At 49.3% G+C, this 48,678-nt stretch carries 35 protein-coding genes and 1 other RNA gene; 24 read left to right on the top strand and 12 right to left on the bottom strand.

Translation table 11 applies throughout. The features are described from left to right. Window positions 1–142: 142 nt before the first annotated feature. Together NSB25_RS23295 and NSB25_RS23290 are read right to left on the bottom strand one after the other, a co-directional pair. Entirely contained in the window at window positions 143–628 is a 486-nt protein-coding gene (locus NSB25_RS23295) for a M48 family metallopeptidase (protein ID WP_242982582.1), read from the bottom strand. Window positions 629–639: 11 nt separating this feature from the next. Continuing rightward, window positions 640–1,806 (bottom strand): cation diffusion facilitator family transporter, encoded by a 1,167-nt coding sequence (locus NSB25_RS23290; protein ID WP_103241813.1) that lies wholly within the window; start codon window positions 1,804–1,806, stop codon window positions 640–642. A gap of 1,351 nt (window positions 1,807–3,157) precedes the next feature. Here NSB25_RS23290 and gpmI point away from each other — a divergent pair. Next, window positions 3,158–4,702 (top strand): 2,3-bisphosphoglycerate-independent phosphoglycerate mutase, encoded by a 1,545-nt coding sequence (gene gpmI / locus NSB25_RS23285; RefSeq protein ID WP_103241811.1) that lies wholly within the window; start codon window positions 3,158–3,160, stop codon window positions 4,700–4,702. A gap of 37 nt (window positions 4,703–4,739) precedes the next feature. Next, window positions 4,740–5,321: a hypothetical protein gene (locus NSB25_RS23280; RefSeq protein ID WP_103241810.1), complete on the top strand. Its 582-nt coding sequence runs from the start codon at window positions 4,740–4,742 to the stop codon at window positions 5,319–5,321. 53 nt (window positions 5,322–5,374) lie between these two features. On the opposite strand, the gene NSB25_RS23275 is transcribed toward NSB25_RS23280, so the two are convergent. Both NSB25_RS23275 and NSB25_RS23270 read right to left on the bottom strand, forming a co-directional pair. Next, the gene (locus NSB25_RS23275) at window positions 5,375–6,892 is read right to left on the bottom strand and encodes a response regulator (protein WP_103241809.1); all 1,518 of its coding nucleotides are present in this window, start codon (window positions 6,890–6,892) and stop codon (window positions 5,375–5,377) included. 51 nt (window positions 6,893–6,943) lie between these two features. Continuing rightward, window positions 6,944–8,704 (bottom strand): sensor histidine kinase, encoded by a 1,761-nt coding sequence (locus NSB25_RS23270; protein ID WP_103241808.1) that lies wholly within the window; start codon window positions 8,702–8,704, stop codon window positions 6,944–6,946. A 262-nt stretch (window positions 8,705–8,966) separates the two neighbouring features. On the opposite strand from NSB25_RS23270, the gene NSB25_RS23265 reads away from it, so the two are divergent. The 7 genes from NSB25_RS23265 (at window position 8,967) to eno (ending at window position 20,134) form a co-directional block, all read left to right on the top strand. Beyond that, window positions 8,967–9,902, top strand: a complete 936-nt coding sequence (locus NSB25_RS23265) for an ABC transporter permease (RefSeq protein ID WP_103241807.1) — start codon at window positions 8,967–8,969, stop codon at window positions 9,900–9,902. A gap of 44 nt (window positions 9,903–9,946) precedes the next feature. Further along, the gene (locus NSB25_RS23260; RefSeq protein ID WP_103241806.1) at window positions 9,947–10,879 is read left to right on the top strand and encodes a carbohydrate ABC transporter permease; all 933 of its coding nucleotides are present in this window, start codon (window positions 9,947–9,949) and stop codon (window positions 10,877–10,879) included. A gap of 84 nt (window positions 10,880–10,963) precedes the next feature. Beyond that, on the top strand, window positions 10,964–12,745 hold the full coding sequence (locus NSB25_RS23255; RefSeq protein ID WP_103241805.1) for an extracellular solute-binding protein: 1,782 nt from the start codon (window positions 10,964–10,966) through the stop codon (window positions 12,743–12,745). Between the two features lie 223 nt (window positions 12,746–12,968). After that, window positions 12,969–15,545 (top strand): glycosyl hydrolase family 95 catalytic domain-containing protein, encoded by a 2,577-nt coding sequence (locus NSB25_RS23250; protein WP_103241804.1) that lies wholly within the window; start codon window positions 12,969–12,971, stop codon window positions 15,543–15,545. Between the two features lie 519 nt (window positions 15,546–16,064). Beyond that, window positions 16,065–17,432: an aspartate--tRNA(Asn) ligase gene (aspS, locus tag NSB25_RS23245; protein WP_103241803.1), complete on the top strand. Its 1,368-nt coding sequence runs from the start codon at window positions 16,065–16,067 to the stop codon at window positions 17,430–17,432. Window positions 17,433–17,636: 204 nt separating this feature from the next. Beyond that, on the top strand, window positions 17,637–18,659 hold the full coding sequence (locus tag NSB25_RS23240; RefSeq protein WP_103241818.1) for an aldo/keto reductase: 1,023 nt from the start codon (window positions 17,637–17,639) through the stop codon (window positions 18,657–18,659). A gap of 149 nt (window positions 18,660–18,808) precedes the next feature. Continuing rightward, window positions 18,809–20,134, top strand: a complete 1,326-nt coding sequence (gene eno / locus NSB25_RS23235; RefSeq protein WP_103241802.1) for a phosphopyruvate hydratase — start codon at window positions 18,809–18,811, stop codon at window positions 20,132–20,134. A gap of 240 nt (window positions 20,135–20,374) precedes the next feature. Here eno and NSB25_RS23230 read toward each other — a convergent pair whose 3' ends face one another. The 8 genes from NSB25_RS23230 to NSB25_RS23190 all read right to left on the bottom strand — a co-directional run bounded on the left by NSB25_RS23230 (window position 20,375) and on the right by NSB25_RS23190 (window position 30,208). Continuing rightward, window positions 20,375–20,578 carry a hypothetical protein gene (locus NSB25_RS23230; RefSeq protein WP_103241801.1) on the bottom strand — a complete coding sequence of 68 codons (204 nt, stop codon included), beginning with the start codon at window positions 20,576–20,578 and terminating at the stop codon, window positions 20,375–20,377. A gap of 134 nt (window positions 20,579–20,712) precedes the next feature. Then, window positions 20,713–22,299 carry an oligopeptide/dipeptide ABC transporter ATP-binding protein gene (locus tag NSB25_RS29295; RefSeq protein ID WP_172455252.1) on the bottom strand — a complete coding sequence of 529 codons (1,587 nt, stop codon included), beginning with the start codon at window positions 22,297–22,299 and terminating at the stop codon, window positions 20,713–20,715. Beyond that, on the bottom strand, window positions 22,274–23,293 hold the full coding sequence (locus NSB25_RS23215; RefSeq protein ID WP_103241800.1) for an ABC transporter ATP-binding protein: 1,020 nt from the start codon (window positions 23,291–23,293) through the stop codon (window positions 22,274–22,276). The genes NSB25_RS29295 and NSB25_RS23215 overlap by 26 nt, the downstream gene beginning before the upstream one ends. Next, window positions 23,290–25,239: an ABC transporter permease subunit gene (locus NSB25_RS23210; protein WP_103241799.1), complete on the bottom strand. Its 1,950-nt coding sequence runs from the start codon at window positions 25,237–25,239 to the stop codon at window positions 23,290–23,292. The genes NSB25_RS23215 and NSB25_RS23210 overlap by 4 nt, the downstream gene beginning before the upstream one ends. Window positions 25,240–25,254: 15 nt before the next feature. Continuing rightward, window positions 25,255–26,283 carry an ABC transporter permease gene (locus NSB25_RS23205; protein WP_103241816.1) on the bottom strand — a complete coding sequence of 343 codons (1,029 nt, stop codon included), beginning with the start codon at window positions 26,281–26,283 and terminating at the stop codon, window positions 25,255–25,257. A 100-nt stretch (window positions 26,284–26,383) separates the two neighbouring features. Further along, window positions 26,384–28,564 carry an ABC transporter substrate-binding protein gene (locus tag NSB25_RS23200; protein ID WP_103241798.1) on the bottom strand — a complete coding sequence of 727 codons (2,181 nt, stop codon included), beginning with the start codon at window positions 28,562–28,564 and terminating at the stop codon, window positions 26,384–26,386. A gap of 394 nt (window positions 28,565–28,958) precedes the next feature. Further along, a complete protein-coding gene (locus NSB25_RS23195) occupies window positions 28,959–29,672 on the bottom strand; it encodes a site-specific integrase (protein ID WP_103241797.1) in 714 nt (237 codons plus the stop codon). Between the two features lie 95 nt (window positions 29,673–29,767). Then, a complete protein-coding gene (locus NSB25_RS23190) occupies window positions 29,768–30,208 on the bottom strand; it encodes an N-terminal phage integrase SAM-like domain-containing protein (protein WP_172455251.1) in 441 nt (146 codons plus the stop codon). Between the two features lie 389 nt (window positions 30,209–30,597). On the opposite strand from NSB25_RS23190, the gene NSB25_RS23185 reads away from it, so the two are divergent. From NSB25_RS23185 to NSB25_RS23115, 15 genes are all read left to right on the top strand, one after another. Next, on the top strand, window positions 30,598–32,889 hold the full coding sequence (locus NSB25_RS23185) for an ABC transporter substrate-binding protein (protein WP_103241795.1): 2,292 nt from the start codon (window positions 30,598–30,600) through the stop codon (window positions 32,887–32,889). A gap of 232 nt (window positions 32,890–33,121) precedes the next feature. Then, a complete protein-coding gene (locus tag NSB25_RS23180) occupies window positions 33,122–34,168 on the top strand; it encodes an ABC transporter permease (protein WP_103241794.1) in 1,047 nt (348 codons plus the stop codon). A 13-nt stretch (window positions 34,169–34,181) separates the two neighbouring features. Further along, complete coding sequence (locus NSB25_RS23175; RefSeq protein WP_103241793.1) at window positions 34,182–36,179, top strand: ABC transporter permease subunit; 1,998 nt, start codon at window positions 34,182–34,184, stop codon at window positions 36,177–36,179. Between the two features lie 12 nt (window positions 36,180–36,191). Then, window positions 36,192–37,205, top strand: coding sequence for an ABC transporter ATP-binding protein (locus NSB25_RS23170; RefSeq protein WP_103241792.1), 1,014 nt, complete (start codon window positions 36,192–36,194; stop codon window positions 37,203–37,205). Further along, window positions 37,171–38,787 carry an ABC transporter ATP-binding protein gene (locus NSB25_RS23165; protein ID WP_103241791.1) on the top strand — a complete coding sequence of 539 codons (1,617 nt, stop codon included), beginning with the start codon at window positions 37,171–37,173 and terminating at the stop codon, window positions 38,785–38,787. The genes NSB25_RS23170 and NSB25_RS23165 overlap by 35 nt, the downstream gene beginning before the upstream one ends. Further along, a complete protein-coding gene (locus tag NSB25_RS23160) occupies window positions 38,774–38,998 on the top strand; it encodes a hypothetical protein (protein WP_103241790.1) in 225 nt (74 codons plus the stop codon). Before NSB25_RS23165 ends, NSB25_RS23160 begins: the two co-directional genes overlap by 14 nt. Before the next feature lie 192 nt (window positions 38,999–39,190). Continuing rightward, window positions 39,191–39,433: a preprotein translocase subunit SecG gene (secG, locus tag NSB25_RS23155; RefSeq protein WP_103241789.1), complete on the top strand. Its 243-nt coding sequence runs from the start codon at window positions 39,191–39,193 to the stop codon at window positions 39,431–39,433. 178 nt (window positions 39,434–39,611) lie between these two features. Next, window positions 39,612–41,786 carry a ribonuclease R gene (gene rnr, locus NSB25_RS23150; RefSeq protein ID WP_103241788.1) on the top strand — a complete coding sequence of 725 codons (2,175 nt, stop codon included), beginning with the start codon at window positions 39,612–39,614 and terminating at the stop codon, window positions 41,784–41,786. 108 nt (window positions 41,787–41,894) lie between these two features. After that, complete coding sequence (gene smpB, locus NSB25_RS23145) at window positions 41,895–42,371, top strand: SsrA-binding protein SmpB (protein ID WP_103241787.1); 477 nt, start codon at window positions 41,895–41,897, stop codon at window positions 42,369–42,371. Between the two features lie 94 nt (window positions 42,372–42,465). Beyond that, window positions 42,466–42,850, top strand: a transfer-messenger RNA (tmRNA) gene (ssrA, locus tag NSB25_RS23140). Window positions 42,851–42,983: 133 nt separating this feature from the next. After that, window positions 42,984–43,553 (top strand): hypothetical protein, encoded by a 570-nt coding sequence (locus NSB25_RS23135; RefSeq protein ID WP_103241786.1) that lies wholly within the window; start codon window positions 42,984–42,986, stop codon window positions 43,551–43,553. A gap of 199 nt (window positions 43,554–43,752) precedes the next feature. After that, window positions 43,753–44,433, top strand: coding sequence for a response regulator transcription factor (locus tag NSB25_RS23130; RefSeq protein ID WP_103241815.1), 681 nt, complete (start codon window positions 43,753–43,755; stop codon window positions 44,431–44,433). A 2-nt stretch (window positions 44,434–44,435) separates the two neighbouring features. Further along, the gene (locus NSB25_RS23125) at window positions 44,436–45,896 is read left to right on the top strand and encodes a sensor histidine kinase (protein WP_103241785.1); all 1,461 of its coding nucleotides are present in this window, start codon (window positions 44,436–44,438) and stop codon (window positions 45,894–45,896) included. Between the two features lie 72 nt (window positions 45,897–45,968). Beyond that, window positions 45,969–47,288: a GTPase HflX gene (gene hflX, locus NSB25_RS23120; RefSeq protein WP_103241784.1), complete on the top strand. Its 1,320-nt coding sequence runs from the start codon at window positions 45,969–45,971 to the stop codon at window positions 47,286–47,288. 61 nt (window positions 47,289–47,349) lie between these two features. Further along, complete coding sequence (locus NSB25_RS23115) at window positions 47,350–48,090, top strand: hypothetical protein (protein ID WP_103241783.1); 741 nt, start codon at window positions 47,350–47,352, stop codon at window positions 48,088–48,090. Window positions 48,091–48,678 lie beyond the last annotated feature (588 nt).

Raw genomic sequence — 48,678 nt, 5'->3', positions numbered from 1 at the left:
TTTTTCAAGGCATAGTACCCACTATGTCCAATGTTTATGTCCATTTTTCTCAAATTTCTTTTCCTGCACGATATTCAGTTGTCAATCTTCGGTTGGAATCTCCTTTATTGAGATTCCGAGAAGTTATCCGGTTTCCTCCTGTTCAGTCCAGAGTCACGGGAATGCCCAGTCTGCGCAGATGATTTTCCAGAGTGAGCTCATGCCCATGTTCTCTGAGCCATGTCTTCTGAATCTTATAGTCCGGCATGACAGAAGCCACCATATCCCAGAAGTCCCTGGAATGATTCATTTGAGTGAGATGGCACAGTTCATGCACCACCACATAATCCAGAACCACAGGTGGGGCGAAAATGAGACGATAGTTGAAGGACAGTGTGCCCCGGGAGGAACAGCTGCCCCAACGACTTTTCTGATCTCTTATGGTGACGGAAGTATAGTTTCCGCCGGTGATCGGATGATAATGTGTGACGCGGCTCTCAATCTGTATTCTGGCGGCATTTCGATACCGTTTTTCCAGTGTCGCCAGCCGTCTGCTTTCGGCGTCAGCCAGCGGTGTCAGTTTCTGCTGTGCCATGGTTGTATTTCCCTTCTGTACAAATGTGTCTGCCCGCTTTCCGTGACAATTCAGGCTATTTGCCTTTATGCCATCTGCTTGTCGATTTCTATAACTGCGAAATAAGTTGGATTGTCTCTGAGAATCCTCTCTTTGAGCTGCGTTTCCAGCTCACTGTCAGTCATGGAGAAATCATAGGGGGCTGCCACATCGAAAATCAGATTGGTATGAGTAGGGCCGGTGACAATGCGGAAATCGTGCATGGTGAGCCTCTCGCTGATTTCCTGCAGATAGCCGTTAACCAGAGCTTTCAGCCGTGTGGTCTCCTCGTCGCCCACACAGATGGGATCCATGTGGATTACGGCATGGCAGTTCAGTGTATCCCGCAGTTCATGTTCGATAGTGTCAATCATATCATGAAGAGCCAGGAAGTTCCCGTCTGCAGGCACTTCCGCATGCAGGGAAATCAGGACCCGGCCGGGACCATAGTTATGTACGATTAAATCGTGGATTCCCAGAACATTTTCATGAGCCATAACGATGTCATTAATCTGCCGGACGAATTCCCTGTCCGGCGCCTGCCCCAGCAGAGGACTGACCGTGTCTTTTGCCGCGCTGTATCCCGCATAGCAGATGAACAGACCCACCAGCACACCGCACCAGCCATCTATGGCAAACCCTGTGAAATGTGCAATCAGTGTGGATACCAGCACTGCGGATGTAGCCAGACAGTCGCTGAGGGAGTCGGTGGCTGTGGCGGCCATGGCGGCGGATTCCAGCTTTTTCCCCAACTGTCTGTTATAGAGAAACATATAGCATTTTACCAGGATGGATGCCAGCAATATGACAATGATCATGGGAGAAAAAAGCTGTTCTTCCGGATGAATGATTTTGGCCACGGAACTTTTCAGCAGTTCCGCACCCATCAGCAGGATAATCACGGACACAAGCAGCCCGGATATATATTCGATTCGACCATGGCCGAAGGGATGACTGGGGTCCGGCTTCTGACCGGCCATCCTGAAACCTATAAGGGTAATGACGGAGGAACCTGCATCCGAGAGGTTATTGAAAGCGTCCGCAGTAATGGCAATGGAATTGCTGACAGTTCCGGCGACAAATTTCCCGGTGAAGAGACAGAGATTCAGGAAAATGCCCACAGCACCGCACAGAATGCCGTATGCCTGCCGGACGGCCGGGTCCTTTCTATTGGTTCTGTTTTTAATGAAAATGTTGGACAGTAGTGTAATCATATATACAACCTCGGATTTCTCATTTTATAGTTGGGGACCGACAAGGGACCTGCCGCCGGGTCCTGGATACCCGCAATGACCAGCCGGGACCTGCCGCCGGGTTCTGGATTTCCGCAAGGACCAGCCGGGGCTTGTCGCCGGGTCCTGGATACCCGCGAGGACCAATAAGGGGCTTTCTCCTAAGGCGAAGGGACGTCGGAGAAGGGGTGGGAGGTTCTTTCCTCGGCAGGGGTAACGCGCCGATGAACTAACTGCCAACAGAAACTAAGGAGCGAAAGTACCGCTCCCAAGTTTCAGTAGGCAGTGGATTTCATCTCTGCTAAGGTCACCCCTCGGTGCTGTCGGAAAGAGCCTCCCACCCCTTCTCCGCCTGTCTTTCCGCGTGTTTTAGTGTGTAATAGCACAGACCAGCTTATGGTGGAGATGGTTGGAACTTTCACGAACCATGCCAGTCCAGAACACTTAATCCATATCTGTCCCAGGCCAGTTTAAACTGCAGAGAAACAGGCAGAGGAGGCCGATGGCTCTTTCCAAGTGTCCGCAAGGACACTTTTAGCACCAATGGGGCCTTGACCACTACAATTTTAGCAGGCAATATCGTAGACCAACTTATGGCTACAGAAGACTGGAACTTTACAAACCATACCAGACCAGAACGTTTAGTCCATATCTGTCCCAGGCCAGTTTAAACTGCAAGAAACAGGCAGAGGAGGCCGGGGGTTCTTTCCGAAAGCACCAAGGGGTGCCCTTAGCAGAGGTAAAATCCAGCCTCTACGCAGACTTAAGCGCGGTACTTTCGCGCTTTAGTCGAAGTTGAGGCTTAGTTTACCGGCGCGTTACCCCGCCGAGGAAAGAACCCCCGGCTTCCTCTGCCGTCCCTTTGCTTTAAACTTGCCTCGCCGCAGTAACCTGGACTTAGAGGCAGTCCCCAGTAAGTCCCTGCAGGAATCCCGGCCTCAGGAGGCAGTCCCCAGTAAGTCCCTGCAGGAATCCTGGTCTCAGGAGGCAGCCCCCAGTAAGTCATTGCGGGAATCCCGGCCTCAGGCGGCAGCCTCCCCCCGGCAAGCCCTTGCAGAAACCTGCCCTTTGTTAATGAAACGTGAGCCTGATAAAAGCCCCTGCAACGTGTAATAATCAGTATAGCAACTGCGGGCGGAAAATGCAAGAAGGTATTGCACGGGAGCTTTTTTCAGTGTATAATCTTGGTAACAGTTCAGTGCCCTGTCTGAACTGTTACTAATCTTGGAGAGAAAGCGGAAAAATCAGGCTTTTCGAAAAAACAGACAAAATCAGAAGACATCTCCCGGCCCGGCGGGACAGCGAGGAAGATGTGGCATAAAGGAGAGAGAAAATGAGCAAGAAACCGGTAGTACTAATGATTCTGGACGGCTATGGCCTGAATGAAAAGAAAGAAGGCAATGCGGTGGCGCTTGCCAAAACCCCTGTGATGGACAGCCTGATGGCAGAATACCCTTTTGTACGGGGCAATGCCAGCGGAATGGCAGTGGGGCTTCCCGAAGGACAGATGGGCAATTCGGAAGTGGGACATCTGAACATGGGCGCAGGCCGTATCGTGTATCAGGAGCTGACCAGAATTACAAAGGAGATACAGGACGGGACCTTTTTTGAGAATCCGGCCCTGCTGAAGGCAGTTGAGAACTGCAAGAAGAATGACAGTGCCCTTCATCTGATGGGACTTCTGTCCGATGGCGGCGTGCACAGCCATAACACACATCTTTACGGCCTGCTGGAGCTGGCGAAGAAAAAGGGCCTGGAGAAGGTGTATGTGCACTGCTTCCTGGACGGGCGCGACACGCCTCCTGCAAGCGGCAAAGGATATGCGGAAGAGCTGGAGGCCGAGATGGAGAAAATCGGTGTGGGCAGAATTGCTTCGGTGATGGGCCGCTATTATGTAATGGACAGAGACAATAATTACGACCGCGTGAAGCTGGCTTATGACGCCATGACAAAGGGAGAAGGCCTGACTGCAGAGAGCGGAGTAACTGGTATTCAGGAGTCCTATGACAGAGAGGAGACAGATGAATTCGTAAAGCCTACTCTGGCTGTGGAGAACGGGAAGCCGATTGCTGTGGTTCAGGATGGAGATTCCATCATTTTCTTCAACTTCCGTCCGGACCGGGCCAGAGAGATTTCCAGAGCTTTCTGCGACGATGATTTTAAGGGATTTGACAGGGGACCCAGGAAAAACATTACTTATGTATGCTTTTCTGATTACGACCCCACGATTCCCAATAAAGAGGTTGCATTCCACAAGGTGTCTGTGACCAATACCTTCGGTGAGTGGCTGGCGGCCAACCACATGAAGCAGGCGCGCATCGCTGAAACGGAGAAATATGCGCATGTGACCTTCTTCTTTAATGGCGGTGTGGAAGAGCCCAACGAAGGGGAGGATCGGGTGCTGGTGAATTCGCCCAAGGATGTGGCGACCTATGATCTGAAACCGCAGATGAGTGCATACGGTGTGTGCGACAAGCTCTGCGAGGCCATTCGCTCCGGGAAATACGATGTCATTATCATCAATTTTGCCAATCCGGATATGGTGGGGCATACAGGTGTGCTGGAGGCGGCCGTCAGGGCGGTGGAAGCTGTGGATGAGTGCGTGGGCAAAGCGGTGGAAGCCATCAGGGAAGTGGACGGCGCTATGTTTATCTGTGCCGACCACGGCAATGCGGAGATGTTGATTGATTATGAGACAGGAGAACCTTTCACGGCGCATACCACAAATCAGGTACCTTTTATCCTGGTGAATTATGATGAGGCATACACGCTGAGAGAGAACGGCTGTCTGGCAGATATTGTGCCCACACTGATTGCGATTATGGGGAAGGAACAGCCTGCGGAGATGACCGGAAAGTCTCTTCTGCAGAAAAAGTGAGAGATAAAGGGGAAAACTGTACCAGGAGGAATATAAAATGGGTTCTTATTATAAGCACAAGAGAAGCGAGAAAGTAGAAGTACCTTATTCATTTCAATGTGAGCATTGCGGAAAGGACAGCGGTTTACTGAAGGCAGTACTTGTAGGAACAGAAGCTACCGATAACAGTAATTTCAAGACACTGAGTCAGGACAGAGAGGATAAACTGTGTAAGCGGGCCCATGAGTATCTTGTCCAAAAGGTGAAGGACACGCACAAAGATGCGGAGGCGAAGATATTTTCCACAGAATTTCGCGATCAATGTCCCAACTGCCGTCAGCCTCAATCCTGGGCAGTGTCCGGACTGAAGAAGAAAATGTTCGAAAATCCGCTTGTCTGCCTTGGGGTAGGTGCCTTTTTTGCAGTGATTGCGGTAATAGGACATTATTTTACGGATGAAGAGTATATGACTCTTACCCTGGCGGCGGGAATTTTTGGTGTGGGTGTAGTTGCCGCTGTGGCCTGTCTGGTGTGGAATGTGGTGAAGATCAATATAAAAAGCAAAAAGACGGCTGTTGGTATGCATAATTTTCCTGTGATTGACTGGAGCGGCGTTCAGAGTCTGCTGAATGAGCCGTAAAAATTACAGAGAAGCATAGTAAAAAAGTCAGCATTGCTGACTTTTTTGCGTTATCAAAGTTTTCTGATTTTTTTGTCACGCCGGTAACTGATGGGAGAGGTATCAAAGTATCTCTTAAAGGAACGGTTGAAGTAAGTCTGGCTGGAAAAGCCTATTTTATCCACAATGTCCTTGATCTTCATATCGGTGTGTTCCAGCAGATGGGCGGCGTATTTCAGCCTGGCATCCGTCAGATAATCATTGAAATAATAGCCTGTCTGCTGATGAAATACCGTACCCAGATAAGAAGGCGTCACATTCAGCTTAAATGCCAGCGTCTTCAGAGAGATATCTTTATCAGAAAATTCATGTATGGTCTTGATGACGGCATCCACCATGGGATACATGGACTGCTGCAGTCTGGCAAGCAGAGGATCGCTTTTTTTCAGAAATTTCAGCGTAAACTCATAATAGGCAGTGCGGTCAGCAGCTTCTCCGGCAAAAAGGTTTTCCGACAGCGGCAGGAGAGACAGAGACTCTATGAGCTCCGGGTTTTTGTCCCACAGTTCATATTCTTTTTTGCAGAGAGCGGCAATCCGTTTTGACAGAACAGAATAGCAGCCAAGTTCAGGGACATACTGCAGGAATAAACGCTCCAGAGCAGCGCTGTGGCCGCACTGTCTGTCATAAGCTTCCAGAGCACCTGTGGCCGCCTCTTCAAGACCCGGGAGATCCCGGAAGAAGACAAAAGGCATTCGGGAATATTCCAGAAAAGCCATTCTGTCCGCCTGATGGTAACTCTGGTATACCTGACTGTAATCTCTGACCGTATTGCCTATGCTGGCAAATACCCGGATTCCGTTGGAGGCTGCCGATTTCAGGACCAGAGCCAGAAATGTTTCCGTATCTGCCTCGTCCGGGGAGATGGGGGACAATACCCCCACCAGCCTCAGCGGTGTCTCGAAGAAAAAATTGCCGGTATAGTGACCGGGGAGATACTGAAGCAGAAAATCAAAGAAACGGGACATCATGATTTCCCCGCCTCTGGAACAGGAAAAAACGGTGGCTGTAAACCCCGGAGCATCCAGATTGATGCCCAGAAGCTCGGCCTTTGTGGACAATTCCGCATTGCTTACAAGGTTCTTCAGCCATTGCTCGGTAAAGGCATTGCGGAAAGTCATCATGGAACGGCCGTAGGTAATATTCAGCTGTTCCCTTTCTTTGATATGATTGATAATCTGGCTGATAGTGTCAGAGAGCTCATCGGGGTCCAGGGGTTTGAGCAGATAATTTTCGGCGCCATAGCGGAGTGCCGTTCTGGCATACTCAAAATTCTGATAGGCACTGAGGATGATACAGAAGACAGAAGGCTTGGCCTTCTTGATTTTCTGAATCAGCTGCAGACCGTTCATGACAGGCATGGATACGTCGGCTATAACAATGTTCACTGGATTTTCCAGACAATAATCCAGAGCGGCCTGGGGATCCGTGGTGGCAAGCCCCAGCTCAATGTGAAATCCGGTCCATTCTATCGCATTTACAAGACCGTCTACGATCAGTGGTTCATCATCTACAATTACTGCCTTATACATAGTTAACCTCCTGATTAAATCGCTGTACAAACAGCCCGGGGCGCACACACCCTATAAAAACGGCGCTTTCAGCTGTTCTGCCGTCATGGCCGGGAAATGTAACTCAATCTGAAACTGCATGTCCTCTTTACCGGAACTGATATGCATGCTGTAATCTTCCTGAAAGACAATGCGCATACGGCTGTTTACATTGGTCAGTGCGAAACCCACGGTATCTTCTTTGGTGTAAGAGTCGGACTGCAACTTTTCTTCCAGCATCTGTATGCGTTCCTCGGAGATGGGATGTCCGTTATTGCCCAGCGTCATATGAATATAATGTTTTTCCTGACGGAGAGAGGATTTGATGGACAGGAAAAACAGATTATCCTGGCGCTCCGTCACAATGCCGTGGACAAAATAGTTTTCTATCAGCGGCTGCAGGGTATTTTTCGGCAGAGCATAACGGGATATCTGTCCATCCATGTCAAATTCATACTCAAAATTCTGGAAACGATACTGGTAGAGGAGCATGAGATTTTCACAGAGCTCGACTTCCTGGCCTAAGGTAATGAACATGCTGGATGTAATCTGGTTCCGATAGATTCTGGACAGCAGCAGTATCATCTGGGATGCGTCAGCTGGCTTCAGACTGAGAATCTGTGTCCGGATGATTTCCAGAGTATTGTAGAGAAAGTGCGGGTTTATGCTGGTCTGCAGGGCGTACAGCTCGCTTTTTTTCTGCTGCAGCTCATAGACATAGGAAAGCTCCACATTGCGCTGGAGCTCTTCGCACATGGTGTTGAAACCGTCGATGATCTGGGTGAATTCATTATGGCCGGAGGGCTTTTCAATCCGGTAAGTGAGATCGTTTAGGGAAAAGCGCTTCATGCCATCCAGAATTCTGTATATATTTCGGTGTGAAAGATAATAAGTAACGTAATACAGGAAAAAGGAGAACAGAGTCACCAGCACGGCGAACAGAATAATCATGCAGGTGACGGAGCTTATGGGAATTCCGTATTTTCTGGTATAGTAAGTTACCTGGAAGCCATATTTACTGTTGCGGAGAGTATCAGTATAACAGCTATCCTCATTCAGTGACAGTCCGGGATTGGAATGGAAGAAAAGATTCCCGGCCTCGTCTGTGATGAGGAAGGCACTTTGTTCCTTCAGGTCATAATTGGACAGAATATCTGTATATTCCGATGTGGAATACAGGGGAATCATGTAGCCCAGGGGGGCAACCGGACTATGGTACAATGTTGCGGCCATACCGTAAAAGGCGCTGTATCCTGCGGATTCTCTGTCACAGGCGGCTACCAGCCGGCCGACAGTGTCCAGATCCAGGAGACTTCCGGAGAAAGGGACCAGAGTCCGGACTTCGGGAGGCGTGGTATGGAAGAGATATGATCTGGATTCCGTATAGTAATAAAGCGTTTCTTTTTCGGGGGAAAAAATGAGAAAGCCCCGCAGATATCGGTCATCTCTGCAGATACCCGCCAGAAGCCGGGTACAGTAGTTTCGTGTTTCCGCAGGAATTTCCTCATAAGAAGGTGTTTCCAGCAGAGCGCAGAGACGGGGATCGCATTGACCGTCTGACAGAAATTTGCCGGCCAGGATATTGAAATCAGCCACACGGCTGTCAAAGGCCTCCAGCAGATTGGCGGCCGCAAGGTCGTAAGACTTCAGATACAGTGTCTGTTCGTAACGACTGGAAAGATGGCTTACAATCACACTGGATATAATGGAAAAGGCTGTCAGCAGAGCAGTGCAGACGAGCAGCATTCTGGAAAAGAAGCCATAACTTTTTTCAGTATATCTTTTGTGCTTCATTGGATATCCCTCCTGCACTGTTCTGCGGAATCCGGATGACGCCCGGGATAAAGATATTTTACCATAGAAATGGAAAAGCTGAAAAGTAATAAAATTCTGGAATATTTGCACTTATTAAGAATAAATGCAATGTCAATTATTTATTGTTAAAATGTACAATGTTTAAGAATTTGTTCAATTTACTTTGTCAAAAGATTGCGGATATAATGTGCTGTGTAAACAGATGGTGTGCAAATTAACAGAATAAGAGGTGTGAAGAGATATGCAGAAAACAAATGCTGTGAAGAAGAAATCGCCCCGGGATAAAGCCGGGTTCCGACTGTTTCTTCTGTCGCTGCCGTTCCTGGCAGGAATCCTGATCTTCTCCTATCTGCCATTGGCAGGATGGTCCTATTCATTTTTCAATTACAAGCCGGGAAAGGCGCTGCTTGACTGTGAATTCGTGGGATTCAAATGGTTTATCGCGCCGTTCAACAATCCGGTGCTCAGAGATCAGTTTGGGAGAGTGATGAGAAATACACTGGGTATCAATCTGCTTTATATGGCGACTATGATTCTTCCCATGATTTTCGCCATGTTCCTCATGGAAATCAGGTGGAAGGGATACCGTAAAATCGTGCAGACACTGACTACCATTCCCAATTTTATCAGCTGGGTTCTGGTGTATGCGGCTTTCTTTGCCCTGTTTTCCACAGAAGGCCTGCTGAACAACATACTGGTGGGCGCCGGGATTCTTACCACACCCACAAATTTTCTGACTTCCACAAGTCATATGTGGCTGAAGATGCTGGGGTATCACCTGTGGAAGGGATTGGGATGGGGCGCCATCGTTTATATCTCCGCGATTACTTCCATTGATTCCGAAATCTATGAGGCGGCCAATATTGACGGGGCGGGCAGATTTCAGAAGATGTGGCATATTACCACACCTCATCTGATACCAACCTTTTTTGTCATGTTTGTTCTGCAGATTGGGAATATTATCAATAACGGAATTGACCAGTACCTGGTATTTTCCAATGCCATGACCCAGGATTACATTGAAGTGCTGGATTTGTATGTATATCGCTATGGTTTGCAGCAGGGGAACATTTCCTATGCGACGGCGGTGGGCATGTGGAAGTCTCTGATCAGTGTACTCCTGGTATTTGTGGCAAACACTTTGTCTAAAAAAATCAGAGGATCATCCATATTTTAGTGTAAATGCCCCCTGATTGTACGGGAGCTCAGAAAGGAGACATTATGGCTGGGAAAAAGAAAGAAGAGGATATCCGTTCCGTGGAGAAACGGACGTGGCGCGACCACATCACAGATATTGTGATTTGTCTGATATTCGGGATTTTTACGCTGATTTGTATCTATCCTTTTTACTACATATTTATCAACACCATCAGTGACAATTCTCTGGTGGCCACAGGAAGAATCAGATTTATTCCCAGGGGAATTCATTTTGCAAACTATGTAAAGGTATTGTCCCTGAAAGAACTGCCGGGTGCCGCCATGGTATCCCTGGCAAGGACAGTGCTGGGCACGATTTTTACAATCATCTGTGCCGCGTTTCCTGCCTATTGTTTTTCCAGGGAAGAATACTGGCATAAGAAAATATTTTATCGCTTTGTCATTATAACCATGTATTTCAGCGCAGGTGTCATTCCCACTTTCCTGACTTACAGAACCATCGGAATATACGACACTTTCTGGGTGTATATTCTGCCCTGCTGTGTGACGCCTTTTAACCTGATTCTTGTGAAGACCTACATGGAATCTCTGCCCCAGTCTCTGGAGGAGTCGGCGGAGATTGACGGGGCCGGATATATGGTGCGGTTCCTGAGAATTGTCATGCCTCTCTGCAAGCCCATACTGGCCACGATCGCCGTATTCTCGGCGGTGGGACAGTGGAACAACTGGATGGATACAGTACTGTACACCAAGAATCGCGATCTTCAGACATTACAGTATGTGCTGTACCGCTATCTGAAGGAGGCCAATACGCTGGCGGAGATTGCCCGCGAGAATCCGGAAATGATGGCCGAGATGAATCCGGCCACCATGCTGTCGCCGCTGACAATCAAATATACGGTGTGTATCGTGACGATTCTGCCGATCCTGGTGGTATATCCTTTCTTCCAGAAGTATTTTGTCAAAGGTATGATGATTGGAGCGGTCAAAGGTTAGTAAAAGGCCGGAAGAAAATGAAACCGGATAAAAGCAGGCAGCTGCTTTATCATAAAGACTATAAAGAAAGATGGAGGTTTAAGCATGAAGAAAAAGTTATTGGCAGCATTGCTGGCATCGGTAATGGCATTATCAGTGACAGCCTGCGGAGATACCGGATCGGAAGCCGGCGGCAGTGAGACAGGGAGTTCCTCTTCGCAGACCCAGGCTTCTGGGGGGGCGGAAGAAAGCAAGGAGAGCTCTGATGCGGCTCCCGCCGAGAGGGAGGAGACAACGGTGTCCGCTTTCGTGATGCAGTCAGTCACCGGCGAGTCCGGAATCTGGCAGGGCTGGGGTGCAAAGAAGCTGTATGATGACCTGAAGCTGAAGATTGATTTTGATCCCACTGGCAATGAGGTGGAGACAAAGCTGCAGCAGTATCTTGTGGCAGGACAGCTGCCGGATCTGGTGGGACTGAAAGGACTGGATCAGGCACAGCTTGCAATGGATGCGGATCTGCTTCTTCCCCTGGATGAGTACAAGGACAAGCTGCCCAACATTTTCGAGAACGAGATGTATGCCAACGCTGTGAAATATTCTCAGGATTTCACCAGCAATGACACGGGACATCTGTATCTGATGCCTGTGGCAATCGGACCTACCGCCTATAACTCTCTGAACTGGGTGCCCATGCTTCAGTGGGATGCTTATAAGCAGGTGGGGAAACCGGAGATCGGAACCCTGGAAGATTACCTGGACGTAGTGGAGAAGATGGTGGAATATAAACCTGCCACAGAGGCAGGAGAAAAAGTGTACGGCTTCTCCCTGTTCTCTGACTGGGATAATGTAAGTGCCCTGGAGATTTCCACATTGTCCTTCATGTACGGAATTGACACGGAGTATGTGTCTCCTCTGATGGAGACCAATATTCTGACCAGAGAAACCAAATCCCTGCTGGCAGATGACAGCTTTTATAAGAGAGCGCTGAAATTCTATTTTGACGCAAATCAGAGAGGCCTTCTGGACCCGGATTCCATGTCACAGACTTACAGCGATGTGGAAGCGAAATTCAGTGCAGGCCGGGTAATGTTCTCCTGGTTCTCCTGGCTGTCGGGCAGCTATACCTCAGATAACCAGAACAATGAGGAAAAAGTGGACGGCATGGCAAGTGTGGTTGCAAATGATATGAAGCTTTACAATGCACCGGAACAGACCATCGGCCGTAACTGGTATTTTGCCATTGCAAAGGATACCAAGAATCTGGATGCGGTTCTGGAATTGCTGAACTGGATGTATGATCCGGAAGTCTGTTCCTATCTGACCAACGGTCCTCAGGGCGTGATCTGGGACTTTGATGAAAACGGCGAGCCTTATGTGATCGAAGAGGATATTGTAACACAGAATACGGAACTTCTGATGCCGGAAGACATTGGCGGCGGTGCGTTCAGAGACGGTGCGTACAGCTTTAATACATTGGGGCCTCAGGCTGCCACTGTTATGGATAGCGGTTATACCATGAGCTATCGTTACTGGCCTTCCTGGCTGCGGAGAAATCCCACTCTGATGAAGCAGGAAGTGAACGAGATGATGGGCGGCGTCAATGTCCTGGCAGAGTATCTGGAGCCCAGAGACATGATTGCAGATTCCACCCAGGCCGTGAATATGATTACGCCTGCAGGAGACGACCTGGAAATCGTGATTACCCAGATCGGTGAGATTGTCAAGAAGTACTCCTGGCAGATGGTGTATGCTGCGGACGAGGCGGAATTCGAGTCCCTGTGGAGCACCATGACGGAGCAGGCAAAACAGCTTGGCCTGGATGATGTGACAGCGTATTACACCCAGGAATGGGAGAAAGCGCTTGAGATTGTAAAAGAGTACGAATAATACGAAACAGGCTGAATGTAAGAGAAATTGAGAGCCGGCTGCTGCGGATGTTCTGCGGCAGCCGGTACTTTTAACTGTTACCGGTACTTTACATGACAGGAAAGTCGTCGTAAGATGGAAATGGAATCAGGACGATGCCAAAGCCTGGCAGGAACCGTGGCAGCTGTGGCTGCAGCTTGCGCAGGTAGAATTATTATAATAGTTTGACAGAGGAAGGGAAGAAATGGAAGAAGGGAACAGAATCTTATTTGATACCTGGGCGGAGAGCTGGCAGCAGGGATGCCTCCTGGGAAATGGTTTTATGGGACAGGTCATTTATGGGCGTCCGGGGGAGGAAATCGTGGAGCTGTCTCATGGGGCTTTTTTTTCCGGTTCGGGCAATGTGGATCCCTATCCGGAGAAAGGAGCCGAAGCCTTTGCGGCGTCCAGAAAAGCGGCTCTGGAAGGGGACTATGAAGAAATATACAGGCAGACCGGAAGGCTCATGGGTAAGAGAGGAAACTATGGCACCAATCTGCCGGTGGGAAAGCTTCATATTGGGATAGAGGGCCAGTCTCCAGTCTCAGATTACAGGAGATATCTGGATCTGGACAGAGGAATTGCAGGATGCAGTTATGGAAACGTCCGGAATCGTCATCTGCGGGAAGCCCTTACTTCCCATGAAGATCATGTGTTTGCCTGCAGAATGGAACAGACAGGAGCGGAGATGACAATTACGGTTTCTTTTGACGGCGGCCGTAATCCTTACCGAACCTGGGCGGGGGACGACGGGATACTGTGCTTTGAGACAGCAGCGCTTGAGACAGTGCACAGCGACGGTACGGAGGGAAGCCGATTGTATGGCGCGGTAAAATTGTGTGCTGCAGACAGCCGGGGAGAGCAGATATGCCCGGAAAAATTCAGCCTGAAAGAGGAGTCGTTCGGGATAAGGGTATGTGGAGCGAAATGTGTAGTACTTTACCTGAGCATGGATGTGTGGACAAATGAAAATGGAACAGAGGAAGCGAAGAAGGCGGAAAATGTACGGGAAGCAGTGATGAGATGTGTGTGTCGTGGACTGGAGGAATATTCCGGCCTGCGGGAACGCCACAGTGCCGATATCGGAGCGCTGATGGGCAGGCAGAGGCTGAAGCTGGGACAGTGGAGGGAAGAAGTCTGGGAGCTGCGGGAAGAACAAAGCAGGAAAGCGGAACAGGATGGAAATCAGGAGCAGAACTGCGGGAAAGGGCAAAAGGAAGCCATAGCAGAGCTGAGTGCCGGGGAGCTGCTTGACCAGGTACGGCAGGGAGGCGACAACAGGCGTCTGACAGAGCTGATGTATCAGTATGGCAGATATCTGCTGCTGTCCTCCTCCCGGCAGGACTCTCCCATGCCAGCCCATCTTCAGGGGGTATGGAATGACGATGTGGCCTGCCGGATCGGCTGGACCTGTGACATGCACCTGGATATCAATACCCAGATGAACTACTGGATCAGCGAGCCGGGGCATCTGAGCGAATGCCATGAGCCTTTGTTTGACTGGATGGAAAAGCACCTGATTCCCAATGGCCGCCTCACCGCACGTAAATGCTATGGATACAGCGGATGGGTGGGAGAGCTGGTCTCCAACGCATGGGGCTATGCAGCCCCCTACTGGAATGAATCTCTTTCCCCCTGTCCCACCGGAGGCATCTGGCAGGCATCCGACTATATGGAGCATTATCGCTATGGACAGGACAGAGATTTCCTGAGAAAACGGGCGCTGCTGGTGATTGGGGAGGCGGTTTCCTTTTTCCTGGAATATCTGTTTGAAGACAGAGATGGATATCTGGTGGGAGGCCCTTCCATTTCACCGGAGAATGCTTTTTGGGTGAACGGGAAGAAATATTTTGCATCCGCAGGATGTACCTATGAGATGGTCATGATTCGGGAACTGTTTCTTCAGTATGCGGAGATATGCCGGGAACTGGGAATCGGAGAAGGACAGGGAGGTGGACCGGGAGCAGAGCGGAGCCGGGGATGTGAGCTGAGAGCAGATCAGGAGAAGGAATCTGTATCGGAAGCCGAAGGAGAAAAAGGATGTGAGCTGAGAACCGGGCAGGGACAGGATTGGGAAGAGATGCTTTGCCAGGTGGAGAGAGCGCTGCCCAGGCTGCTGCCATACAGAATTCTGCCGGACGGAACGTTGGCTGAGTGGAACCATGACTATGAAGCGGCAGATTTACAGCACAGACATACCAGTCACCTGCTGGGGCTTTTCCCTTACGGTCAGATTACGACAGAGGGGACGCCCGCTCTGGCAAAAGCGGCGGCAGCCTCCATAAAGGCAAAACTGACACCCTGTGAGAACTGGGAGGACACCGGCTGGGCCAGGTCTCTGCTTGCACTTTACAGTGCCAGACTGGGAGACGCCAATCAGGCATACCGTCATCTGGTGAGTATGCAGACCATACTTACAGGCGGGAATCTGCTGGTCATGCATCCACCCACCAGAGGTGCAGGTTCTTTCATGGAAGTATACGAACTGGACGGAAATACAGGCTTCTCCATGGCGGTGATGGAGATGCTGATACAGAGCCATGAGAACTGCATCCGCCTGCTTCCGGCCCTGCCCAAAATGTGGCCTGAGGGAAAGCTGGAAGGCGCTGCTGTGAGAGGCGGTATTCTTCTGGATTTGTACTGGGAACAGGGAACGCCGGTAAAAATCACACTGCTGTCCGGGACAGACAGAAAAGTGACACTTCGATATGCTGACACAGTGCGGAAATTTACGCTCAGGGCAGGGCAGAAGATTGACATAAGGTGGCATTGTGACTGCTGACTTGTCAGAATTTGATTCATTGTGAGCCATGTTAAAAACGGTCTTGCAAATAAGCAGATTTCGTGATATAGTGAAAAACATAAATTTGCTGAAGCCCGTACCGGAAAAGGAAAGCGGGCAAGATACAGGTCAGTGAGGATAAGGAAATGCTTCAAAGCGGATTATGCAGAGTATTTGCATACAGGGACGACGATAGGAAGCGCTTGTAGCGGTGGATACCACGGCTGCAGGCGCTGTCTGTGCTGCCGTGGTACCTGGTGTAAACGCATGATGAGAGCGTATAAAGGAACCATGGATTGTAGAGATACGATTTGTGGTTCTTTTTTTGTTCTCTGTATTTCAGAAACGGCAGTTTAAACCTTTCTGTGCAGATATTTGAAAGAAGGTGATAAGATGTGGCAAAAAGACGATGCCCGAATGGACGAATTGAAATGCAGGACAGAATATGTCGGAAGAATGAAAAGATGAAAGAAGACAGAAACAGATAGAGATAAACAGAAGAACAGGAGAAGAGCAGGAATGAAAGAAAAAAAGATACAGGACATATCAGAGATATCAGAACTTGCGGAACACATCGGCGAAACAGTCACACTTCACGGCAGCATCTATAAAATCAGAAAAATGAAGGGGTTTTATTTCTGCCGGGTCAGGACACCGCGGGATGTGATACAGTGCGTCTGTGACAGGCAGGAGCTGATGGAGAAGCTCAGGGAAGAGGCCTGTGTGAGGATTACGGCGGAGGCGGTAAAGGAGGAACGGGCGAAGGCAGGGGTGGAGCTGTATATTCTGTCAGTTGTAATTCTCTCCGAACCGCTGGAGAATATGCCTGTGGTCATCAACCAGAAGGAGATGAGTACTTCCCTGGAAAACAAACTGAATTTCAGGCCGCTGACTCTGCGCAATGAGAAGGAGAGAGCCATATTCAGGATTCAGGAAGGAATTCTGAGAGGCTTCCGCCATTTTTTTGAAGAGGAACATTTTGTGGAGATACACACACCGAAGATTGTGTATGCAGGGGCGGAAGGCGGAGCAAACGTTTTCCGGGTAGACTATTTCGGCAGAGAGGCTTACCTGGCCCAGAGCCCACAGTTTTATAAACAGATGATGGCGGGAGTGTTCGAGCGGGTCTATGAGGTGGGACCGGTTTTCAGGGCGGAAAAGCATGATACGGCCAGACATATCAACGAATATACGGGAGTGGATTTTGAAATGGGCTATATTGAGAGCTTCCGGGAGCTTATGGCCCTGGAGGTGAAAATGTTGCGCTGTGCCCTGAATATGCTTTCCCGGGAATACGCGCATGAGCTGGAGCTTCTCCAGGTGACTCTGCCGGAGCTGCCCGAAGAAAATGAGCCGAATGCCGTGTCCGCAGTGCCGGGAGGGGCGATTCCGGAGCTGAAGTTTACGGAGGCAAAGGAACTGCTTGCGGAAGAACTGGGGCTGGGAGAGGCTGCGCGGGAACAGGCATATGCGCGTCATGATTTTGAACCGGAGGAGGAGAAAATGCTGTCTGAAATCATTTGGCGCAGAACGGGGAGTGAATTTGTCTTTATCACCCATTATCCTGCGGCCAAACGTCCTTTTTATGTGATGGAGGACCCGGAGAGCCCGGAGGAGACGCTGAGCTTTGATCTGATTTTCCGGGGTCTTGAAATTACCACAGGAGGACAGCGCATTCACGATTATAATATGCAGGTGGAAAAAATGTGCAGGCGAGGCATGAATCCGGAAGCCTTCGAGAGCTATCTGATGATGCATAAGCATGGAATGCCCCCTCATGGAGGCCTGGGGTTGGGACTGGAACGCTTTACCGCAAGGCTGCTGAACTTTGACAATATTCGACAGGCTGCACTTTTTCCCAGGGATATTCACAGGCTGACGCCCTGAGGAGATGCTCATAAGTATCTGCCCTGGCCCGGAACTGCTGCCCCGGTTATATATGATATGCAGAATTTCCTTGCGGTTTTGACAGCACTGTGCTATATTGCATAGTAAGATATGGGAGGCAGCGGCTCAGACAGGACCGCTGCGCTGCCTGGAAATCATTCAGACAGGAAGAAGGCAGATTCACAGATCTGCAGGAGGGAATCTATGGCTAAAGTAACATTGGGTAATACCGGAATTACAGCGCAGAAAAATGCATTCGGCGCGCTGCCCATACAGCGCATTTCCGGAGAAGCGGCAGTGAAGTTTCTCAGGAAGGCGTATCAGGGTGGAATTCAGTTTTTTGACACGGCCAGAGCGTATACGGACAGCGAGGAAAAGCTGGGAGAGGCTTTTGAAGGAATTCGGGAGAAAATATATATTGCCACGAAGACCGGTTCGACAGATGTGGAGGGATTCTGGCGGGATTTACATACCTCTCTTAAGAACCTGCGGACAGGCTATGTGGATCTCTATCAGTTCCACAATCCGGATACCTGTCCGAAACCGGGAGACGGCAGCGGACTTTATGAAGCCATGCTGGAGGCCAGGGAAAAGGGAATGGTGCGGCATATCGGCATTACAAATCATCGTCTGCATGTGGCAAATGAAGCAGTGGAGAGCGGACTGTACGAGACGCTGCAGTTTCCGTTTTCCTATCTGGCTACAGAGAAGGATATTGAGCTGGTGAAAAAGTGTGCTGATGCCGGAATGGGTTTTATCGCTATGAAAGCGCTGTCGGGAGGACTGATCACCAATTCTGCCGCCGCATATGCTTTTCTGGCACAGTATGACAATGTACTTCCGATCTGGGGGATTCAGCGGGAAAGCGAGCTGGACGAATTTCTTTCCTATATCGATGCGCCGCCTGCCATGACGGAGGAACTGTCTGCGATTATTGCTCATGACAGAGAGGAGCTTCTGGGAGATTTCTGTCGGGGCTGCGGTTACTGTATGCCCTGTCCGGCGGGAATTGAGATTAACAACTGCGCCCGCATGAGCCTGCTGATTCGCAGATCCCCCTCCGCAGCACATCTGACACCCCAGGCACAGGAGAAAATGAAAAAGATTGAGAATTGTCTGCATTGCGGCAGATGTAAGTCCAAATGCCCTTATGGCCTTGATACGCCGGCTCTTCTGGAGAAGAATTATCGGGATTATTGTGAAATTTTGAAAGGGAAACCTTATTGAAAATGATTTATGAAATTTCACAGACAATTTCGCAGGCAAAGATTTGAGTAACCGACAGCAGTAACAGTATAGCTTCCTCCTTTTACGGAAATACTAACCGGGACAATTTACACAGTTTCCGAAAATATATCCGAAGGAGGAAGTTTTTTATGACCACATATCTGGAAATCAAATCTGTTCATGCCCGGGAAATCCTGGATTCCAGGGGAAATCCTACCGTGGAGGCAGATGTCATCGTGCTGAGTCACGATGACGGACAATGGTATACCGGAACGGCGGCTGTGCCTTCCGGAGCCAGCACGGGACGTTTCGAGGCGGTGGAACTCCGCGACGCAGAACCCCGTTATTTCGGACTGGGCGTGCAGCATGCCGTGAAAAATGTCAACGAAAAGATAGCGCCCTCGCTGGAAGGAAGAAATGCGCTGGATCAGATAGAAATCGACAGATTTCTCGTGGAACTGGACGGCACAGAGAACAAGGAAAATCTGGGTGCCAATGCCACCCTGTCCGTGTCGCTGGCCTGTGCCAAAGCGGCGGCCCGGGCGCTGTCCATGCCTTTGTACCGCTATGTGGGAGGTACCGGCGCCCATCTGCTTCCCGTGCCCATGATGAACATTTTAAACGGCGGAAAACATGCTGCAAATACAGTGGACTTTCAGGAATTCATGATTATGCCTGTCTGTGCGGACAGCTTTTCCGATGCCCTGCGCATCTGTGCGGAGATTTATCATAATCTGAAGAAATTGCTTCAGGAAAAGGGGCTTTCCACAGGTGTGGGTGATGAAGGCGGCTTTGCGCCGGACCTGCCGGACGCAGAAAGCGTTCTGACCATGCTGGTGGATGCAATCAGAGCATCGGGCTACAAGCCGGGAGAGGATGTATGGATAGCCATGGACGCTGCCTCAAGCGAATTATATAATGAGAAGACAGATATGTATCATTTTCCCGGAGAGAGCAGCTTAAAGGGAGAAGAGATTATCCGCAGCACGGATGAAATGATTGCCTACTTTGAAAAGCTGACCCAGGATTTTCCCATTATTTCCATCGAGGATGCATTGGCAGAAGACGACTGGGAGGGCTGGCAGAAGCTGACAGAGAGGCTGGGCGGGAAGGTGCAGCTGGTGGGAGATGATTTGTTTGTCACCAACAAGAAGCGCCTTGCAGCAGGAATTAAGCTGGGGACGGCAAGTTCTATTCTGGTGAAGGTAAATCAGATAGGGACGCTGACAGAGGCCTTTGAAGCGGTGGAGCTGGCACAGAAGAATAATTACACTACTGTGATGTCCCATCGCTCCGGCGAGACCGAGGATACGACCATTGCGGATCTGGCAGTGGCCTGGAATACCGGACAGATTAAGACCGGAGCACCCTGCAGAAGTGACAGAGTGGCGAAGTATAACCGACTGCTCAGGATAGAGGAAGAGCTGGGTGGTGCCGCGGAGTATCCGGGGCTTACGGCTTTTCATGTGCAGTAGTATCTGAGATACCCGCAAGGACCGGCAAAGGGATTTCTCCTAAAGCAAAGGGACGCCGCAGAAGAGGTGGAGGTTCTTTGATAACGCGCTGAGGAAAGAGCTACCGGCCTTCTCTGCCGTCCCTTTGCTTTTACCCTGACCTGCTGCAGAAATCTCGCGGAAGGCTCCAGGTAAGTCCCTGCAGAGATTTGGCTCTGGCCTTTTTATTAGAAGTCATTGGAGGTAAACAGGGCAGAACCGCTACAATCCCACGAACAGAAGATAACATATGCCCAATAACAGCAGCAGAACCAAAATGACCGGCAGAAAAATGGAAATGACAGAAGCCAGCAGCATGGCCGGCAGATCACTTTTTTCCAAAGGTTCCTGCTGTAATTGTTCTTCCTTATCATAATCAATTTCTTTGGGAATTTTTTTCCAGGCTTTTCTCATGATTTTGCTCATCCAATTCTGCAATGTCCCGCCATCAGGTGAAATTCACAGTATCCCGTTACTTGCTGCGGCTGATAAGACCTTGTGCCGCCCATACATATGAGGAGATACTGCGGGGGGACATTGCAGAAATCATAATTGAAATATTAACGCTGATTCGTTGCAAGCTTTACATCAAACAAATAATTTCCGTTTTCATCCACCTTTTGCTGCTCCGCAAAGTGGCAGGCCACGAAATGTCCCGGTTTTACTTCTGTGAGTGCGGGTGGAACCACCTTACACTTATCGCAGGCCATGAAACAGCGTGTATGGAACTTACATCCGGAAGGAGGTTTGATAGGACTGGGAATATTGCCTTCCAGGATGATGCGCTCTTTGGTGAGGCTGTCAGGGTCCGTGGTGGGGATGGAAGACAGCAGCGCAATCGTATAAGGATGACGGGGATCGCTGAAGATCTCGTCCGTCTCTGCCACCTCTACCATATTGCCCAGGTACATGACGCCGATACGATCCGAAATATAGCGGACCACGGATAAATTGTGGGAGATGAACAGGTATGTGAGCCCTTCTTTCTCCTTCAGCTCCTGAAGCAGATTGATAATCTGGGACTGGATGGAAACGTCCAGAGCGGATACACATTCGTCGCAGACCACAAATTTCGGTTTAACTGCCAGAGAGCGGGCAATACAGATTCTCTGTCTCTGACCGCCGGAAAACTGATGAGGATAACGGTTGTACATATAGTTCTGCAGGCCGCAGGAATTCATTACCTCGAAGACATATTGCTGCATTTTTTTGGAACCGGCTTTGTAGAATTTGTGAGTTACCAGTCCTTCCTCGATAATGCGTCCCACGGTCATACGGGGATTCAGAGAAGAGTAAGGGTCCTGGAAAATGATCTGCAGGTCCTTGCGCAGATGGCGCATTTCACTGTATTTCAGTCTCTTGAGATCCACACCGTTATCCAGCATTGCCTCATATCTGGCGAATTCCTCATCCTTTGCATAGGGAGCTTTTAACAGGGCGATTTTTTCTTCTGTTTCCGCTGCGGAAGCCAGAAGTTTTTTCTGTTCGCCGGTCAGCTCATCTCGCTTTTTCCTGAGCTTTGCCAGCTTTTCCTGTATGGCCTGTGCCTTCTGAGGCGTATCTTCCAGCAGGCTCTCCTGTACTTCTATTTCCAGCTCAATGTCTTCTGCCCTGGCGGCAATGGAAGCAGCCTGGAAAGCGAATTTATACTTGTCGGAGAGGAGAGCGGCACCCTGGCGGGTTTCCTTAACCATGAAGCCGCCCAGAATCTTTGCACAGTAATCCAGCGCCGTTTTGGCGTCGCAGAGTGCCAGATTCTTGTCCTGCAGGTCGAAGAAAGTGGCATTGTCGCCCAGTGCATCGCACTTTTTTGTCATTTCTTCGGCATGTGCCGTTGCCTTATGATATTTCTCAATATATTTTTCTGCGTTGGAGAGAGTATCCAGTACATATCTGGGAGCCACCTCTTCCAGGGTACGTCCGTAATACATGGTGCTGCCGGCAGTCTGCTCGTACAGCTGGAGCAGGACGCGGCCCAGCGTGGACTTACCGCAGCCGGATTCGCCTACCAGACCAAAAGTTTCTCCTTTATAAATGTCGATAGAGATATCTTCGTTGGCCCGGACGTACATCTGTTTTGCGAAGAGAGAGGATTTCGCCACGGGGAAATATTTTTTTAAATTAGTGATTGACAGTAATTTTTCCATGTTCGGAGCTCCTCCTTTCTTCCTTGCTGGGATAGAAACAGCGAATCAGCTGATTCTCTGCGACCTGGGCCAGGGGCGGCTCATTGTCGATACATTTCTGGGTACAGTATTTGCAGCGGGGGGCAAATTTGCAGCCCTTCGGCAAATCCAGAGGATGAGGCACCACGCCGGGAATCGGGTCCAGCTTGGACCGGTCGTCATTCAGCCTGGGAATGGAGTACATCAGTCCTTCTGTATAGGGATGGCTTTCTTTGCAGTCTGTAAAAATCAGCTTTGCAGGGGCCTGTTCCACTACCTGACCGCAGTACATAACGACCACGTCGTCGGCCATTTCGTTGATGACGCCCAGATCATGGGTGATGAACATGATTGCGGTGCCGTTTTCTTTCTGCAGGTCATTCATCAGCCTCAGGATCTGCGCCTGAATGGTCACGTCCAGAGCCGTGGTGGGCTCGTCGGCAATGAGAATGTCCGGCTTACAGGCCAGCGCCATGGCAATCATGACACGCTGACGCATTCCGCCTGAGAGTTGATGGGGATATTGACGTGCCACAGCCTCCGGATTGGGAATCTGCACGGCACGCAGCATTTCAACACATTTTTTCTCAGCTTCCTTTTTGCTCATATTCTGATGAATGATAAATGGCTCGGAAAGCTGCCGTTTTATGGAGAAAACGGGATTCAGGCTTGTCATGGGTTCCTGGAAAATCACGGAAATCCGGTTGCCCCTGATATGGTACATCTGCTGTGTGGTCACTTTGGCCAGGTCCTGCCCGTCAAAAGTGACGGTGCCGCCTGCAATGTAGCCGTTGGCATCCAGCAGCCGCAGAACACTCATGGCGGTGACACTTTTCCCGGAGCCGGATTCCCCCACAATTCCCAGAGTCCGCCCCGGATAAATAGAATAAGATACATCGTTCACGGCCTTAACAGTGCCGTTTCTCGTCTTAAAAAAAGTACGAAGGTTTTTCACTTCAAGTAAAGCTTTTTTCACTTTTCTACCTCCGATTTCGGATCAAGCACATCCCGCAGTGTGTCACCGATGATATTGATACAGATAACCACAACGGAAAGGAACAGTGCCGGGAACACCCATCTCCACCAGAAAGACTGGATGACCAGGGCATTGCGGGAACCGTTCAGCATATTGCCCCAGGTAGGCCGGGGAAGCTGTACGCCGAAGCCCAGATAGGAGAGGGAAGACTCTGTCAGCATACAGCTGGCAAAATCCAGGGTTACCGTCACAAGGATAACGGATACAATATTCGGAAGGATATGCCGGAATGCAATTCGCCTCTCCTTGACACCCATGGAGCGGGCAGCGGTGACGAATTCCTTCTCACGTTCGGCCAGAATCTGACCTCTCACCAGTCTGGCCAGTCCCGTCCAGGACAGCACACCCAGAATCAGCATGATAATCACGATTCGGGTATTCTCGTGGATATCGGAACCCTGGAAAATGGCGGACAGACACAGGGCGAAGGGCAGGAAAGGAATCGCGCCCACGATCTCCGTCAGACGCATGAGAAGCATATCCACAGCGCCTCCGAAGTATCCCGAAATACATCCTATGATGATACCGATAATGGTGGAGACGATAACCGCCACGGCTCCTACCGTCATGGTCATCTTACCGCCGTTCATGATACGGTTGAACACATCACGGCCCATGTCATCGGTTCCCATAAGATATCCTTTCAGTCCCCAGGAGTCAACGAATTTTCCATCTTTGAAGGCATAATTCTGGAAGCCGCTGGCATATACCTTATCCACGGCGCCTTCCTCGGTCAGCGCCCCGGGAATTTTACACTGATTGCGGTAATTCTGTCCCCACGCATAGACACGGCCCTGATCAGTGGTCAGAACGAAATGTCTGGTGCCGCCGGAGACGGACACTGCGTTTTCTCCCTCCAGAAGCTCCGGCTGCGGCTCTTTCATGCCGCTGACAATGATTTCACCGTCATCCAGTACCAGCGCCAGAGCATTGCCGGAAGCGGCGATATCGGTCACCTTTCGTTCTCCTATATATTCGAACAGGTCAACAGTGACATTCTGTCCATTTTCATCCGGCATACTGATAAGATTATATTTGGTACTTTTACCGCAGACAAATATTCCGTATTCGTCGATTCCGTAGATACCGTCATTGGTAAATGCCAGTTTGACAATTTTGCCCTCTTTTTTACTGTGCTTGATGACAGAAGAGAGGTTTGTGGCACTTAAGCCGTCATTACCCCAGGCATAGATGGTGCCGTCTTCCATGAGGATGGCAGTTACCTGGTTGCCGCAGATCAGCTGACGGACCTGAGAGGCGTCGATGGTTCCTCCGTTCATCAGCTCATCCGGCTGCTTGCGGGCAGCTGCAATCATGGAACCTTCATGGCCATACTGACCATTGTCAAATTCACCCCAGGCGTAGACTTGTCCGTCCTCGGAGATAGCCACACAGTGGTCAGAACCGGCCGCCACATGGACAATTTTGTTATTTTTCACTTCTTCGGGAATCTGCATGACGTCCCTTGCTGGATCGCCGGAAATGTTTACATACTGTCCCCACATGGAGACCTTTCCGTCAGTGTCCACGCCGATGGTAAAGGTACCGCGGGAAGAGATATCCACCACGCCGTCCTTCATGCCGTCGGGAAGCTTCATCAGGCTCTGCGTGGGAGCCATATTGGTGTGCAGCATCTCACTGCCGGTTTCCGTCAGGTCTGCGGGTGAGATTGCAGAACCAATGAATACGAAGAGAAACATTCCGGCCAGTATAATAACCGCACCTGTGGCAAGCGGCTTGCGGAAGAAGCGCTTGACGGCCAGTTTGCCAGGACTGTCATAACGTTCATCGGCAACTGTCAGTTCTTTGGAAGCTCCGAAGAACATTCTGCGGAGCCAGCGGAAAGGAGCAAAGCCTTTCCGGGAGGAAGCTTTCTTATTTTCCATTTTTCTTATTCCTCCTTACTTATTTACCCGGACTCTGGGATCAGCCAGGCCGTAAGCGATGTCGACGATCAGGTTACCAAGAAGCCCCAGAATAACATAGAACATCTGAAGCAATAATACCACTTCAAAGTCCTTGCTGTTCAGGCTGAGTATATAAATGCGGCCTACACCGTTGAGACCGAAAATATTTTCAATAACAATAGATCCTGAAAAGATACCGATAAACCATCCGATTACCAGCGTGATGATGGGAATCAGCGCATTGCGGAATGCATGAGAATATATGACTGTCTTCTCCACCAGTCCCTTGGCTCTGGCAGTACGGATACAGTCAAGAGAAAGTGCCTCTGACATGGATGCCCTCACATAGCGGGTCATGCCGCCCAGGGATGAGAACGTCATAACAATCAGCGGCAGAGCCATATAATAAAGTCTGTCTTTCAGCTCGGCAAAGCCGGTGTAATTGGAACCCGGCGTCTTCATACCGGAAACGGGGAACCATCCCAATACAATGGCGAAAAGCCAGATAAAGACAATTGCAATAATAAAACCCGGAATACTGTAGCCCACGATGGTTCCCACCTGGACGGCGGTATCCCTTTTACTGCCTCTGTGGACAGCACAGAAAATACCCAGAGGGATTGTAATACCCAGGCCGAGAATCGTTGCAAAAATGTTGATAAAAACTGTATTTTTCAGAGGATCTGCCAGTACTTCTTTTGCAGATCTGTCATATTCATAGCTGTAACCCAGATTCCCCTGAAGGATTCCGTTGTATTTTCCATTGATGGGCGCCAGGCCGATCCAGCCCAGATAACGCACCACCACATTCTGATCTGTTCCCAGCTCTTTTCTGAGTTCTTCAATCTTTGCCAGGTAAAGTTCGGTGGCATTTTCCGTAGTCTTAAGTCCTTTTCTGAAGGGCTCCGCCTCGGCTACCGCCCGGTCAAAGGGAATGAGAGAGTACACGAAGAACATGAGAAAGGAGAGGATCATGAGAACCACAACCATATAGCCAAATCTTTTCAGTATATATTTGCCCATATCATACCCCATTTCTGATATTGATGTTAAAATGGAGCAGTCGTTTTGACGGCCGCCCCATCTTTTTTACTTTCGCATCGATTGAAACCAAACCTGCAGCTTAGAAGCCTTTCACATTTGCATAGAGAAGAGCAGCTGCCGGACCGCGGAACGGACTGGTGTGGAAATTCTCAATCTTGGAATTGTAAACATCATAGTAGTAGTTGGAGTACAGCGGGATGTCGGGCATCAGCTCGTTCCATCTCTCCACATAACCCATATACCACTGGTTAAACTCCTCTTCGGTTGTGGCAGTGTATACCATACCCATAGACAGATAATCCATACCCAGTTTGTCGCCGGATGCTTCCACCGCTTCCTCATAGCTCAGCTTATCAGCCTTGATATCATAAGGGAAGTCGATATCATAGGAGTCATACAGCTTGTTGGAAGAGTTGGTAAACCATGCAGGGTCATGAGACCACTGGTAGGAAGTATCAAGGTTTATCAAAGTTGAAAAACCGGTAGCCAGGTTGTACATGCCATAAGTAGGAACACCGTTGTAACCATAGCTGGGCTCACGGTAAATCTCACCCAGAAGCTTGTTGAAATCACCTGTAGTAGAACGAATTACCATACCTGTTGCAGCCAGATCAGAACTGTTGGCCAGTGTGGTGGAAATCAGGTCGGTCACATCGTTGGGAGTAGAACCGAACCAGTTGATTGCCAGAGGCATGTAGTATTCGCCGTTGACTTCAACAGTTGCATAAGTCACACCATCCGTATTGGAAACGGAAGCATAGGTCTTGTTAGCGCCGTCCAGAGCATTTGCTTCGTCAGCTGTCAGCTTCTTATAGCGTACCGCATCAACGCCTTCGGCACCTTCCACGAACGGCTCACCCTTGGAGTTGTAAATCCATCCGCCGTCTTCCAGAACCTTCTTGGCAGATTCGGGAGAGAAGGAATAGTCAATCAGTTCGACTTCATCCTGTATTGCCTTCCAGGGAGCAAGGTCAGGGCTGTAAGGACCGTCTACCACCACACCGTAACCGCCGGTAAAGGTCTGGCAGAACTCGGTACGGTTCAGCAGATAGGCAATTGCCTGACGAACTTCCTGGAACATGGTGGGACCAAAGTCACAGTCAAACTGAATCTTACCGTAACCGGCTCTCTGATAATGTGTCTCGGAGAAGTTCTCGCCGTCTACCACTGCCAGCGCTGCCGTGGTATCCTTACCTCCGGTCACACCGCCCAGGATATCCGTGCCGCCGGTGGTAAGTTCTTCCAGCTGTGTCTCCTGAATCAGCTTTACATAAACGATGGTTTCGATAGAAGGGGTCTGACCTTCATAGTTTCCTTTGAATTCAGGATTGATGGTCATGGTAGCCTGCTTGGTGGAAGCATCCCAGTCGGAAACCACATAGGCACCGGAATAAGGGTACTTGGTCAGATCGTAGCGATTTGCCTCGATCTCGGCTGCCTTCACATAGCTGTCTCCGTTCTTCTCATAGAAGTTCTCAGTTAAGTACGCGCCGTTGCCATCATCCATGATGTCCACGCCTTCGCCCAGGAACAGGCCCATGGGAGCCGGACTTATACCAGCATAAGTATAGGCGAAATAGTACGGATAATAATCGGAAGATACGGTAACGGAAAAGCTGTAATCGCTCAGGAGGCGAACTCCCTTGAACTCTTTGGAAGCTCCTTCCGCTTCCTCGCCTGTGTAAGCTTTGAATTCCTCAAATCCTACAAAAGCGTTGCCTACCATAGCGGGATGGCCGGCTTCCATGGCAACAGGAGTGGAAAATGCCAGAATTCTTGCCAGATAATTCTTAGCCGTGAGAGGAGAACCGTCACTGAAGGTCAGACCTTCGTTGAGCTCTACTGTAAAAGTAGCGGTTCCATCTTCATTTTCTGTCTCTGTGTGGCTCTTTACGGCGGTGTCATTCCACACCATGTTTCCATCCTCTGCCACTTCCTGTGTACTATAACCTATGGTCAGACGTCCGACATCCTGATCGGATGCGCCCACGGAGCTGGTACCCCAGCCGGGATAACGGAAATCTCCTGTCAGGTCAGTGGTATTACCCATGATTACCTTGTTCTCATACGTTACATCGCCGGTGGTCTCCGAAGAGGACTCGGCGGGAGTCTCGTCGGAACTGCTCTCAGCCGGAGTGGATTCTCCGGAAGACTGATCCGACAGTGTGCTGCTGTCTGCGGGCGCATCATTACCGCAGGCGGCCATGCTTAAGGCCATTGCGGAAGCCAGCAGAACTGCAAGTAACTTTTTTCTTTTCATAATGCTTTTCCTCCTATTATGATATTGTTCTGCATACTTTTACGCTGTATTGCTTTAAATCAACAGGCTTAACAAAAAAGGATTGAATAATATTTATTCGCTCCTTTGCTGAATACTTGTATACAATGTAGCGGTCTATGCAGCTAACGTAGTTTAGTATAAATTAAACTTAAGAATGTGTCAAGATTTTTTTGTATCCTTTTTTACGGAAGGCAGTTAACCGCACAAGTCGCATATTGTGGAAAATGGTCATATTCTTCCGTGATATGGCATTTTAGATGACAAAATCAAACAAATAGCAGGGTTTTTATGCTTTTCCAGGTTTAAAATTACTCAAAGCACAGATTAGACAGACCAAAATATAGACAAAACATACAGCCCGAATTTTGGCCGGTTAACAATTGGCTCTGATGAATTCATTCAGCTTGCTGCTCACCACTCTTTTCTGCGCTTCAAAACTATGAGCGTAAATATTCATTGTTGTGGAACAGTTAGTATGTCCCAGATATTTTGAAATATCCACAATATTAACATTAAGATAATTCAGCAGTGTGGCGCAGGAATGTCTGAGGCCGTGAAGCGGAATGAGCGGCAGTTCTTCTATTCCGGCGGCCTTAGCCTGCACAGGGTATTTCCGAACCCATTGATTATGATATTTCAGATGCTTCACAAAATACTGATAGGCAGTGGAGTGGCCCATCAGCCTGCCGTCAGAGCGGATAAAGAGATTGTCTTTGCCCTGCCATTCTGTGCCAAGCTGCAGACGCAGCAGCTCATATTCTTTTCTATACTCTTCCAGCAGGGAAAATAAGCGATCCGGAAAAGGAACTTTTCGTACCGCTGCCGGCGTCTTTGGCTTCTTATAGCCAAATCCTCTTTCCGTTTTTCCAATAGATTTGGAAATCGAAATCTCCAGGGTATCAAAAAAGATGTCCTCCCAGTGCAGAGCAAGAATTTCCCCTTTTCTGAAGCCGCAGAAAATGGAAAGTGTAAAGAAAACTCTGTATTGCAAAGGTACCACATGCTCCTTTTTCCCATATTTTGTCTCATATACCATGTCCAGAGATTTCAGGAAAATCAGAGATTGCTCGGGTGTAAAATACCGCAATGCTGCTGTTTCCTGCTTTTGTTTTGGCTTCAGCGCATTCTGACATGGATTATCCGCAATGATATTCCACCTTTTTGCCGTTCCGAAGATGCAATTCAGTACATTGGCATAACGTCTGATTGTGCCGGGGAATAAATGTCTGTCAGCGTCCTGTAAAAAGCCTCGATATCCGACGTTCTGATATGGGCTATTTTATAACCATTAAAATAAGGAAGAATTTTGCTCCGCAATAATTGTTCATATCCCACATAAGTTCCGTAAGCAAGCGTATCTTTCACGTTTTCAAGCCATTTGCGGGAAAAATCTTCAAACAACAGTCTATTGTCGCAGTGTTCATTGCCAGATTTCAGTCTGTCTTCCAACTCCAGGGCATATTTCAGAGCTTCTTTTTCCTGCTGTCTGAAAGTAGCAGACTGGCTGACGGGACAGGTAAAATTTCTGACCATTTTATTCCCCTGTTTATCATACCCCATACAGATGACGATACGATATACCACCCGGCCGTTTTTGTGTGTAACTCTTTTCAATGATGCCATTTTACAACCCTTCTTTCTTCTTTTGTTTGAAAGTCTTCCGATTTGCCTCTCCAGCATTTACCAACTCCCCGGACTTTCATGCATGATGGAACGATTTCGTGGGAGTTTAGTATGACAAACATCTGTTTGCAACTGGATTATAACAGGCAGATTTTGAAAAGTCCAGCCGCCCAGAAGAACATGGAATCCGGCCTCTTTCAGTATGAAAAAAGTATGCTGCCGCCTTATATATGACAAAGAAAAGCAGAAAAAACCATCGTTGAGGTTATCTGTGTGTAATTTATACTAAACTACGTTAAACAATTGTATACACCCTTGCATTGTATACAAGTATTCAATGCAGACATGAAGTATACAGTTCCATATTTAAGAAGGAGGAGAAAAGCATTATGAAAAGAAAGAAATTGCTTGCCGTTTTGCTGGCTTCAGCTATGACCGTGAGTATGGCCGCCTGCGGGAATGATTCCGCGGACAGTACGCCGCTTGGCGAATCATCAGCCACGGAAAGCACTGAGTCCAGTGCGGCCAGTGAAGAAGTCAGCAGCGAGACCCCTGCCGGGGAGCCGGAGCAGGAAGCTGTTGTGGCAGAGCTGAAGCCTCTTGCCAACAAAGAGTACGGCACCGATTATGTGTCTCTGTATTCCCAGTTCGGAAAGGAGACCAGCATTGCCGATGTAATCGAGGATGAGGAGACCGGTTTCGCCTACATAGAGCGGGACGGTGTGCGTTATCAGCTTGGTCTGGATTTCCTTTCCATGGCTATGGTGTACAATACTGCAGTTCCTGAAGGTGGGATATGGGAGACAGAAGACGATGTTTATGCCAACTGGTGGAAGCTTTATATGCAGCGCTGGAACTATATGATGCCGGAGGTTCCCCTGTACTCCAATGAGTATTATGATATGTATAATGCACAAATCAAGGGTGTGGCTGAACATCCCACCAATCCCTACTGGGGACCGGAGATGGCTCTGATTGACTGGACCAGCGAGAAGGCGGATAACAGCATTATCATCGGAAATGTAACCGAGATGTCCGGTAAGTTCCGCTATGCTGCATTTGGCGGCACCAATCCTAATGCCACGGATCTGGCGATTCAGAATATGACGGTAGGTATGCAGACAGTGGCGACCAACAAGGAAGGCGGTTTTGAGTGGAATACTACCGTTCTGGCTTCCGAGCCCGAAGCAGTGGAGAATGCAGATGGAAGCAAAACCTATACCATTAAAATCAAGGATAACCTGAAGTTCTCCGACGGCAGTCCTGTTACCGCAAAAGATTATCTGGTATTTACCATGGTATTCTCCAGTCCGGTAGCCGTTCAGGCAGCAGGTAAGGATCATCAGTCCGGCAGAACTATTGTAGGCTTTAAAGATTTCAATACCTACACCGGCCCTGATTCCGCAGAAGGAAAGAAGACATTTGCCGGACTGCGTATGATTGACGACTATACTTTCTCTGTAACCATTGATGCCGCAGAGCTGCCTTATTTCTATGACATTACCTATGCAGGCTTCTCCGCATATTATACCCCTATGTGGATAAAAGATGTGGAGATTAAGGATGACGGCGAAGGCGTATACTTCTCCGATGAGTTCTATACCATGTCTGACGGAGAGAAGTACGACATGGCCGCACATATTGAGGAGATTTCCCGCAATACCGATACCACCTATCCTTACTCCGGACCTTACGTGGTAGAGAGCTATGATGTGGCGGATTCCTCCGCAGTGCTGAAGCTGAACCCTGAATTCCCCGGTAATTACGAAGGTGTGAAACCCAGTATTGAAACAGTTGTTTATAAACTGGTAGTCAGCGCTACCCAGCTGGTAGACCTGCAGTCCGGCGGTGTGGATGTGTTGTCCGGCATTACCGGCGGCAATGAGACCAACGAGGCTGTGGCCCTTGCGGACGGCGCACCTGATAAGTATGTTTATACTCATTACAGCCGTGCGGGCTATGGCAAGCTTGGCTTCCGTGCTGATTTCGGTTCCGTACAGTTTACGGAAGTTCGTCAGGCCATCGCATACTGCATGGACCGTGCGGGATTTGCAAAGGAATTTACCGGCGGCTACGGCGGTGTGGTTGACGGCCCTTACTATACCGGAAGCTGGATGTATCAGGCGGCGGTCGGACAGGGGATGATGCTGGACGCTTATTCTACTTCCGTAGACAGTGCGATTGCAGTTCTGGAAGAAGGCGGCTGGGTATATGATGCGGAAGGAAATGCCTATACCGAAGGTGTGCGTTACAAGCAGATTCCGGCAGCGGAGATGAGCGAGAATGATAAGACCTTCCAGTCCAAGGACGGTGCTTATAAGACCACTCAGGTGGGTGATTACTATTATATGCCTCTGGTGCTGAACTGGTATGGCACTACCGACAATCCGTTCACGGATCAGCTGATGACCGGATTTGCCTCCAATGAGAATATCAAGGCTGCAGGTTTTGAAGTACAATATACTGTAGGTGAGTTTAATCCCATGCTGGATGAGCTGTATCAGGCTGCCATCTATGGTTACTATAGCGGAACGCCTCTGTATACCTGCTTTAACTTTGCTACCGGGTTCACAAGTGCCGCATATGAGTTTGCATATAATCTGACCATTGATCCTGCCATGTATGACGACTATAGCCAGTACTATGTCAAGGATGAAGCCGATGCTTATTGGCTGAATTAACGAAAGCTGCTGAAGGCAGTGGCGTCGGTGATACACTGACATGAGACACTGCGGGAGAGTAGAGCAAGGGTGCAGGCTGCTGTCAGCTTTTGACGGCAGCCTGTGCTGTAATTCATGAGTACTCTCGGAAACTCTCTTGCAATTATCACTTTTATTGTCTGTCTGCAAATCGGAAATCAAAATTACAGAGAGCTTCCGAGCGTATTCAAAACTAAAAAAAGAGGGATCACATATGGGAAAATATATTGTCAAAAGAACAGCCTACATGCTGGTGGTACTGGTGATGCTGTCTTTTATCATGTTTATGATCTATAACCTGGTGCCCAGCAATCGAGCCTATACGGATGCCAGCAATGATATTAAGTCCATCAAGAGTAATACCATGACGGCCGAGGAACACCAGGCCCGCTTTGAGGAGCTGTATCTGCAGTATCAGCGCAGGTATGGTACAGATGTGGAGAACAAGGGTATCCGTTATCTGCGCTGGGTGGGACTGTATCCGCTGTATGACGGCAGCTTCAACGGCCTGCTGCAGGGGAATCTGGGATATTCTTATGAACAGAAAAAGCCTGTGCTGGATGTGATAGCCGCCCCTATGAAGGTGACAATCCGCATCAATATCTTTGCCACAATTCTGGCATTGGGAATTACGATTCCTCTGGGAATTCGATGTGCGGTTAAGAGAGGCAGCCGAATGGACCAGATTGTGCAGGTGTGTACGATTATCGGTTACAGTCTGCCGACCTTCCTGATTTCCATCCTGTTTATCTGGATATTTGCCGCGAAGCTGGGGATTTTTCCGCCCAGCGGCATGAAGACAGCGGGCACAAATTATACAGGGATAAAGTACTGGATGGATTCTCTGTATTATATGGCGCTGCCTTTGCTTGTGATGACATTCTGCAGTCTGGGCGGCATGACCCGTTATGTGAGAGCTTCCATGATTGAGGCCCTTTCCATGGACTGCATTAAGACAGCCCGGGCAAAAGGCCTGCGGGAGCAGATTGTCATCTATTCTCATGCCTGGCGCAACGCCCTGATTCCCATTGTAACCCTGGTGGTAGGGTGGTTTCTGGGAATTTTCTCAGGATCCCTGGTAATTGAACAGATGTTTGCCATCAATGGCATGGGCAGCCTGATGATCGGGTCTCTGCGCACTGCGGATTATGATGTGGTTTTGTTAATGCAGATGTTCTATGTGGGAATCTCTCTTCTGGGAAATCTGATTATCGATATCATCTATGGCCTGGTAGATCCCAGAGTCCGGGTGAGTAAATAAGGGGGGCGAAGAAATGAGCAAAAAGAGAACGAACGGTTCTTCGAAAAAAAGCGGGACCACTCTTGGACGTTGGTTCGCCCGGTGGTTTCATGGAGGCAGCAGACAGCTGGCAGAGGAGTTGGAAGCAGCGAAGCAGGAAAAAGGTGCCGCGGAATCCGGAGAAGTGGAAGAGCTTATCAGTCCCGGGAAGCAGATTCTGCGCAATTTTCTGGAGCGGAAGCTGGCAGTTGGAGCACTGTGTCTGCTGATCACCATGTTTATTGTGATGTTTGTGGGACCTTTGATGATGCCGAATTACAGCGATGCTTACACAGAGGTTACCCAGCAGAGTATTCCGCCAACCATGTCCATGATGGCCGTGCCCAAAGAGATGAAAAACGACATTAAGATGATTGACGGGTATGGTTCCTTTACCGTGGGACTTTCCAATGCCGGAAAAGTGTATGTATGGGGGGCTGCCAAAATCGGTACCACAGGGGTGGATGTGGCGGAGATTCCCGAGGAAGTACAGAATGCGAAAATCGCAATGGTTGCCGCAGGCATTGACCATATTGTGGCCATCGGTGAGGACGGTAAAGTATACTGCTGGGGGAACAAACGTCTCGGTCAGTACGGCACCGAGGCGGAGGCCATGGAGGCGGACGGCCAGCTGAATCCCAATATCGCCTATATGCCGGAGGAACTGGTCACAGAAGGCGTGGATGTTGAAAATGTGAAAAAGCTGACCTGCGGGTATCAGTGTACCGCCATTTTGATGAATGACGGCACTCTGTATCTGTGGGGCAATAAAATGACCTATGCCAACATGGACATTTTCCTGAATATGACAGGACTGAAGGATATTGATTTTACCTTGAATTATGTGGTGGGACTGGCCATGAAGAGAGACAGTGTCTACACGGGAACCCGTGGACTCTATGATGTGGTCCGCGCCAATGTGTCCGGACCTGCTGTCAAAATGAAGGAATTTTTGAACGGCCGTACCATCAGTTCTCTGACAGCCACCAGCTCCAGTGTCTGCCTGCTTCTGGATGACGGTACCATTGGATTTGTAGGAGACTTTGCCTCCGGCCTCACGCCGGCTCCCACACTTTCGGAGGGAGAAAGGTATGTACAGGTGGTGGGCGGCAGTTATCATTATTCCGGCCTCACAGACAAAGGAAATGTCTATTCCTGGGGCAGCAATGTGCTGGACCAGACCAAAGTATCAGCCAAAGCTGCCAATTCCGCAAAGCTCTATGCCGGTGCATTCCAGACCTATTCGGTGGATGAAAATGATGCATTGACAGCCAAATGGGGATTGAAAGGCTATGTATTCGGTACGGAGACCCATGGCGCGGACATTTTCCAGCGGATTATCAACGGCGGCAAAATGACTATGACTATCGGTGCTGTGGCGGTTATCATCTCGGCTGTTATCGGTGTCATTATCGGCTGTATCTCGGGATATTTCGGCGGTAAGGCAGATATTCTGCTGATGCGTGTGGCAGAGATATTCACCGCGATTCCTTTTCTGCCTTTCGCCATGATCCTGTCGGCTATTATGGGACGTATGACATTGAGTGAGGATACCCGCATTTTCATCATCATGTGCATTCTGGGGGTTCTGACCTGGCCGGGGCTGGCGAGACTGGTGCGCGGACAGGTGCTTGTGGCCAGAGAGAGTGAGTATGTGATGGCGGCAAAGGCCATGGGGGTGAAGGAGAGGCGGATTGCGTTTAAACACATTCTGCCCAATGTCATGTCGGTGATTCTGGTATCCCTGATGCTGGATTTCGGCACCTGCATGCTGACAGAGTCCTCTCTGAGTTATCTGGGATTTGGTGTGACATATCCCCGCCCCACCTGGGGGAATATGCTGAACGGCGCCAATAACGCCACTATTATCAACGCCTACTGGTGGCAGTGGGTGTTTACCGCTATCTTCCTTGCAGTGACGACTATCTGCATCAATATAGTGGGTGATGCGCTGCGGGATGTGATGGATCCCAAATCCAGTGTGGAAAAGTAAGGAGGAAATCGTATGCCATTATTAGAGATAAAAAATCTGCGGACCTTTTTCAGGACCAAAAGGGGCATTGTCAAGGCAGTCAACGATGTCTCCTATTCGCTGGAGCCGGGGAAGACCCTGGGCATTGTAGGGGAATCCGGGTCCGGCAAATCGGTTTCCGCCATGAGCATTCTCCGGCTTCTGGATGAGAACGGATATATTGAATCCGGAGAGATTCATTTTGAGGACAGGGAGCTGACGAAGCTTTCCATGGATGAATTGTATCATATCCGCGGAAATGCCATATCCGTTATCTTCCAGGAGCCCATGACCAGCCTGAATCCGGTTTTCACGGTGGAGAGACAGTTGAGCGAGCCTTTTATCATCCACCAGGGCATGAATAAAAAGCAGGCCCGTGAAAATGCTCTGAAGATGTTGTATGATGTACAGATTCCCAATCCGGAGGCTGTCATCCGGCAATATCCTCACCAGCTGAGCGGGGGGATGAGGCAGAGGGTGATGATCGCCATGGCCCTGGCCTGCCGGCCGAAGATTTTGATTGCCGACGAACCCACCACGGCTTTGGATGTGACCATACAGGCCCAGATATTGCGTCTGATGAACGAGCTGCAGGAGGAAAAAGGGACTTCCATCATTTTCATTACCCACGACCTGGGTGTCATCAATGAGATGGCGGACGATGTGGCGGTGATGTACTGCGGTCAGGTAGTGGAGAAGGCAGGCGCCAGAATCATTTTCGACGACTGCAGGATGAGCCATCCTTATACGGAAGGGTTGATGTTCTCCATTCCCCGGATCGACTCCGTCCATGAGAAGATAGAGCCCATTCCCGGGGTGGTGCCCCATCCGCTGGCATTGCCGAAGGGCTGCAAATTTGCGCCCAGATGTAAATACTGTACCCGGAAATGTATGGAAGAAGAGCCGGCTCTGACAGATGCCGGCAATGGTCAGCTGATTCGTTGTTTTTATCCCGAGAAGGAGGTGAGACGCAGTGCAGAACACAAAAAAATTACTGTCAATCAGTAATCTGAAAAAATATTTTCCTGTGGCGAAATCTTCTTTTTTCCAGAAAGAGCAGCTTTATGTCCGTGCCAATGAAGACATTTCTCTGGACATTTACGAGGGGGAGACCATCGGTGTAGTGGGAGAGAGCGGCTGTGGAAAATCCACACTGGGACGTGTGCTGCTGCAGCTGTATGCGCAGACGGCGGGCAATACCATGTATTACGGCGCCACGCTGGATGAGATCACGCCCCGGTATGTGGCGGATACATTGCAACATCTGGATAAATACCGCGCCAGGCTGACCAAAGCCGGTGAAAAAGCGGCGGAACTGGACAGACAGGTATCTGCCGTTGGAGAGGATAAGGCAGATTTCTATCTGCTCCAGGAACGTAATCTGGCCCGCTGTGAGGAGCAGACCTGTCTGAACGCCATTGTGAAGATTCTGGGCGGTTTTTATGCGAAGGACGAGGGCGGCAAGGGAAGAGAGCTGCTGCAGAAGGTATTTGACGAGAATGTGAAGCGCAATAAGCTGAAAACCAGATATCAGGACAGCAGGGGAAAATATGATTATTGCATTCAGCAGGGGATGGATGAGAGCAAAGCCAAAGTGGGGGGGCTGAAGAAAACGCTGGAGGAACTCAGGGAGAAAATGGAGGCCTGTGACAGAAGTGTTGCTGCCTGCCAGCAGGAGCTGGATGCGCTGCGCGTGGCCAATGACGGTGATGCGGAATTCGTCAGGTATGAAGCCATGCGGGACAGCGGCATCGACCTGGCCAGACTGAAATACTCCGAAATGCGTCTGCTGCGCAAAGACCTGCAGATTATTTTCCAGGATCCGTATTCCAGTCTGAATCCCCGTCTGACCATTGGCCAGATTATTGAGGAGGGACTGGTAACCCATAAATTTTATAAACATGGTTCTCCGAAAATGCGGGAACATATCGTGGAGACCATGAAGAAGTGCGGTCTGCAGGAATATATGCTGCATCGTTACCCACATCAGTTTTCCGGCGGACAGAGGCAGCGTGTGGCCATTGCCCGTGCGCTGGCGGTGGGCCCCAAGTTCATTGTGTGCGACGAGTGTGTCTCCGCACTGGACGTTTCCATTCAGTCCCAGATTATCAATCTGCTGCAGGAGCTGAAGGAGAAGGAAAATCTGACCTATATGTTCATTTCCCATGATTTGTCCGTGGTCCGCTATATTTCGGACAGAATCTGTGTGATGTATCTGGGTAATATTGTAGAATTGGGAGATGCGAAGACTGTGTTTGAAGATCCCCGTCATCCTTACACAGTGGCGCTGATGTCTTCTATTCCCACCACCGACCCGGAGGCTTTGAGTAAAGAGAGAATCCTGCTGGAAGGCAATATTCCCAGTCCGATCAAGCCGCCTACAGGGTGTAAGTTCCACACGCGCTGCTATATGGCCTGCGACAAGTGCAAGCGGGTACCGCCCGAACTTAAGGAAGTTGAACCCGGACATTTCCTGGCCTGCCACTTCCCGGAACGCAAGATAGACAGGGAAGGCAATTATATGTTTGAACTGCCCAAAATGGAGCGTAAGTCCAACCGCTTCGCTCGAAAGGAGGATGCCGCGGATTAAACCGCGGCATTATGCCATGATCTGGAAAAGAATCAGAAAATCTTCTCAGGAAGAAGAGGAGAAGTTTCAGAAAGAGCTGAGGGAAGCAGGGGTTTCCTTCCGGGAAAAGCTGGTGATGACACTGACGGCCTATGTGGTGCTTGTGCTGCCCTGCCTGCTGCTCCTGATTGGCCTGAGCGCGTTTATGCTGTGGATAATGGGATTACTTTAAAAGTACTGTAACCTGCCTTGCGGAAACCGCGCAGTCAAAATGATTTGCATTGGCTGATTTGCAGCAAAAAAGTAGTTGCTTTTTTACTGTGGCTGTGTTAAGATAAATAAAGTTTGGATGTAAGAACTGGTTTTCCAAGAGGAGAAGAGTCTGTGGTGAGGGGCTGGGAAGACCGTAGGAGGTGTGAGATAGATGGGTGTTTTGAAGGTTGTTTTGACAGTACTGTTTATTATAATATGTATAGCGCTTGTGGTGCTGGTATTGATGCAGGAAGGCAAGTCTGCGGGGCTGGGAGCGATCAGCGGAGCGGCGGAGACTTACTGGGGCAAGAATAAGGGACGTTCCATGGAAGGTCTGCTGGTGAAGCTGACCAAGGGACTGGCATTTTTGTTCATGCTGCTGGCAGTGATACTGAACTTGAATATTTACAAATAAACGGCAATGTGAGTTGCAGATTTGTACGTAAGAAGGCACCCTTGTGTATCAGACAGGAGGTGTCTTTTTTCTTATCAGGTAATTTGTTGATGACCTGTGAACCGATGAGCGTGGAGGAGAACGGCATCACAAGAAATCGGAATAGGCTGGCAAATGTCTGTAGTCAGACAGGAGAGATATGGAGAAGAGAGAAAGCGGTAAATCGCAGGAAGCGAGAAAAAAGGTAATCTGTGACCTGGTGCATGATCCCATTTATGTTCCTATGAAGGAGAAGGAGCTGGCAATGTTCCTTCAGGTGGCAAAGGAGGACAGGGAAGAACTTCGGGCCGTTCTGCGGGAGCTTCTGGCAGAGGGAAAGCTGATGCTGACCGGGGGCGGAAAATATGTGAAGTCAAACGGTCGGCTTCTGACGGGAACTTTTGTCAGCAATGCCAAGGGCTTTGGATTTGTGGAGATAGAGGGCAGGGAAGAAGATCTGTATATCCCGGAGGAGCATACGGGAGGAGCATTTCATAAGGATACGGTGGAGGTGGCGCTTTTGCCTGAGAACGAGGGAAAGCGTCAGGAGGCGAAGGTAGTTCGGATTATTGCCAGAGGGATGACGCAGGTGGTGGGAACCTATGACAGGGCCGGAGATCATTATGGTTTTGTGGTTCCTGACAATGCCAGGCTGCCTCAGGACATTTTTGTTCCGAAGGAGCGCTCCAAAGGGGCCGTGAGCGGGCATAAAGTGGTGGTGGAAATCACGGATTACGGCACGGACAGAAAGAGCCCGGAAGGAAAAGTGGTGGAGATTCTGGGGCATGTGGGTGATCCGGGGGTAGACATCATGTCCATTGTGAGGAATTATGAGCTGCCAATGGAATTTTCTGTGAAGATTATGAATCAGGTGGAGAGGGTGCCTCAGGAAGTATCCGCGGCGGACAGAGCCGGTCGCAGAGATCTGCGGGAGCTGGATATGGTCACCATTGACGGCGAGGATGCCAGGGATCTGGACGATGCGGTGAGTGTCAGCTTTGACGGAGAAAGGTATCATCTGGGAGTCCATATTGCGGATGTGACCAACTATGTCCAGGAGAATTCTGCTCTGGACAGGGAGGCGTTGAACCGGGGGACCAGCGTCTATCTGGTAGACAGAGTGATTCCCATGCTGCCTCATGCCCTTTCCAACGGAATCTGTTCCCTGAATGCAGGTGTGGACAGACTCGCGTTAAGCTGTCTGATGACGGTGGAGCCCACCGGAGAAATTCTGGACTATGAAATCTGTGAATCTGTGATCCGGGTGAATAAAAGGATGTCTTACACCGTGGTGAAAAGGCTGCTGGAGGAGGATTCTCTGACAGAGAAGGAGGAAGAATACAGACAGTATGCGGCGTTGCTGCCCATGTTTCGGCAGATGGAGAAGCTGGCGGAAATCCTGCGGGAGAAGCGGAGAAAACGAGGGTCCGTTGACTTTGATTTTCCGGAGTGCAAAATCATTCTGGACCAGGAGGGGCATCCTGTGGAGATTAAGCCCTATGAGCGCAATGTGGCTACGGACATCATTGAGGATTTCATGCTGGCGGCCAATGAAACCGTTGCACAGCATTTTTACTGGATGGAGCTTCCTTTCGTGTATCGTATTCATGATGTGCCGGACGGAGAGCGCATCCGGAAGCTGGCAGCCTTTATCAATAATTTCGGCTATTATATGAAGGCGGTGGGCCGTACAGGACAGAAGACTTCCAATGAGGAGGTCCACCCCAAGGAGATACAAAAGCTCCTGGCCAAAATCGCGGGGACTCCCGAGGAACCCATGATCAGCAGACTGGCTCTGCGCAGCATGCGGCAGGCAAAGTACAGTGTGGAATGCACAGGACATTTCGGACTGGCGTGTCCGTACTACTGTCATTTTACGTCTCCCATTCGGCGATATCCTGATTTACAGATTCACAGAATTATCAAGGAACAGCTTCGGGGCAGACTTGGAGAGGAAAGAATCGCTCATTACAGGGAACTTCTGCCGGAGGTGGCGAAGCATGCTTCCGAGACGGAGCGCCGCGCCGATGAGGCCGAGCGGGAGACAGATAAGCTCAAGAAAGCAGAATACATGGAGGAACGGCTGGGAGAGATTTGCGAAGGCGTTGTGTCTGGTATTACGGCCTGGGGAATTTATGTGGAACTGCCCAATACCGTGGAGGGACTGGTCCACGTTTCCAGACTTCCCGGAGACTACTTTTATTATAATGAGAGCAAGTGTGAGATGATCGGAGAGGCCACGGGCAGAAGCTACAGACTGGGAATGCCGGTAAAGGTATCCGTGAGGGCCGCGGACCGCTTCAGCCGCACCGTGGACTTTGATGTGGCTGAGTAACCGGGAATTTTTCCGGGGGATGCGGCACCGGGAGGCAGATGCGGAACTGGAAACAGAATCAGAGGGACAGTGTGTCCGCAGATGCGGAACTAAAATAAGAGGTGAGAGATGGCACAGACAAAATCAAAAGAAGCGCAGAAGTTAATTGCCAACAATAAAAAGGCATATCATGATTATTTTATAGACGAGACCTATGAAGCCGGAATAGCGCTGCACGGCACGGAAGTGAAATCCATGCGCATGGGAAAATGCAGTATTAAGGAATCCTTTATCCGGATAGAAAACGGGGAGGTCTATGTCTATGGCATGCATGTCAGTCCTTACGAGAAAGGAAACATTTTCAATAAGGATCCCCTGCGTGTGAAAAAACTGCTGCTGCACAAATATGAAATCAACAAGCTGGCAGGCAAAGTGGCGGAAAAAGGCTATACGCTTGTTCCGCTGCAGGTTTACTTGAAAAACGGCAGGGTGAAGACGGAAATCGGACTTGCCAGGGGCAAAAAGCTGTATGACAAGCGTCAGGACATTGCCAGGAAGGACCAGAGAAGAGAGACAGAGAGAGAATTTAAAGTGAAAAATCTGTAGGATTTGTTGACAGCAGGAGCAAAAGCGAATATACTGAATACACAGGCGGGAAATTTGTTATACCGACTGCCGCACTTTGAAAAATAAAATATCAGGGGTAGTAAAGGTTTCGACAGGGGTCTTGCAGCTGGAGAAGCTATCCGTTGCGACACGTTAAACGCAAAATTAAAAATAAACGCTGAAGATAATTATCAGTACGCACTTGCGGCTTAATTGCTGCAGGTGACGCCGCCACAGGCGGCTTGTCCGCTCCGGGGCACTCACACGCCGGAATCCGGGCATCGACTATGTGAGAAACGACGCGCGCTAAGCTTTGCCCGCGCGGGCGTATGATGAAGCTACCTCCCGGGACAGATTGTTCGTTGTCTGTCCCGGGAGGGAACAGGCGGGAGAAAGTCCTGCCGGAATAACGGACTATGATAGTAGAAGGACAGGGAATGGGCTTTTGGACAGGGGTTCGACTCCCCTCTACTCCACTTGAAAGGTAATGGGAAGAGTCGAACCCCTTGGGTTCAGACTCCCCTCTACTCCACTTTGTTTTATGCTTTCGTAACAAACTTTTGAGAATGCGGTATTTTAGCATTCTTTTCTTTTTAGCAGAAAGGATTGCAAATGAATTCTGACACATCATCGCTGTCTGTGGGCGGATACCTTTTCTATACGGAAAAGGATGCCCAGCTTGCAAGAGCGGAACTGAAGAAAATAGAATATCTGGAAGCGCGAATTGATTATTCTGCGCCGGAAAGTATACATTATATTTATGATCAGACTATCAGGGAGCGCCTTTTCAGGACACCGGTGGGCTGGAAATATCTGGAGCGACTGCACGATTTTCTGCTGTCGCAACCGGATATTGCTCCGGAGAGTGTCATTGATATTCCGCTGTATCTTACGTTTGACGGAGAAGTGCGGGAACAGGTGAACCCTGCGAGGGAAAGAGTTGTCCCGTCCAAAAAAAGGGACAGAGATAAAGAAAAGGAGCGCTTTCTTCTCTCCGTTGTTTTGAATGTACTGCTGGCGGCAGCCATTGTCTGTATGTTTGTGATTTCTTTTGTCAGCGAGAATCCCAATATTATCAATTATGAGAGAGCGATTGCCGGGAAATATGCCGCCTGGGAACAGGAACTTACCGAGAGGGAGCAGATTATCAGGGAAAAGGAACTGGAACTTAAAATAAACTGAAAATCAGGAGTATTTTTCACAAAAATGACATATTTTTTCAGTATACTTCATCTGTGAACAAATCATCGCTGCTGTGAAATCTCTACTGAATCCGGCCGAAATTGTACAGCCGAAATGAGATGATATGCTTTTGCTGAACAGCGGGTTGAGCTGACATAAGGACCGGGATATGGTGCGGGAAAGGAAAGGGCATGAAGTAATGGACAGACTGAAGATACTGGTTGTGGACGACGAGAGCAGAATGCGTAAGCTGGTGCGGGACTTCCTGGTGAAAAGCGATTATGAAGTATTGGAGGCCGGGGATGGGGAAGAAGCGCTGGATGTTTTTTTCGCACATAAGGATATTGCTCTGGTTGCCCTGGATGTGATGATGCCTAAAATGGACGGCTGGCAGGTGTGCAGAGAGATACGTGCCTATTCCCAGGTACCGATTATCATGCTGACAGCGAGAGGGGATGAGAAGGATGAACTCCAGGGCTTTCGGCTCGGTGTGGACGAGTATATCACGAAACCTTTCAGCCCCAAAATTCTCGTGGCCAGGATAGAAGCCATACTCCGCCGCTCCGGACAAAAGGGTGTATCCGGAGGGGAAGTGCTGGACTGCGGCGGCATCCAGCTGGATAAGGCGGCGCATCAGGTGATGATTGACGGCGAACCGGTGGAACTGAGCTACAAGGAATTCGAGCTGCTGGCCTATTTTATGGAGAATAAAGGGATTGCATTGTCAAGGGAGAAAATCCTCAATAATGTCTGGAATTATGACTATTTTGGAGATGCCCGTACAATAGATACACATGTGAAGAAGCTGCGCAGCAAGATGGGCAAAAAAGGCGAACTGATCAGGACTATATGGGGCATGGGCTACAAATTGGAGGCATAAGAATGAGGCATTCCATCAGAAGACAATTCGCTCTGATTTTTATCGGTTTGATGGCAGGTACTATTTTTCTGTGCTGGTTTATGAATATTATGTTTCTGGAGCAATTCTATATCCGCAGCAAGACAGAAATCATCTTCGAGGCTTATCAGTCCATCCGCCAGGCTGCCAACAGTGACACTTACAGTACGGAGGAATTTCGACAGGAACTGAATGAAGTCTGCGGTGTGTACAATATTACCATCTATGTGATGGATGTCTATTCCAATGTAAAATATGCTTCCGCAAACGGAGGATCGGAGTTGGAACGAAAGCTGATGTCATATCTTTTCGGCTTTTTCCCTGATGTGATAAAAGTCATCAGAGAGGGAGAAGGCTATCAGATACAGAAAGTCCTGACAGGAGACAATGAATATCTGGAGATGTTCGGCAGGCTCAGCTCCGGGATTTCCTTTATCATGCGGACACCTGTAGAGAGTATCCGGGAGAGCGTGAAGGTGGCAAATCACTTTCTGGCCTATATCGGTGTGGCGGCCACGCTGACAGGCGGCATTATCATATGGCTTGTGTCCAGAAAGATTACGAAACCCATTCTGGAGCTGAATTATATCTCGGAGAAGATGGTACATCTCGACTTTGAGGCGAAGTACAAAGGTGCCGCCCACAATGAGATAGATTTGCTGGGGGAAAATATCAATAAGCTTTCTCTGTCCCTGGAAAAGTCCATATCCGAACTGAAGACAGCAAATAACGAACTGCAGACCGACATCAAAAAGAAGGAGCAGATTGACGAGATGCGCAAGGAGTTTCTCGCCAATGTGTCCCATGAGCTGAAGACGCCCATCGCACTGATTCAGGGGTATGCGGAAGGACTTTCGGAAGGGATTAATGATGATCCTGAGAGCAGGAATTTTTACTGTGAAGTCATTATGGACGAAGCCGGGAAAATGAATAACATGGTGCAGAAGCTGCTGACGCTGAATCAGCTGGAATTCGGCAATGATGTGGTGGCCATGGAGCGCTTCGACATTACCGAACTGGTGAGGAATTATGTTCAGTCTGCAGCCATACTGACGAAGCAGAATGCTATAGAAGTATATATGGAAGAGTATCCGCCTGTTTTTGTATGGGGGGATCCGGATAAGGTTCAGGAGGTTTTTACAAATTATTTCTCCAATGCGGTGAATCACTGCAGCGGGAAGAAAATCATTGTAATTACACTGGAGCAGAAGGAGGCACAGGTACGCATAGGTGTGTTCAATACAGGAGAGACAATTCCGCAGGAAGCATTGCCGCGCCTGTGGGAGAAGTTCTATAAAGTGGATAAAGCCCGCACGCGGGAATATGGGGGAAGCGGCGTGGGATTGTCCATAGTAAAGGCGATTATGGATTCCATGAACCGACAATATGGGGTTGAAAATTATAATAACGGCGTGTTGTTCTGGTTTGAACTGGAAAAGGTGTAGCGGGAATGCGCAAAAGGCTGACCGAAGAACTGGGGAAGCCTGTCTGCGCATCGGGAAGGACAGGTAGAAAGAATGCAAAAGACACTGTACTCAATTGGGGCGGAGGAAATCAACGATACAAAAGTGCTGCTGGTGGGACTTGACACAGGGGAGGATTCGGAATTCGAACATTCCATGGAGGAGCTGAAAAGTCTGGCGGAAGCAGCCGACAAAAAAGTGACGGGAATCATTGTCCAGCACATGGGAAAAGTGAATCAGGCCTTTTATATCGGTTCCGGAAAGGTGGAGGAGGTGCGGGAATATGCATCACAGTGCGAGGCAGAAGAGATTATCTTCGACAATGCGCTTTCTCCCGGCCAGGTGAAAAATCTGGGGCGGGCACTGAAGCTGCCCATACTGGACAGAACCAATCTGATTCTGGACATATTCGCACTTCGGGCCAGAACCAGAGAAGCCAGGCTGCAGGTGGAGACGGCCAGGCTGCAGTATATATTACCCCGGCTTGTGGGAATGCGTGAGAATCTGAGTCGGCAGGGCGGCACCGGCGGCAGCCTGAGCAATAAGGGAGCCGGAGAGACGAAGCTGGAGCTGGACAGACGAAAAATAGAGCACCGTATCAGTGAATTGAAAAAAGAGCTGGAGGAGATTTCAAGGACCCGGGAGACTATGCGTAAGAAACGCAGCCGGTCGCGAATCCCCAAAGTTGCGCTGGTGGGATATACAAACGCGGGGAAATCAACCATTATGAACCAGCTGGTGAACAGATATGGTGAGAGCCGGGACAAAACTGTACTGGAGAAGGATATGCTCTTCGCCACCCTGGACACAAATGTGAGATGCATTCGTGCGGACGGTGAGGGAAAGCAGGGAGAAAACAAGCCGTTTTTTCTGGCAGATACAGTTGGATTTATCAATAATCTGCCCCACGATCTGGTGAAAGCTTTCCGTTCTACTCTGGAAGAAATCAAATATGCGGATTTACTGATTCATGTAGTGGATTTTTCCGATGAACATTACAGGCAGCAGATGAAAGTCACGGACGAGACGCTGAAAGAACTTGGGGCAGGTGGGATCCCGCGTATCACAGTGTATAATAAGGCGGATAAAAGTGATCTGGAAGGAATTCCCAGAAGGAGAGACAGAGAGCTATACATGGCGGCTTCTCTGGGATGCGGAACAGAGGAACTTGTGGGGCTGATCGGAGAGTGCGTTTATGCCGACAGAGTAGAGACAGAGATGCTTCTTCCCTATGATAAGGGAAATGTTGTCTCTTATTTTATGGATAATGCCACTATACTGGAACAGGAGTACAGAGAGGAAGGTGTGCGGCTCAGAGTGAGCTGCCACAAAAATGACGCGGACAAATATTGTGAATATTGTGCTTGTCTGTAGGATAAATGTGTTGTATGATAAAAAGAAGAATACATTTGATTAGAGAGAGGTATGATTATTCATGAGACATGGAAGAGGACTGACTGTATTATTGACTGCGGCCATGCTGTCGCTGGGACTGACAGGATGCGGAGAGAATCAGATTCCGGATCTGACGGATGAGGAAATACAGGCAGTTGGAGAATATGTTGCGATTACACTGATGAAATATGACATCAATCATCAAAGCAGACTGATGGAGCTGACGGCTCCGGAGGTAATTCCGGAAGTTCCTGTCCAGGGACAGGAAGAAGAGCCTTCAGGTATGGGGCCGGTAGACGATACTCCCGTGGTGGATTCTTCCGGGGCCGGCGTATCCGGTGACACCTCCTTTTCCATGGAGGAAGTAACAGGGCTTCCGGATGGTGTGACAGCCGCATTTCTGGAACATACGGTCTGTGACAGCTATCCGAATGAAAGTGACAGCATGTCTATGGGATTTTCGCTGGATGCGTCTGAAGGCAGAAAGCTTCTGGTATTGCATTTTTCCCTGACGAATACCACAGAACAGGAGCAGGAGATAGACTTGTTTTCATCTGATACCATATACAGTATCACGGTAAACGAGAGCTATACCAGAAGAGCGCTTACTACATTGCTGCCTGATGACATGGGGACTTACAGAGAGAATTTGTCTGAGGGAGGCAGTTCGTCTGTGGTACTGGTAATTGAAATAGAAGAACAGATGGCAGAGAATATTACTTCTGTCAGCCTTAAAGTGAAAAATGGAGATAAAATAGCTACAATTCAGCTTTTGCCGTGAAAATGACGGCATTCTCTGTGATTACAGCCTGAAGAAGGTCATGAAAAACGCTCTGATTGGGGGGCGTTTTTCTTTTTTTTCTGTATTAAAAAAATTGCTTGAAAAAAATGTAAAAAAATAAAATTTAGTGTTGACAAGAGTATTATGGGATGGTATACTGTGATTCGTTGTCAGGGACAACCTGGTGACAAAAAAGATCTGAAACAGATAAAAATAAAAAAAGTTAAAAAAGTTGTTGACAAGTCGGAAAACATATGATATCCTATCAAAGTTGCCGATGACGACAACGGTGAGACAGGAAGGAGGAAAGCTCCTGAATGTCAGAGGCGAACCTTGACAAATAAACAGTAATGCGACCCTGAAAATTCCACGAAAAAGGCAGAGGAGACTCAGCCTGAAGCGACCAAAGCAGAGCGGGAATCAAAGCGGAACCAACCCGGGAAGTCCTGGGGAGGAAGCGGAGAGGAAAGCGAAGCGGAGGGAGAGGAATTTCAGAGAAGAACAAAGAACTCAACCAAAAACAGTAAACCAGAAACCAAAACTGGAAGCCAGAAGGAACTGGCAGGAAGAACTTGAAGTGAGAGATAA

The organism is Acetatifactor muris (genome assembly GCF_024623325.1).
GTDB lineage: Bacteria > Bacillota > Clostridia > Lachnospirales > Lachnospiraceae > Acetatifactor > Acetatifactor muris.
The sequence above is the reverse complement of the archived record's forward strand: the minus strand, read 5'-3'. Positions and strand labels throughout refer to the sequence as shown.

Bases quoted from the DNA above. Each gene is read 5' to 3' on its own strand.
- NSB25_RS23240 (WP_103241818.1), top strand. From the start codon at position 17,637: ATGGCTAAAGTAACATTGGGTAATACCGGAATTACAGCGCAGAAAAAT.
- NSB25_RS23265 (WP_103241807.1), top strand. From the start codon at position 8,967: ATGCAGAAAACAAATGCTGTGAAGAAGAAATCGCCCCGGGATAAAGCC.
- eno (WP_103241802.1), top strand. From the start codon at position 18,809: ATGACCACATATCTGGAAATCAAATCTGTTCATGCCCGGGAAATCCTG.
- NSB25_RS23255 (WP_103241805.1), top strand. From the start codon at position 10,964: ATGAAGAAAAAGTTATTGGCAGCATTGCTGGCATCGGTAATGGCATTA.
- NSB25_RS23175 (WP_103241793.1), top strand. From the start codon at position 34,182: ATGAGCAAAAAGAGAACGAACGGTTCTTCGAAAAAAAGCGGGACCACT.
- NSB25_RS23190 (WP_172455251.1), bottom strand. From the start codon at position 30,208: ATGGCATCATTGAAAAGAGTTACACACAAAAACGGCCGGGTGGTATAT.
- NSB25_RS23210 (WP_103241799.1), bottom strand. From the start codon at position 25,239: ATGGAAAATAAGAAAGCTTCCTCCCGGAAAGGCTTTGCTCCTTTCCGC.
- smpB (WP_103241787.1), top strand. From the start codon at position 41,895: ATGGCACAGACAAAATCAAAAGAAGCGCAGAAGTTAATTGCCAACAAT.
- NSB25_RS23185 (WP_103241795.1), top strand. From the start codon at position 30,598: ATGAAAAGAAAGAAATTGCTTGCCGTTTTGCTGGCTTCAGCTATGACC.
- NSB25_RS23180 (WP_103241794.1), top strand. From the start codon at position 33,122: ATGGGAAAATATATTGTCAAAAGAACAGCCTACATGCTGGTGGTACTG.
- aspS (WP_103241803.1), top strand. From the start codon at position 16,065: ATGAAAGAAAAAAAGATACAGGACATATCAGAGATATCAGAACTTGCG.
- NSB25_RS23170 (WP_103241792.1), top strand. From the start codon at position 36,192: ATGCCATTATTAGAGATAAAAAATCTGCGGACCTTTTTCAGGACCAAA.
- NSB25_RS23260 (WP_103241806.1), top strand. From the start codon at position 9,947: ATGGCTGGGAAAAAGAAAGAAGAGGATATCCGTTCCGTGGAGAAACGG.
- NSB25_RS23160 (WP_103241790.1), top strand. From the start codon at position 38,774: ATGCCGCGGATTAAACCGCGGCATTATGCCATGATCTGGAAAAGAATC.
- NSB25_RS23205 (WP_103241816.1), bottom strand. From the start codon at position 26,283: ATGGGCAAATATATACTGAAAAGATTTGGCTATATGGTTGTGGTTCTC.
- NSB25_RS23280 (WP_103241810.1), top strand. From the start codon at position 4,740: ATGGGTTCTTATTATAAGCACAAGAGAAGCGAGAAAGTAGAAGTACCT.
- NSB25_RS23115 (WP_103241783.1), top strand. From the start codon at position 47,350: ATGAGACATGGAAGAGGACTGACTGTATTATTGACTGCGGCCATGCTG.
- NSB25_RS29295 (WP_172455252.1), bottom strand. From the start codon at position 22,299: ATGGAAAAATTACTGTCAATCACTAATTTAAAAAAATATTTCCCCGTG.
- NSB25_RS23200 (WP_103241798.1), bottom strand. From the start codon at position 28,564: ATGAAAAGAAAAAAGTTACTTGCAGTTCTGCTGGCTTCCGCAATGGCC.
- secG (WP_103241789.1), top strand. From the start codon at position 39,191: ATGGGTGTTTTGAAGGTTGTTTTGACAGTACTGTTTATTATAATATGT.
- NSB25_RS23290 (WP_103241813.1), bottom strand. From the start codon at position 1,806: ATGATTACACTACTGTCCAACATTTTCATTAAAAACAGAACCAATAGA.
- rnr (WP_103241788.1), top strand. From the start codon at position 39,612: ATGGAGAAGAGAGAAAGCGGTAAATCGCAGGAAGCGAGAAAAAAGGTA.
- hflX (WP_103241784.1), top strand. From the start codon at position 45,969: ATGCAAAAGACACTGTACTCAATTGGGGCGGAGGAAATCAACGATACA.
- NSB25_RS23125 (WP_103241785.1), top strand. From the start codon at position 44,436: ATGAGGCATTCCATCAGAAGACAATTCGCTCTGATTTTTATCGGTTTG.
- gpmI (WP_103241811.1), top strand. From the start codon at position 3,158: ATGAGCAAGAAACCGGTAGTACTAATGATTCTGGACGGCTATGGCCTG.
- NSB25_RS23130 (WP_103241815.1), top strand. From the start codon at position 43,753: ATGGACAGACTGAAGATACTGGTTGTGGACGACGAGAGCAGAATGCGT.
- NSB25_RS23270 (WP_103241808.1), bottom strand. From the start codon at position 8,704: ATGAAGCACAAAAGATATACTGAAAAAAGTTATGGCTTCTTTTCCAGA.
- NSB25_RS23135 (WP_103241786.1), top strand. From the start codon at position 42,984: ATGAATTCTGACACATCATCGCTGTCTGTGGGCGGATACCTTTTCTAT.
- NSB25_RS23250 (WP_103241804.1), top strand. From the start codon at position 12,969: ATGGAAGAAGGGAACAGAATCTTATTTGATACCTGGGCGGAGAGCTGG.
- NSB25_RS23230 (WP_103241801.1), bottom strand. From the start codon at position 20,578: ATGAGCAAAATCATGAGAAAAGCCTGGAAAAAAATTCCCAAAGAAATT.
- NSB25_RS23275 (WP_103241809.1), bottom strand. From the start codon at position 6,892: ATGTATAAGGCAGTAATTGTAGATGATGAACCACTGATCGTAGACGGT.